This window comes from Piscirickettsia salmonis LF-89 = ATCC VR-1361 (assembly GCF_000297215.2).
Lineage (GTDB): Bacteria > Pseudomonadota > Gammaproteobacteria > Piscirickettsiales > Piscirickettsiaceae > Piscirickettsia > Piscirickettsia salmonis.
Map to the genome: position 1 here is coordinate 1 of NZ_AMFF02000071.1, position 57,671 is coordinate 57,671.

The 57,671-nt window shown below is 41.1% G+C and carries 52 protein-coding genes and 1 other RNA gene; 26 read left to right on the forward strand and 27 right to left on the reverse strand.

Going from position 1 to position 57,671, the window contains the following annotated elements:
* Positions 1–79: 79 nt before the first annotated feature.
* From C200_RS07450 to rpmH, 20 genes are all read right to left on the reverse strand, one after another.
* Positions 80–721 carry an IS982 family transposase gene (locus C200_RS07450; RefSeq protein ID WP_052133279.1) on the reverse strand — a complete coding sequence of 214 codons (642 nt, stop codon included), beginning with the start codon at positions 719–721 and terminating at the stop codon, positions 80–82.
* Positions 722–843: 122 nt separating this feature from the next.
* Complete coding sequence (glmS, locus tag C200_RS07455) at positions 844–2,679, reverse strand: glutamine--fructose-6-phosphate transaminase (isomerizing) (RefSeq protein WP_016209329.1); 1,836 nt, start codon at positions 2,677–2,679, stop codon at positions 844–846.
* A gap of 55 nt (positions 2,680–2,734) precedes the next feature.
* A complete protein-coding gene (gene glmU / locus C200_RS07460; RefSeq protein ID WP_016209325.1) occupies positions 2,735–4,099 on the reverse strand; it encodes a bifunctional UDP-N-acetylglucosamine diphosphorylase/glucosamine-1-phosphate N-acetyltransferase GlmU in 1,365 nt (454 codons plus the stop codon).
* Positions 4,100–4,192: 93 nt separating this feature from the next.
* On the reverse strand, positions 4,193–4,621 hold the full coding sequence (locus C200_RS07465; protein WP_016209335.1) for a F0F1 ATP synthase subunit epsilon: 429 nt from the start codon (positions 4,619–4,621) through the stop codon (positions 4,193–4,195).
* Positions 4,622–4,645: 24 nt separating this feature from the next.
* A complete protein-coding gene (gene atpD, locus C200_RS07470) occupies positions 4,646–6,037 on the reverse strand; it encodes a F0F1 ATP synthase subunit beta (RefSeq protein ID WP_016209339.1) in 1,392 nt (463 codons plus the stop codon).
* A gap of 30 nt (positions 6,038–6,067) precedes the next feature.
* Positions 6,068–6,928, reverse strand: a complete 861-nt coding sequence (atpG, locus tag C200_RS07475) for a F0F1 ATP synthase subunit gamma (protein WP_016209322.1) — start codon at positions 6,926–6,928, stop codon at positions 6,068–6,070.
* Positions 6,929–6,953: 25 nt separating this feature from the next.
* Positions 6,954–8,495 (reverse strand): F0F1 ATP synthase subunit alpha, encoded by a 1,542-nt coding sequence (gene atpA / locus C200_RS07480; protein ID WP_016209323.1) that lies wholly within the window; start codon positions 8,493–8,495, stop codon positions 6,954–6,956.
* Between the two features lie 16 nt (positions 8,496–8,511).
* Positions 8,512–9,039: a F0F1 ATP synthase subunit delta gene (locus C200_RS07485; protein ID WP_016209332.1), complete on the reverse strand. Its 528-nt coding sequence runs from the start codon at positions 9,037–9,039 to the stop codon at positions 8,512–8,514.
* An 11-nt stretch (positions 9,040–9,050) separates the two neighbouring features.
* A complete protein-coding gene (locus C200_RS07490; RefSeq protein WP_017378485.1) occupies positions 9,051–9,521 on the reverse strand; it encodes a F0F1 ATP synthase subunit B in 471 nt (156 codons plus the stop codon).
* Between the two features lie 54 nt (positions 9,522–9,575).
* Positions 9,576–9,980 (reverse strand): F0F1 ATP synthase subunit C, encoded by a 405-nt coding sequence (atpE, locus tag C200_RS16910; protein ID WP_016209328.1) that lies wholly within the window; start codon positions 9,978–9,980, stop codon positions 9,576–9,578.
* A gap of 51 nt (positions 9,981–10,031) precedes the next feature.
* Positions 10,032–10,847, reverse strand: a complete 816-nt coding sequence (atpB, locus tag C200_RS07500) for a F0F1 ATP synthase subunit A (RefSeq protein WP_016209354.1) — start codon at positions 10,845–10,847, stop codon at positions 10,032–10,034.
* A 4-nt stretch (positions 10,848–10,851) separates the two neighbouring features.
* Positions 10,852–11,250 carry an ATP synthase subunit I gene (locus C200_RS07505; RefSeq protein ID WP_016209313.1) on the reverse strand — a complete coding sequence of 133 codons (399 nt, stop codon included), beginning with the start codon at positions 11,248–11,250 and terminating at the stop codon, positions 10,852–10,854.
* 114 nt (positions 11,251–11,364) lie between these two features.
* A complete protein-coding gene (locus C200_RS07510; RefSeq protein ID WP_016209349.1) occupies positions 11,365–12,258 on the reverse strand; it encodes a ParB/RepB/Spo0J family partition protein in 894 nt (297 codons plus the stop codon).
* A gap of 32 nt (positions 12,259–12,290) precedes the next feature.
* Positions 12,291–13,175, reverse strand: a complete 885-nt coding sequence (locus C200_RS07515; protein ID WP_016209314.1) for a ParA family protein — start codon at positions 13,173–13,175, stop codon at positions 12,291–12,293.
* Between the two features lie 19 nt (positions 13,176–13,194).
* Complete coding sequence (gene rsmG / locus C200_RS07520; RefSeq protein ID WP_016209348.1) at positions 13,195–13,821, reverse strand: 16S rRNA (guanine(527)-N(7))-methyltransferase RsmG; 627 nt, start codon at positions 13,819–13,821, stop codon at positions 13,195–13,197.
* Positions 13,822–13,868: 47 nt separating this feature from the next.
* Positions 13,869–15,761, reverse strand: a complete 1,893-nt coding sequence (gene mnmG, locus C200_RS07525; RefSeq protein WP_016209346.1) for a tRNA uridine-5-carboxymethylaminomethyl(34) synthesis enzyme MnmG — start codon at positions 15,759–15,761, stop codon at positions 13,869–13,871.
* 114 nt (positions 15,762–15,875) lie between these two features.
* Entirely contained in the window at positions 15,876–17,255 is a 1,380-nt protein-coding gene (gene mnmE / locus C200_RS07530; RefSeq protein WP_016209326.1) for a tRNA uridine-5-carboxymethylaminomethyl(34) synthesis GTPase MnmE, read from the reverse strand.
* 7 nt (positions 17,256–17,262) lie between these two features.
* The gene (gene yidC, locus C200_RS07535; RefSeq protein ID WP_016209311.1) at positions 17,263–18,957 is read right to left on the reverse strand and encodes a membrane protein insertase YidC; all 1,695 of its coding nucleotides are present in this window, start codon (positions 18,955–18,957) and stop codon (positions 17,263–17,265) included.
* Between the two features lie 205 nt (positions 18,958–19,162).
* Positions 19,163–19,525: a ribonuclease P protein component gene (gene rnpA / locus C200_RS07540; RefSeq protein ID WP_032126527.1), complete on the reverse strand. Its 363-nt coding sequence runs from the start codon at positions 19,523–19,525 to the stop codon at positions 19,163–19,165.
* An 18-nt stretch (positions 19,526–19,543) separates the two neighbouring features.
* Entirely contained in the window at positions 19,544–19,678 is a 135-nt protein-coding gene (gene rpmH / locus C200_RS07545; protein ID WP_016209359.1) for a 50S ribosomal protein L34, read from the reverse strand.
* A gap of 653 nt (positions 19,679–20,331) precedes the next feature.
* Here rpmH and dnaA point away from each other — a divergent pair.
* The 4 genes from dnaA to gyrB are packed head-to-tail and all read left to right on the forward strand — an operon-like array spanning position 20,332 to position 26,563.
* Positions 20,332–21,858, forward strand: a complete 1,527-nt coding sequence (gene dnaA / locus C200_RS07550; RefSeq protein ID WP_016209320.1) for a chromosomal replication initiator protein DnaA — start codon at positions 20,332–20,334, stop codon at positions 21,856–21,858.
* Positions 21,859–21,882: 24 nt separating this feature from the next.
* Positions 21,883–22,989, forward strand: a complete 1,107-nt coding sequence (gene dnaN / locus C200_RS07555; protein ID WP_016209341.1) for a DNA polymerase III subunit beta — start codon at positions 21,883–21,885, stop codon at positions 22,987–22,989.
* Between the two features lie 34 nt (positions 22,990–23,023).
* Complete coding sequence (gene recF, locus C200_RS07560) at positions 23,024–24,121, forward strand: DNA replication/repair protein RecF (protein ID WP_016209338.1); 1,098 nt, start codon at positions 23,024–23,026, stop codon at positions 24,119–24,121.
* Between the two features lie 30 nt (positions 24,122–24,151).
* Complete coding sequence (gene gyrB, locus C200_RS07565; RefSeq protein ID WP_032126521.1) at positions 24,152–26,563, forward strand: DNA topoisomerase (ATP-hydrolyzing) subunit B; 2,412 nt, start codon at positions 24,152–24,154, stop codon at positions 26,561–26,563.
* A 31-nt stretch (positions 26,564–26,594) separates the two neighbouring features.
* Here gyrB and bioA read toward each other — a convergent pair whose 3' ends face one another.
* Together bioA and C200_RS07575 are read right to left on the reverse strand one after the other, a co-directional pair.
* Positions 26,595–27,908 carry an adenosylmethionine--8-amino-7-oxononanoate transaminase gene (gene bioA / locus C200_RS07570; RefSeq protein WP_016209360.1) on the reverse strand — a complete coding sequence of 438 codons (1,314 nt, stop codon included), beginning with the start codon at positions 27,906–27,908 and terminating at the stop codon, positions 26,595–26,597.
* A gap of 115 nt (positions 27,909–28,023) precedes the next feature.
* Complete coding sequence (locus C200_RS07575; protein ID WP_016209330.1) at positions 28,024–28,221, reverse strand: hypothetical protein; 198 nt, start codon at positions 28,219–28,221, stop codon at positions 28,024–28,026.
* A gap of 311 nt (positions 28,222–28,532) precedes the next feature.
* Here C200_RS07575 and C200_RS07580 point away from each other — a divergent pair, with 311 nt between their 5' ends.
* The 19 genes from C200_RS07580 (at position 28,533) to C200_RS07670 (ending at position 50,679) form a co-directional block, all read left to right on the forward strand.
* Positions 28,533–28,841, forward strand: a complete 309-nt coding sequence (locus tag C200_RS07580) for a YcgL domain-containing protein (protein WP_032126522.1) — start codon at positions 28,533–28,535, stop codon at positions 28,839–28,841.
* 5 nt (positions 28,842–28,846) lie between these two features.
* Entirely contained in the window at positions 28,847–29,302 is a 456-nt protein-coding gene (locus C200_RS07585) for a YcgN family cysteine cluster protein (protein ID WP_016209358.1), read from the forward strand.
* Positions 29,303–29,369: 67 nt separating this feature from the next.
* Positions 29,370–30,299 carry a 16S rRNA (cytosine(1402)-N(4))-methyltransferase RsmH gene (gene rsmH, locus C200_RS07590; RefSeq protein ID WP_016209357.1) on the forward strand — a complete coding sequence of 310 codons (930 nt, stop codon included), beginning with the start codon at positions 29,370–29,372 and terminating at the stop codon, positions 30,297–30,299.
* Between the two features lie 5 nt (positions 30,300–30,304).
* Entirely contained in the window at positions 30,305–30,625 is a 321-nt protein-coding gene (ftsL, locus tag C200_RS07595) for a cell division protein FtsL (protein ID WP_051307306.1), read from the forward strand.
* Positions 30,625–32,349, forward strand: coding sequence for a peptidoglycan D,D-transpeptidase FtsI family protein (locus C200_RS07600; RefSeq protein WP_016209317.1), 1,725 nt, complete (start codon positions 30,625–30,627; stop codon positions 32,347–32,349). The genes ftsL and C200_RS07600 overlap by 1 nt, the downstream gene beginning before the upstream one ends.
* Positions 32,306–33,838, forward strand: a complete 1,533-nt coding sequence (locus C200_RS07605; protein ID WP_016209327.1) for a UDP-N-acetylmuramoyl-L-alanyl-D-glutamate--2,6-diaminopimelate ligase — start codon at positions 32,306–32,308, stop codon at positions 33,836–33,838. The genes C200_RS07600 and C200_RS07605 overlap by 44 nt, the downstream gene beginning before the upstream one ends.
* Positions 33,804–35,198, forward strand: coding sequence for a UDP-N-acetylmuramoyl-tripeptide--D-alanyl-D-alanine ligase (locus tag C200_RS07610; RefSeq protein ID WP_016209347.1), 1,395 nt, complete (start codon positions 33,804–33,806; stop codon positions 35,196–35,198). Before C200_RS07605 ends, C200_RS07610 begins: the two co-directional genes overlap by 35 nt.
* On the forward strand, positions 35,192–36,232 hold the full coding sequence (gene mraY / locus C200_RS07615) for a phospho-N-acetylmuramoyl-pentapeptide-transferase (RefSeq protein WP_032126523.1): 1,041 nt from the start codon (positions 35,192–35,194) through the stop codon (positions 36,230–36,232). Before C200_RS07610 ends, mraY begins: the two co-directional genes overlap by 7 nt.
* Position 36,233: 1 nt before the next feature.
* Complete coding sequence (gene murD, locus C200_RS07620; RefSeq protein WP_016209324.1) at positions 36,234–37,607, forward strand: UDP-N-acetylmuramoyl-L-alanine--D-glutamate ligase; 1,374 nt, start codon at positions 36,234–36,236, stop codon at positions 37,605–37,607.
* Entirely contained in the window at positions 37,604–38,767 is a 1,164-nt protein-coding gene (gene ftsW, locus C200_RS07625) for a putative lipid II flippase FtsW (protein WP_016209321.1), read from the forward strand. The genes murD and ftsW overlap by 4 nt, the downstream gene beginning before the upstream one ends.
* On the forward strand, positions 38,754–39,866 hold the full coding sequence (gene murG, locus C200_RS07630; protein WP_129556426.1) for an undecaprenyldiphospho-muramoylpentapeptide beta-N-acetylglucosaminyltransferase: 1,113 nt from the start codon (positions 38,754–38,756) through the stop codon (positions 39,864–39,866). The genes ftsW and murG overlap by 14 nt, the downstream gene beginning before the upstream one ends.
* Positions 39,841–41,298: a UDP-N-acetylmuramate--L-alanine ligase gene (gene murC / locus C200_RS07635; RefSeq protein ID WP_016209356.1), complete on the forward strand. Its 1,458-nt coding sequence runs from the start codon at positions 39,841–39,843 to the stop codon at positions 41,296–41,298. Before murG ends, murC begins: the two co-directional genes overlap by 26 nt.
* Positions 41,295–42,332: a D-alanine--D-alanine ligase gene (locus C200_RS07640; RefSeq protein WP_016209337.1), complete on the forward strand. Its 1,038-nt coding sequence runs from the start codon at positions 41,295–41,297 to the stop codon at positions 42,330–42,332. Before murC ends, C200_RS07640 begins: the two co-directional genes overlap by 4 nt.
* Before the next feature lies 1 nt (position 42,333).
* Positions 42,334–43,053, forward strand: a complete 720-nt coding sequence (locus C200_RS07645; protein WP_016209344.1) for a cell division protein FtsQ/DivIB — start codon at positions 42,334–42,336, stop codon at positions 43,051–43,053.
* A gap of 45 nt (positions 43,054–43,098) precedes the next feature.
* Positions 43,099–44,346, forward strand: a complete 1,248-nt coding sequence (gene ftsA, locus C200_RS07650; RefSeq protein ID WP_016209355.1) for a cell division protein FtsA — start codon at positions 43,099–43,101, stop codon at positions 44,344–44,346.
* 44 nt (positions 44,347–44,390) lie between these two features.
* Positions 44,391–45,524, forward strand: coding sequence for a cell division protein FtsZ (gene ftsZ / locus C200_RS07655; protein WP_016209342.1), 1,134 nt, complete (start codon positions 44,391–44,393; stop codon positions 45,522–45,524).
* A gap of 79 nt (positions 45,525–45,603) precedes the next feature.
* Complete coding sequence (gene lpxC, locus C200_RS07660) at positions 45,604–46,464, forward strand: UDP-3-O-acyl-N-acetylglucosamine deacetylase (RefSeq protein ID WP_016209336.1); 861 nt, start codon at positions 45,604–45,606, stop codon at positions 46,462–46,464.
* A gap of 139 nt (positions 46,465–46,603) precedes the next feature.
* The gene (secA, locus tag C200_RS07665) at positions 46,604–49,336 is read left to right on the forward strand and encodes a preprotein translocase subunit SecA (protein ID WP_016209352.1); all 2,733 of its coding nucleotides are present in this window, start codon (positions 46,604–46,606) and stop codon (positions 49,334–49,336) included.
* Between the two features lie 209 nt (positions 49,337–49,545).
* Complete coding sequence (locus C200_RS07670; protein ID WP_016209353.1) at positions 49,546–50,679, forward strand: acyl-CoA desaturase; 1,134 nt, start codon at positions 49,546–49,548, stop codon at positions 50,677–50,679.
* Positions 50,680–50,708: 29 nt separating this feature from the next.
* On the opposite strand, the gene C200_RS07675 is transcribed toward C200_RS07670, so the two are convergent.
* Positions 50,709–50,981: an acylphosphatase gene (locus C200_RS07675; RefSeq protein ID WP_032126524.1), complete on the reverse strand. Its 273-nt coding sequence runs from the start codon at positions 50,979–50,981 to the stop codon at positions 50,709–50,711.
* A gap of 107 nt (positions 50,982–51,088) precedes the next feature.
* Between C200_RS07675 and C200_RS07680 the strand changes: the two genes are divergently transcribed.
* Positions 51,089–51,901 carry a phosphodiester glycosidase family protein gene (locus C200_RS07680; protein WP_016209345.1) on the forward strand — a complete coding sequence of 271 codons (813 nt, stop codon included), beginning with the start codon at positions 51,089–51,091 and terminating at the stop codon, positions 51,899–51,901.
* Between the two features lie 13 nt (positions 51,902–51,914).
* Here the strand turns inward: C200_RS07680 and C200_RS07685 are convergent, their stop codons facing one another.
* Complete coding sequence (locus tag C200_RS07685) at positions 51,915–52,136, reverse strand: hypothetical protein (RefSeq protein WP_016209316.1); 222 nt, start codon at positions 52,134–52,136, stop codon at positions 51,915–51,917.
* A 206-nt stretch (positions 52,137–52,342) separates the two neighbouring features.
* Between C200_RS07685 and C200_RS07690 the strand changes: the two genes are divergently transcribed.
* Positions 52,343–53,698 (forward strand): chloride channel protein, encoded by a 1,356-nt coding sequence (locus C200_RS07690; RefSeq protein WP_052047079.1) that lies wholly within the window; start codon positions 52,343–52,345, stop codon positions 53,696–53,698.
* Between the two features lie 67 nt (positions 53,699–53,765).
* Here C200_RS07690 and C200_RS07695 read toward each other — a convergent pair whose 3' ends face one another.
* From C200_RS07695 to rnpB, 3 genes are all read right to left on the reverse strand, one after another.
* A complete protein-coding gene (locus tag C200_RS07695; RefSeq protein WP_016211385.1) occupies positions 53,766–54,296 on the reverse strand; it encodes a GrpB family protein in 531 nt (176 codons plus the stop codon).
* On the reverse strand, positions 54,293–54,661 hold the full coding sequence (locus C200_RS07700) for a (2Fe-2S) ferredoxin domain-containing protein (RefSeq protein WP_016211384.1): 369 nt from the start codon (positions 54,659–54,661) through the stop codon (positions 54,293–54,295). Before C200_RS07700 ends, C200_RS07695 begins: the two co-directional genes overlap by 4 nt.
* A gap of 109 nt (positions 54,662–54,770) precedes the next feature.
* An RNA gene (gene rnpB / locus C200_RS14530) (RNase P RNA component class A) lies at positions 54,771–55,120 on the reverse strand.
* A 653-nt stretch (positions 55,121–55,773) separates the two neighbouring features.
* Here rnpB and C200_RS07705 point away from each other — a divergent pair.
* The gene (locus C200_RS07705) at positions 55,774–57,546 is read left to right on the forward strand and encodes a M4 family metallopeptidase (RefSeq protein ID WP_016211390.1); all 1,773 of its coding nucleotides are present in this window, start codon (positions 55,774–55,776) and stop codon (positions 57,544–57,546) included.
* The last annotated feature ends 125 nt before the right edge of the window (positions 57,547–57,671 follow it).

The window sequence follows — 57,671 nt, forward strand, 5'->3', positions numbered from 1 at the left end:
TTTAGAGGCTTCTAGTAGGGTAACTCCGCCCGAAATTAGAGAATTCGCCTATTTTCACTTAAAAAACCGCCTGCAGACATTATATTCGGTAATGGCCACAGCAATACTGACCAGAATTTAACATCCTCCTAAACATTGCCGCCAGGATCATTTTTTTGAAATTCCTGAATCTCAAGGTATGAGCATAAACTTCTTGATGATACGCATCACCAATAAAGCCTTTATCTGCAATCAATAGATTTTTAGCATGACCTAAAATGTCCCAAAGAGAAACCCGTTCATCAATCTGCGCTGCCGTTGCAGTCATACCAACAATAAGCCCCGTAGAATTAATCACTAAATTGCCTTTGAATCCATAATAACGTTCTGATTTTGAAGCACAATAACCATAAGAAACCGAATCTGAAAACAATTCGCAATTCTTCGCCCGACTTAAATGACATACCGCAATAGGGAAGCCATCTGCCATATACAATTGATCGTGATTTCCTTGAAGATCCTTAACTAACGCATTCTGGATATATTGTTTTACATGCCAAAGATTTGCTGCATGTTTAGCAAAGTTAGATCGGGAACCTAATTGAGGAAACCAATCCAGCCAATGTTCACGAAAGTAACGCCAAATACCACTGTCTGTATCTTGCCCTAAAAATTCACCTATCACTTCCATTGTTTGGTCTACCAAGCAGTATGTTGTAATGATAAAATCTTCGAGTGGCACTTTGCTATCCTTAGTCTGTTTTATTTTGGTCGGTCGGGACCAGCTTGAAACTAAAAGTGCCACTTTATCCCTTGTAAGTCAAACCGCTCTAAAAGTTGAGCATCGCGTAGTTAATTATAAAATTACTCCACCGTCACACTCTTAGCTAAATTCCTCGGCTGATCTATATTCTCACCTTTCTCAAGTGCGACATAATACGATAATAATTGCAATGGAATATTATAGGTTAATGGCGCTAAATGCTCATGCTGAATAGCTGGAACAATAATTTTTTCAGCAGGCAATTTAAATTTAGGCACAAGGGCTTCATCAATTATCACATATAACTTACCACCACGAGTAATCACTTCATTGAGGTTAGAAATTAATTTTTCCATCAGTAATTCATCATGATTGATAATAGCAATCACCGGCATATTTTCATCAACTAATGCTAATGGTCCATGCTTTAGCTCACCCGCAGGATAGGCTTCAGCATGAATATAGGAAATTTCCTTTAATTTTAATGCTCCTTCCATAGCAATAGGATACAACTCACCACGGCCTAAAAATAATGCATGGTGTTTATCCTTAAAATCAGCGGCAATGGCTTTAATTTGCTCAACCGTTGTTAAGGCTAAATCGATATGATGGCTTAAGTTTTGAAATAATAATTCCGTATCAACACCCTTAAGCTCAGCTGCACCGCGATGCGTTGCGAGTGCTAATACCAACTGCAATAAAGTAACTAACTGGGTAGTAAATGCCTTGGTTGAAGCGACACTCACCTCAGCACCTGCCGCGGTTAAAAACGATACATCCGACTCACGTACTAATGAACTATGCGCAACATTACATACTGCCATGGTTGCTACATAGCCTAAGGTTTGTGCTTTACGTAGGGCAGCCAACGTATCAGCAGTTTCACCGGATTGAGAAATCGTTAAAAACAACGTATCACTATCAATCATTTGACGACGATAACGATATTCACTGGCAATATCCACTTTTGTCGCAATACCAGCAATTTGTTCAAACCATTCAGCAGCCACTAAACCCACATGATAGCTTGAGCCACAGGCAACAATCTGCAGCCGTTTGGTTTTAGAGAAAATCGCTGCATGCTGGCGACTGACTGATTGGGCTAAGGTTGAGCCTTGCGGCATTAAGCGCTCTATTGTTGCCTGTACTACATGTGGCTGCTCGTAAATTTCTTTGAGCATATAATGCTCAAAACCATCTTTATCTGCATGGTCGACCTGTAAATTTTCATGCTTAACCTCTCGCTTCACTAAATCACCCTGACTATTATAAACAGTAATATTTTGCGTGGTAATTTCAGCAATATCCCCTTCTTCTAAATAAATAAATTCTTCAGTGAGGTGCCCCAATGATAAACTATCGGATGAAATATAATTTTCATTATCACCCAAGCCAATAACTAATGGTGAGCCTGAGCGAATCACATAGATTTTATCGGGGATTTCACTATCAATCAGCGCCATTGCATAGGCACCAGTAAGCGTTTGATTCGCTTTAACTAAAGCATCTATGATTGATGAGCTAGTTTTTAAGGTATGATGAATAAAGTGAGCGGCAACTTCGGTATCCGTGCCTGATTCAAATATATAACCTGCGGTTTCTAAGTTTTTTTTCAGCTCTAAATAATTTTCGATAATGCCATTATGAACAAGTGCGATATTGCCTGATTGATGCGGGTGGGCATTTTCAACGCTAGGTTCGCCATGAGTGGCCCAACGGGTATGCGCAATCCCTACGCTGGCTTTTTCCAAATCAAATAAAGACACTTCTGCCTCTAAATTAGCAACTTTACCTAAACTACGAATACGCGTTATTTGATTATTTTCAATCACAGCGACCCCCGCTGAATCATAACCACGATACTCTAAACGTTTTAGCCCATTAATTAAAAATTCAGAACAGGGTGTTGTTGAAACTTTACCGACAATGCCACACATAATTTTTCCTCTATAATGCTATAGTCCTGCTTTTATTTTATTCTTTACTTGTTTCTTATTTTTTCTTATCCGGACGCTGCCAGTTCAATGATTTTTGCTTAACGCGGGCAACGGTTAATTTCTCTTTTGGTACGCTACGACTCACCGTTGAGCCTGCACCCACTACAGCACTGGCCCCCACTTCGATAGGAGCGACCAGCGCACAGTTTGAACCAATAAATGCCTGATCATGGATAATCGTCTGATGTTTATTAACGCCATCATAATTACAGGTAATCACGCCCGCACCAATATTAACTCCTGCACCTACCGTACTATCACCGATATAACTTAAGTGATTGACTTTGCTACTTTGACCTATAGTCGATTTTTTCACTTCAACAAAGTTGCCAATCCGTGCTTTTTCTTTTAACTCCGTTTGTGGGCGTAAACGGGCAAATGGACCTACTTCAGCATTACTATTAATAACAGCTTCTTCGATAACACTATAGGCTTTAATATGGACATTATCAGCAATTTCAGAGTTTTTAATAATCACCCCAGATTCGATAATACAGTTTTTACCAATAGAAACTTGACCTTCTAATATCACATTAATATCAATACTTGTATCTTGGCCAATCGTCACATCACCACGAATATCCAAGCGTTTTGAGTCAGCAATAGACACGCCCGCTAGCATCAACTCTTGAGCTATTTTCTCCTGGTAATAACGCTCCAGCTTAAGTAATTGCACACGAGTATTAACCCCTTCGATTTCGTAAGGGTCTTTTGCTTTAACCACGCTGACATTCAAGTCTTGCTGTAATGCCCTGGACACCAAGTCAGTTAAATAATATTCGTTTTGTTTATTTTTATTTTCTAGTTTTTTAATGTTTTCTTTTAAAAAGTTTACTGGGAAAATAAAAACACCACTATTAACTTCAATTATTTTTTTCTGAATATCAGTCGCATCTTTTTCTTCAACAATATGTTTCACTCGTTTTGTCGTATCACGAATAATTCGACCATAGCCGTAAGGGTTAGCAACATCTGCAGTTAAGACCCCAACATCGCTAACTTCAACACGATTCATTAAGCGCTGCACCGTATCTTCAGATAATAACGGTACATCTGCATTAAGAACTAAACAGCGCTGAGTTTCTATATCACTCATTGCCGCACGTACTGCATCACCCGTGCCAAGCTGCTGCTTTTGCTCTGCCCAAGTTAAATCCTGCTCATCTTTTAATGCATATTGCAACTGCTCACCACCATGACCATAGACGATGACTATTTTTTCAGGCAAGAGTGAACGTGCTAAATCAATGACATGCTTAATTAATGGCTTGCCTGCCAAACGGTGTAAAATCTTAGGTAAATTAGAACACATCCGTGTTCCTTGGCCGGCTGCTAAAATAACCACAGTGAGCGATGACATTTGTTACCTCCAATAATAACAAAAGGCGGGATTAACCCGCCTTATTATTTTAACAGCTACTCATATTCGTTATTAATACTTATATAATAACCATTAATGCTGTTTCAACTGATTTAAATATTGCAACATCCGCAGTTGTGCCGCAGCTTCTGCTAAACGTTTTTGTGCTTTGGTATGATCAAATTGGCTGGCACCTTTATCCGCCAGCAAAGCCTCAGCACGCTCTTTGGCTTCACGTGCAGCACCCTCATTAAGATCACGGGCACGAATTACCGTATCAGCAAGAACAATTACTTCTTCAGGTTGCACCTCAAGAAAGCCGCCGGAAACATACAGCGCTTCTTCTTCACCATTGTCCTTTTTGATTCTTAAGGTCCCTGGTTCTATCGTCGTCAATAATTGAGCATGTCCTGGAGTAATTCCAACCTCACCCAAGCCACCCCGAGCAACCACCATTGTTGCCTGACCAGAGAAGATTTCACCTTCGACGCTAGCGACTTGAACTTTTAATAATGCAGCCATGATAATCTCCCGACTTAAGCCTGATTACAGCGATTTCGCTTTTTCAGCAGCTTCATCCATAGAGCCGACCATATAGAACGCCTGCTCAGGCAGATCATCATACTCACCTTCAACAATTGCTTTAAAGTCACGAATCGTCTCTTTAACAGGCACATATTTGCCTGGTGCGCCAGTGAAAATTTCAGCAACGAAAAATGGCTGCGATAAGAATTTTTCAATCTTACGCGCACGCATGACCGTACTCTTATCTTCTTCGGATAATTCGTCCATCCCCAAGATCGCAATAATATCTTTAAGCTCTTTATGACGCTGTAAAATCCCTTGCACTTTACGCGCGACATCATAGTGCTCTTGACCGACAACCAATGGGTCAAGCTGACGCGAAGTAGAGTCTAATGGGTCAACCGCAGGGTAAATACCAAGCTCTGCAATCTGACGCGACAAGACCACCGTTGCATCTAAGTGTGAGAAGGTTGTCGCCGGTGATGGATCGGTTAAGTCATCGGCAGGAACATACACCGCCTGAACTGAAGTAATCGAGCCCGTCTTCGTCGAGGTAATGCGCTCTTGTAGAACGCCCATCTCTTCTGCCAATGTTGGCTGATAACCCACAGCCGATGGCATACGGCCTAATAATGCCGATACTTCCGTACCCGCTAAAGTATACCGGTAAATATTATCAATAAATAATAAAACATCACGACCTTCATCACGGAATTTCTCAGCCATCGTCAGGCCAGTTAATGCCACGCGCAAACGGTTGCCCGGTGGCTCATTCATCTGGCCATAGACCAGCGAGACTTTATCTAATACATTTGATTCTTGCATCTCATGATAAAAGTCATTACCTTCACGGGTTCTTTCACCAACACCCGCAAAGACAGAATAACCACTATGCTCTGCGGCAATATTACGGATTAACTCCATCATATTAACGGTTTTACCAACACCGGCACCACCGAATAAACCGACTTTACCGCCTTTAGCAAATGGACACAGCAAGTCAATAACTTTAATTCCTGTTTCTAAGACTTCTGCACTATGCGCTTGGTCACGAAACGTCGGTGCAGCACGGTGAATCGGCATGCGCTCTTCTTCACCAATTGGGCCTGCCTCATCAATCGGATCACCCAAAACATTCATGATCCGGCCCAAGGTTTTCTTACCAACCGGCACATGAATCGGTCGATCAGTATTAGTAACAACCGCACCACGGCGCAAACCATCGGTACTCGACTCGCCCATAGCAATCGCTCGCACGACACCATCGCCGAGCTGTTGCTGCACTTCTAAGGTAATATCACTAGGGTTACGCCCTTCAATCGTCATGGCGTCATAGATTTTTGGCACAGCATTGCGCGGAAACTCTACATCTACTACGGCGCCGATAACTTCAACAATTTTACCGGTAGTCATTTTCAAAACCTCTTTTAAATTATTTACTCGTTAAACTGCCGCAGCACCAGAAACAATCTCAGATAGCTCCTGAGTAATTGCCGCTTGTCGTGCTTTGTTATATTTCAGTTTGAGCTTGTGGATCATATCGGTCGCATTATCTGTGGCATTTTTCATCGCCACCATACGGGCAGCTTGCTCACAGGCATTATTCTCAACCACACCCTGATATACTTGTGATTCGATATAACGAACCATGAGTTGATCAAGCAGCTCTTTTGCTTCAGGCTCATAAATATAGTCCCAAAAGTGCTTTAGCTTATCATCTTCACCTGGCACTAAGGGCAATAACTGGGTGACCTCTGGGGTTTGAGTAATAGAATTAACAAAATCATTCGATGCTAAATAAAGGCGATCAATCTTACCTTCAGCATAGGCATCCAACATTACTTTTACCGAACCAATCAAATCCTGAATTTTAGGTTGATCACCTAAATGATTCGCGGTGGCAACCACATTCGCATGGCAATACTGAAAAAAGTGTTCAGCTTTTACCCCGATAGCACAAATATCAAGTTCGATTCCTTGATCATCCCACTCTTTTAAGGATGTCAGTAGCTTGCGAAATAGATTTAGATTTAATCCACCACACAAGCCACGATCGGTTGAAATAACAATATAACCAACACGTTTCACTTCATGTTGTCTCATATAAGCGTTCATATACTCAGGGTGAGATAAGCTTATATGCCCAACAACTTCACGCATACGTTGAGCATACGGTTTTGTAGCAGCCATGCGATCACGCGCTTTGCGCATCTTACTTGCTGCCATCAATTCCATCGCTTTTGTAATTTTTTTTGTATTCTGTACGCTTGAAATTTTTGTCTTAATTTCTTTGCCGACGGCCATTAGAATACCTTAATTAAATTAAAATTTACCAAGTTTGCGTTGCTTTAAATTGTGTCACGACACGCTTGAGCTCAGCTTCTATATCATCACCATAAGCACCCGTATCATTGATTTTTGCAATTAAATCTTTTTCTTGGTCATTAAAGTAAGCTAATAGAGCCGCTTCAAAATCAACCACTTTATTTACAGCCACATCATCTAAATGACCTTTCTCAGCCGCATACAGTGCAAGGCCCATTTCAGCAATCGATAATGGCGAATATTGCTTTTGCTTCATCAACTCCATCATCCGTTGACCACGCTCAAGCTGTTTACGCGTCACATCATCTAAATCAGAAGCAAACTGTGAAAAAGCTTCTAGCTCACGATATTGTGCAAGCGCCAAACGCACGCCGCCACCAAGTTTTTTAATGATCTTCGTCTGAGCAGCACCACCAACACGCGATACCGAAATACCCGCATTAATTGCTGGGCGAATCCCAGAGGCAAACAAACCAGTTTCTAAGAAAATCTGACCATCAGTAATCGAAATCACATTCGTCGGTACAAAGGCTGACACGTCACCGGCTTGCGTTTCAATAATCGGCAATGCCGTCAATGAACCCGTTTTACCTTTGACTTTGCCATTTGTCATTTTTTCAACATACTCAGCATTTACTCGTGCCGCACGCTCAAGTAGGCGTGAGTGCAAGTAAAATACATCACCTGGATAGGCTTCACGCCCTGGTGGACGACGGAGCAATAACGAGACTTGACGATACGCCCAGGCTTGCTTGGTTAAATCATCATAAATAATTAAGGCATCTTCACCTTTATCACGATAATACTCACCCATCGCGCAACCCGCATAAGGTGCTAAGAATTGCAACGCAGCGGAGTCAGAAGCAGAAGCGGCAACAACCGTGGTATATTCCATCGCGCCGTGCTCTTCAAGCTTACGGACGATATTGGCAATTGATGATGCTTTTTGACCAATCGCCACATAAATACACTTAACGTTTTTGCCTTTTTGATTGATGATTGTATCAATGGCAATTGCTGTTTTCCCTGTCTGGCGGTCACCAATGATTAACTCACGCTGACCACGGCCGACTGGCACCATCGCATCAATACATTTCAAGCCAGTTTGTAACGGCTCATCAACACTTTTACGGGTAATTACCCCAGGAGCTACTTTTTCAACTGGAGAAAATGCTTTCGCCTCGTGCGGGCCTTTACCATCAATGGCAGTCCCTAAAGTATCGACTACACGACCCAATAAAGCCTCACCCACCGGCACTTCTAAAATATGGCCAGTACATTGAACTTTATCCCCTTCAGTTAAGTCTTCATATGGACCTAACACCACCGCACCCACAGAATCACGCTCAAGGTTTAATGCCAATGCAAAACGAGAATTAGAGAGCTTAATCATCTCTCCCATCGTTACATCTTCTAAACCATGAATACGTAAAATGCCATCTTTAATACTAACAATTGTACCTTCAGTATGTGATTCTGAAGTCGCGTCAAAATCTTTAATGCGCTCTTTAATAAGATCACTGATTTCTGTTGAATCTAAACGCATAATTCACCCTCAACTATTATAACGTCAACGCGCCTACTAAACGCTCAAGCTTACCTTTTACTGAACCATCGATCACTTCATCACCGACCTGAATCACTACACCACCGATTAACGCCTGATTAACCATGCAATTGAGCTTAACTTGGCGAGCATATTTTTTCTCTAATGCCAAGATAATCTTCTCTTGCTCTGCTGATGCCAATGCAAATGCACTCGTCACCGTGGCATTTAACATACGCTCAGCATCCGCCCGATGTTTCTCATACAGCACTTTAAGAACAGGTAAACACACTAAACGATCTTTTTCTGCAAGTAATTTAACTAAATTAATTGCCTCTACATCGAGCACTTTTTTCGCGATCTCTAAAAACCATGCTGATTTTTTTTCTTTGGGAAAAACAGGATTGGTTAAGATCACCTGTGTTGCAGGTGCAGCAGCAATATCACTTAAGGTTGATAAAACATCAGACCAAAATGGGCAGCGCTGACTTTCTTCAGCAAGCTCAAATATAGCTTTAGCGTAAGGCCTAGCGACAATTTCCATAATAAAACCGCCTAAAATTCTTTAACAAGCTTATCTAAAAGCTCTTTATTGGCTGCTTGATCAATGCTACGTTCAAGAATTTTTTCTGCCCCTGTCATAGCAATATCAACCAATTGCAAACGCAAAGCTTCCTTTGCTTGAGCTATTTCTTGCTCAATTTCAGCTTTGGCTGCAACAATAATACGCGCACCCTCTTGACGTGCATCCTCTTTAGCATCCTCAACAATGCGATGTGCACGCTGATTGGCTTTATCTAAGATTGATGCGGTCTGTGCTTTGGCATCTCTTAAAATACTTGCAGCCTGGTGATTAGCAAGCTCTAGTGCTTTATTACCAGCATCTGCAGCCTCTAAGCCCTTAGCAATGGTTTCACGGCGCTCATTCAGCGCCTTCATAATTGGCGGTAAAACCCATCGCCAAGTCGCTAAAACAAATAGGAGAAATGCAATCATTTGTCCTATCAGGGTCGCGTTTAAGTTCATAAATGTGGCCCTTCTTATTTATCAGATAAAGATTCGACGTAACTTTAAATACTCTTATTTGCTTTCTGTCGCTTCACTCATTACCGCAACAAGAGGTTTAATTACGTTAGAATCACCTTTGATCCCTAACTTTTTCGCTTGAGCAACCAGTTGCATCGTTTGCATCGTTGTTTCAGCATTCGCTTGCGCTGTTAAATTGGTCGTAAATGGATTTGCAAAGATAAAGACCAAAGCAATCGCTACACCGATCATTGCAATCGCATCAATCAAGCCAGCAACCACAAACATCCACATTCTAAGTGTTGGCATCATTTCAGGCTGGCGCGCCACCCCTTCTAAGAACTTTCCACCTAAAACACCAAAACCAATCGCAGTTCCAAGTGCACCTAAACCAATCAAAAGACCTGCGGCTACCGCCGACATACCATTGACCTGAGCTAAAATTGCAATAAAGTTCATCACTTCTCCTCAAAATTACACCTAAGTGCGTACAGTTACAGTTAGTTAAAATTAATGCTTTTCATCAGCCATGTTTAAATACACAACTGTTAAAATCATAAAGATAAAGGCTTGCAAGGTAATTACCAATAAATGAAACATCGCCCAAATCCAGTTCACCACCCAACCCACTGGCTGTAAGCTCCAGTGTGACAACAATAAACCGGCAATTAAAATAAAGACGAGTTCACCTGCATATAAATTACCGAACAAACGAAGAGATAATGACAAAGGTCGTGCAAACAATGTCACTAATTCCAATACAAGGTTTACTGGAATTAACCACTTACCAAATGGATTAAGTGCTAACTCTTTAATAAAGCCCAAAACACCTTTTGAGCGCACAGCAAAACCAATACTTAATAAAAAGACACTAATTGATAACGCAAATGTTAAGTTCACATCTGCTGTCGGCACCGCACGAAAGTGACTCGCCCCTAACAAACTAGCCAGCCCTGGAATAATATCAACAGGAATCAAGTCCATTAAATTCATCAAGAAAACCCAGACAAAAATCGTCAAGGCTAAAGGTGCAACAATCTCACTTTTCCCCGAGTATGTTGTCTTTACCTGATTATCAATAAATTCAATAATGACTTCAACAAAATTTTGTATTCGCCCAGGCACACCGGCAACCATGCGCATTGCCACCCAACGAAAAGCCAATAAAAAAAGCAACCCCAACACCACTGACATAAGCAATGTATCAAGGTGAACCACCCAAAAGCCTGAGCCTTCACCAAAGCTCATGGTTTTCAAATCAAAGGAAAGATAGTTCAAATGATGAGAAATATACTCTGTACTTGTTATCGCCGACGCTGTAGCCACTTAATTATGCCCCACCAACACTTTCTGTTTTATATACAAGCGGTAGTAAACTCGACACCACCTGATTAATTGCGTAACCTACTATAAATGGAATGACTGGTAATTGGAATATATGAACGCAAATCATCAACAATGCAATTAACACAACAATGCTCATAACCATTTTCGAAAAAACAGTCAAATAAAAGTCAGTTAAAACCGACTTAGCTGAGCTTACTGTGTCTTTAGATTGTCGTCGCAGATACCGCCAAATAAAATACAAACTAGGCAGTATTACGCTGATTCCTCCCAAAAATACAGACAATCCCCATTGCTGTGAAATACACCAAGCGATTATAGAAAATAACACACTTAGCGCGAGTTGTATCAAAGGAATTTTATACATCCGTTGCTTTGGCTGCATAGATCTCCCCTAACACAATACACAACAACTAATTCAGCGAGCAAATTATAATCGCTAATATGATTAGGTTCAACTCTCTATGCTAAAATAGCAAAGAATCATTAACAATTGCAATCACTGAATATGACTTAAAATACCATCTAATTCATCTAAATTAGTATATTCAATCACCAGCTTGCCACGTCCGCGTGCGCCGTGCTTAATAGTAACCGACGCACCGAGCTTATCTGCTAAATCATTTTGCAATTTACGGATATCAGGATCGACTGTTTTTTTCTTTTCATTATTTTCTGTGTTTTTGCCTTCTAATAATTTTTTAACCAAGCGTTCAGTATCACGCACAGATAACTCACGTGCAACAACCTGGCGTGCAGATTGGATTTGCTGGTTTTTCGCCAAAGATAATAATGCCCGTGCATGCCCCATCTCTAAATCACCACGCTCTAGCATCGTTTTTACACTACTTTCCAGCGCCATCAAGCGTAGTAAGTTACTAACCGCTGCACGAGAGCGTCCAACTACTTCTGCTACTTGCTGGTGGGTCATATCAAATTCGTCAATTAAACGCTGCAATGCAGCCGCTTCTTCTATCGGATTTAAATCCTCACGCTGAATATTTTCAATTAAGGCCAAAGCGAGGGCGATATCATCAGGAATATCACGAATCACCGCCGGAATCGTCTCTTTACCCGCCAATTGTGATGCGCGCCAACGGCGCTCCCCAGCAATGATTTCAAACTTTTCACCACCCACCACCGGACGCACAACAATCGGCTGTACCACACCTTGCTTACGAATAGACGCAGATAAGCTTTCTAAGGCGTCAGGGTCCATATCACGGCGTGGTTGATATTGACCACGTTGCAATACATCTATCGGCAAATACTTTAATGTTTCACGATTGCGGTCGGCTTTTTTGCCAATCAAGGTCGTATCTAAGCTTGCTCCGGACAATAGAGCATCCAAACCTTTACCCAAACCTCGGCGCTTTGCTGTTTTCACTGTCATCACCTTACCACCCTTACCTTAGATACTGTAGATTACGCCATTTTCACTTTAGATTTATTGGACCTGGATTTCGCTGATTTAGATTTAGCTTGCGTTTTTACTGCACTGAGTTTTGGTTTTGATTTTGACGTAAGTTGAGCTACTTTCTGAACCGCTTTATTTTTACGAATAAACTCTTTTGCCAAAGCAAGATAGGCCAACGATCCTTTTGAATATTTATCATATTTAATAATCGGCAATCCATGGCTAGGCGCTTCCGCCAAACGCACATTACGTGGAATAATTGCCTTATATACTTGCTTACCAAAGTGTTTTACCAACTGCTCTGAAACATCCATCGTTAAGCGATTGCGCGCATCATACATAGTTCTAAGCACGCCTTCTATCTGTAACTCGCTATTTAAAGACTCTCTAATTTTCTCGACCGTTTCAAGCAGTGAAGATAAGCCCTCTAGAGCAAAATACTCACATTGAATCGGAATAAATACCGAGTTTGCTGCAGTTAACGCATTTAAAGTCAGCATATTTAAAGAAGGAGGACAATCAATTAAAATAAAATCATAGTCTTCTTTAATAGGCGCAAGAGCCTGTGCTAACCGTTGTTCACGTTGTTCAAATTGAAACAATTGAATTTCAGCTTCTGTCGTATTGGCATTGCCAGCAATCAAATCATAACCCGCTAAACTAGCATCAATCCGTGCTTGTTGTATGGATATTTCAGTAATGAGTACATCATTAATACTAAACTCAACCTCATGTTTATTCACCCCACTACCCATAGTGGCATTGCCTTGAGGGTCAATATCAATAAGTAAGACTTTCTTTTTCAATGAAGCTAAAGAAGCTGCCAGGTTGATGCAACTGGTGGTTTTTCCCACACCTCCCTTTTGATTTGCTAGCGCAATCACTTTCCCCACAATAACTCCCCCAACATGCTTACTTATTTTTTAAACGTATACGCACTAAGTGGCGATCACCATCAATAAAAGGTACAGATAATTTGATGGTCTCAAGCAGATGATAATCTGCGGCGACCGCTTGCCACTCTTTTTCTGGATCTATTCCCTTCATTGCTAAAAATTCTCCCTGATGCCGACACAAATGAGCAGCCCCTTTTAGCATATCATCGATTGCAGCAAAGGCACGACTGATGATGGTCGTAAACTTATCTTGGCTCACAAAGTGCTCTATCCGGCTTTGTACCACGTTAATATTTTTCAAGCCTAAAGTTAAAACCGCTTGTTGCACAAAACGTGTTTTTTTACCGTTACTATCCAATAACGTAAAGTTATACTCTGGAAAGCAAATTGCCAAGGGAATTCCCGGCAGTCCGGCTCCCGTACCCACATCAAGAATATCATACCCCTGTAAATAAGGCGCCACAGCTAAACTATCTAAGAGATGCACACTGATCATCTCGTTAATATCTCGAATTGCAGTTAAATTATAGGTTTTATTCCATTTATTTAATAACTGCACATAATCAATCAACAAATTAACTTGATCATCACCGAGTGATAAATTTAATTGATTAATACCTTGGATTAACTTTTCTTTTAACATTTTATCGCTAACAACTTCAACTTATTTTAATTTATGCCTAAATTAAATCAGGCCAGATTTTCATCATTAATATAACGCTGTTTTTTAAGATAAACTAAGAGCAATGATATAGCCGCCGGGGTTACTCCGGATATGCGCGAGGCTTGGCCGACCGTCTCAGGGCGTGCTAATTTTAACTTTGCTGTTACCTCATTAGATAAACCACTGACTGCATCATAATCAAATTCAGGCGGTACTTTTGTTTCTTCATGACGACGTTGTTTAGCAATTTCATCACGCTGGCGCTCAATATAGCCTGCATATTTAATCTGCACTTCAACTTGCTCGGCAACATCATCTGTACAACTTAATTCTGCTGGTGCAACTATTGCTAGATCTTGATACTTAACTTCAGGACGACGCAATAAGCTCTCTAAGCTATGCTCACGCCCCAGTGTCACTCCAAACTGCTCTTTTAACAGTAGGGCCTGGGCTGATTCAGGTTGCAACCATGTTGATTTTAATCGCTGTTTTTCCAACTCAATGGCTTCACATTTTTCTTCAAATGCTCGCCAACGCTTATCGTCAATCAAACCTAATTCACGCCCTTTTGCTGTTAAGCGTAAATCAGCATTATCTTCACGCAATAATAAACGATATTCAGCACGTGAAGTAAACATTCGATAAGGTTCTTGTGTTCCTAAAGTAATTAAATCATCGACTAGCACACCAAGATAAGACTCATCACGACGAAAATGAACACTCTCTTTTTCTTGTGCGCCTAATGCCGCGTTTATTCCTGCTAATAGCCCCTGCGCTCCGGCTTCCTCATAACCAGTGGTACCATTAATTTGTCCAGCAAAAAATAGACCGCTGATATATTTCGTCTCTAAACTCGGCTTTAAACCACGCGGATCAAAATAATCATATTCAATTGCATAACCAGGTCTTAGAATATGAGCCTGTTCAAACCCTTTCATTGAGCGTACCAGTTGTACCTGTACATCAAAGGGTAAGCTTGTCGAGATGCCATTAGGGTAAATCTCATGAGTCGTTAATCCTTCCGGCTCAATAAAGATTTGATGCGATGATTTATCAGCAAAACGGGTGATTTTATCTTCAATCGATGGACAATAACGCGGGCCAACCCCTTCAATCACACCTGAATACATCGGTGAGCGATCAAGACCTGCGCGGATAATATCATGTGTTTTTTCATTGGTATGCGTGATATAGCATGAGATTTGCTGCGGATGCAAGTCAAGCGAGCCCATAAATGAAAACACTGGACACGGTGTATCACCGGGTTGCTCTTGCAAATCAGAAAAATCAATCGTTCTCGCATCAATACGCGGTGGTGTACCTGTTTTCAGGCGCCCTACCGTAAACGGCAACTCCCTTAATCGTCGTGCTAGCGCATTCGCCGCAGGGTCACCGGCCCGGCCACCTGAGTGATTCTCCAAGCCAATATGAATCACTCCGCCTAAAAAAGTTCCTACTGTCAAAACCACCGCTTTTGCTCGAAACTTTAAGCCCATTTGTGTCACAACACCGCTGACACGATCACCCTCAACAATTAGATCATCAACAGATTGCTGAAAAATTTTCAGATTCAGCTGATTTTCAACAATCTCACGAATTGCCGCCTTATAAAGCATACGATCTGCTTGTGCACGTGTTGCTCGTACCGCAGGACCTTTGCGCGCATTTAAAGTCCGAAACTGAATACCACCACAATCAGCAGCTAAAGCCATTACACCACCTAAGGCATCAATCTCTTTAACTAAATGGCCTTTGCCCACCCCACCGATGGCCGGATTACACGACATTTGACCAATCGTTTCAATATTATGAGTGAGCAATAAGGTACTTACACCACTGCGTGCAGCAGCCAGCGCGGCCTCGACACCTGCATGGCCACCACCAACAACAATGACATCAAAGTGCTCATCAAAAAACATCATATCAACCTAACTTTAAAATACTTAACAAAACAGAGTTAACACTAATTAACTTGTGGATAAATCGTTAATTACAGGGCATATCCTGTGTATAACCCACGAAGTTATGCACACCTATTTACCTATACAGAAACTTGTAAAGATCTGCCCAAGCAAATCATCCGAACTAAACTCACCGGTGATCTCTGACAAATAACCCTGAACATGGCGCAAATCTTCGGCTAATAATTCGCCAGCATTTAAAACTAAAAATTGTTCATAGCCTTCATTTAAACTGCGCTCTGCCCGCTCCAAGGCGTCTAAGTGACGTCGACGTGCTGAAAAACGTCCCTCAGCCTGGCTATTAAAGCCCATAACCGACTTGAGGTGCTGGGTTAATAATGAGACTCCTTCACCGGTTTTCGCCGATAAACTAATCCAAGTAACACCCTCTCTTTCAAACTGCTCCGCCTGTAAGCGATCACGATCATGGCCATGCATATCGATCTTGTTGCGAACAACCGTCACATCTAATTCACCCATTAAATCATCTAGCTGGCTGGGCCACACTTCAGTTAACCCTGTCGCAGGAGTTTCATGACTATCCACTAATAATAATAATTGATCAGCCTGACGAATTTCATTCAGAGCACGTTCAACACCTTGACGCTCAACCACGTCATCTGTGTGCCTTAAACCTGCAGTATCAATGATATGTAAAGGCATGCCATCAATATGAATATACTCTCGTAATAAGTCGCGTGTCGTCCCTGCAACATCAGTCACTATCGCCGACTCTTTACCCGTCAATGCATTCAATAAACTTGATTTTCCTGCATTTGGCCGACCTGCTAAAACAACCGTCATCCCCTCACGTAATAAGGCACCTTGTCGTGCCTGTGAGCGAATGCGCTCTAAGTGTCCGCGAATATTATTTAACTTAGTCTCAACAATTCCATCAGAAAGAAAGTCCACTTCCTCCTCAGGGAAGTCTATTGCCGCTTCAACATAAGTACGCAAATAGATTACCTGATCAACAAGGGCATGAACCTCTTTAGAAAACTCACCCTGCAAAGAACGCAAAGCAGAGCGTGCGGCCTGTGTTGATGAGGCATCAATCAGATCAGCGACAGCTTCTGCCTGAGCTAAATCCAGTTTATCGTTTAAAAATGCCCGTTCGGAAAACTCACCAGGACGCGCCATTCTGACGCCATCCTGCACCAAAATGTACTGTAGCAAGTTATCCGTAACAACAGGACCGCCATGTCCTTGCAATTCGAGTATATCTTCTCCAGTAAATGAGTGTGGGCCTTTAAAATATAAGCTAATGCCAAAATCTAGGATCTCACCTTGTTCACCTAAAAATGGTCCATAGTGTGCATAACGTGCTTTAGGGACTCGTCCGAGTAGTAGCGTGGCAAGGGCTACTACTTTCGGCCCGGAAATACGCACAATGCCGACGCCGCCACGGCCACTAGGCGTCGCTTGCGCGGCAATTGTCTCTACGGCAGACATCGCTGCATTAGGCCTTTTTACTGCTTTTAGATTTAGATTTGGCTTTCATTGAAACAGCACGGTCTTCTTTATCAACATCGCGCATCATCCACCATTGCTGCACTATCGTCAGCGTATTATTAATGATCCAGTAAAGCACGAGCCCTGCCGGAAAATGTGCAAATAAGAAAGTAAATACTACCGGCAAAAACATCATGATTTTCGCTTGTGTTGGATCCGGTGGCGCGGGCGTTAAGCGCTGCTGCACAAACATCGAGATTCCCATTAAAATGGGTAGGATATAAAATGGGTCTTTGACAGATAAATCATGAATCCACAAAATAAAAGGGGCATGACGCAACTCAACACTTTCCATGATCATCCAGTACAATGCAATAAACACCGGAATCTGAATTAACATTGGTAAACAGCCGCCTAACGGGTTTACCTTTTTATCACGGTATAAGGTCATCACCGCCTGACCCGCTTTTTGACGGTCGTCTTTATGGCGTTCTTGAATTTTCTTAATTTCTGGCTGTAGCTTGCGCATCTTTGCCATAGAGCGATAACTTTTTGCTGTGAGCGGGAAAAAGATCAATTTCACAACTACGGTAGTAAAAATAATCGCTAATCCCCAGTTACCAAACAACATAAAGAAATGGTCCATCACCCAAAAAAGTGCTTCTGAGAAGAACCAGAACCAACCATAATCCAATGTGCGTTGCAGATTCGGTGCAACCGCTTCCAAACGCTTAGCTACAATGGGTCCAACATATAACTTGGCACTTTCCTCAGTGACCTGACCAGGTTTTAATGTCAGCAACGGCCCTTTAAAGCCGATGATGTACCGATTATCCGCCCCTACAGCACTGTAGAGCGTATTTTGGTCTTTTGTTGATGGAATCCATGCACTTACAAAGTAATGCTGTAGCATCGCCACCCAACCGCCTTCTGTGGGCAAGTTAAGGTTCTGCTCACGCATATTCGCAAAAGATACCTTTTTGTAATTCGAGTGCTGGCTTGAAATAGCAGCACCCGTATAAGTTGTATAGCTATCGAGTAAACTTTTAGATTGAGCTTGTTCTTTACGCACTAATTGAGAGTAAAGCTGCCCTGACCAAACGCCAAGGCTTTGATTACTTAAACGTGTAGTTACATGAACCTGGTAACTACCACGATTAAATTGATAGATCTTCTCAACTTTAATGCCATTCGTTAGTTGACCTGTTAAAACAACACGTAATGTTTGTTGATCTGGTGCTAATGTGTATTTTTCGGCACTGGCTTGATAAGTCACATGCTGGTGAGACTGTTGCCCTGACAAGGTTTCTATGCCGGTTTGAGCTACATAATATTGATTTGTATCATCATTAAACAATAAGATTTTATCTTTGGAATCTAACTCGTTGGCATAATTTTCTAAATTTGCCTGAACAATACTGCCTCCTGCAGTATCAAGAGTTAAATGTAATAAATCCGTATAGATTTGAATAGGCTTGCCTGTTGTTAAGGCCGTAGTTATCGTCCCTTGGGCAGCTTTGGCTGTTTTACTTGAATTAAAGTCAGCGGATCGCGTGTTAGTCTTAGAGTTTTGGTTTACTACTTGTTGAGATTGAGTGGGTGTCGGCTTAGGCCCATACTGCAATTGCCACTGACTCCATAGTAAAATCAGTATTAGCGCAAGTACGCCTAATAATGTCCAACGTATACGTTGTGCATTCATTGATAAATATCTCTCTTAAGTTTTAACAAATCGTGTGTTATATCGAACCTTATTGCGAACAACAAGCACTAAAAACGACTTATAATACCATAATTCCGTTTGAGGTATAGCACCTAAACGGTAACTGTGAATATAGTTTTCGATTTAAAATAAGATTTAGATTATGGTAAATTTATATTTAAATAAAACTGCTACTTATTATTATTTAAGTAAGCTGTAAAGACCGCAGACGTTCAAAAAGTAGTTTAATGGCCTGATGAAGTTCACAACGTGATAAATTAATAACACCAGGTCGAGTAACAACAACACAATCAATATTAGGAAGCTGGTCGCTTTGCTGACGAAATGATTCTCGAATCAAGCGTTTTATCAGATTGCGTGAAACGGCACGTTTTGCATGCTTTTTCGAAACAGCCAACCCTAACCGTGAAGTTACTACAAGATTATTAGTCGAAGCTGCATGGTAAAGAGAAAAGCCACGGACGGAAATACGGCGCTGATTTTTAAATACCAAACCAAAGTCCCTCGCATCAAGAAGTCGTAATGAGCGAGAAAACTTTGCTGGCATTTTTGTAGTCACCAAAAATTAGGCGCTAAGGCGTGCACGACCTTTCGCGCGACGTCTTTTAATAACAAGGCGTCCATTTTTAGTCGCCATGCGAGCACGAAAGCCGTGCGTACGCTTGCGTTTTAGAACGCTAGGCTGAAATGTTCTTTTCATTTGATTACCTCTATTGATCAATAGTGCTTAGTTAAAAGCAAGCGAGGATGGTAATCAATTTTTGTTTTAATGTCAATGGATCTGTGTATAACCTTATTACTTATACACAGACTCTGGCTTTTTTACTCACCTTTAAAATTTGGTTTTCTTTAAATTTAAGTCATTTCTCTTTCGATTTTTATAAAATTTGTTTTAAAAATTCTAGAATTCTAGTTCTTAAGATTAGATATTTAAGTAAGTAAGTTATTCACTGTTTTGGTTGGGTTAAAAATCTAAGGTTACTTGATTAATTAATAACTAAATAAGAGAGAGATATTATATGTCTAGACTTATAGTTATTTATTATTATATGGCTAGATTCTGTGGATTAACTTAAATAATCTATATTTTACAACATGTTAGGATAATATATGATCTGTGGATAAGGTGTTTGGTTGATGTTTGAATGCTTAGGGAAACTGTGTTTATTTTGTGGATAAAAAACACAGTCAAACTTACCCACAAAAAAATATAGGGCTTTGTACAGTTTATCCACAGCTTTAGCTATTTCCTCGATTCTATCTATTGTGTATGATAGGTCGCACGGTCGTGAATGTGGATAACTGGGTGTGTATAATTTTGTTTTGCAAGCACAATATAAATAAGATAACTATATGAATAGTGTTGTAGATACGTCTTTATGGGCTCAATGTGCAGCTCGATTGGCTGAAGAGCTTTCTTCTTCAGATTATAATATGTGGGTAAGGCCATTGAAGGCTGATGTTAAATCAGGACAGACATTGGTATTAGCAGCGCCTAACCGCTTTGTTATGGACTGGGTGAAGCAGCGCTTTCTTTCTTTAATTCAAGATGTTGTGTATGAAGTTTCCAGTGATCCTGGTTTTAATGTCATTGTTGAAACTGTAGCAAAACCAGTTGCAGTAAATGCTCTAAATACCTTGAATACGGGTCCAGCAGCGGGCCAAGTTGCTCAAAACCACCATAGTCAATATAGTCGTTCACCGGCAGAAAATAGTCAGAATTACTCGCGGTCTGTGGATAAGTTGCCTAGTAATGCACAGGTTAATCTAAGTTATGCACATAATTTTAATAAAAATAAAGAAAAGCCTGGAAACCTGAGATCTGGCAATTTAAATAAAAAAACAATTGTTGAACATCCTGTTAATAACTTAAATACTAGCTTTACTTTTGAGAGTTTTGTTGAAGGTAAGTCAAATCAGTTAGCACGGGCGGCTGCAACACAGGTGGCTGAAAATCCTGGCAGTGCTTATAATCCATTGTTTTTATATGGTGGTGTTGGCTTGGGGAAAACCCATCTAATGCATGCGGTAGGTAACTTAATTCAGCAGCATAATCGCAATGCCAATGTCGTTTATTTGCATTCAGAGCGCTTTGTCGGTGATATGGTAAAAGCGTTACAAAATAATGCAATTGATGAATTTAAAAATTATTATCGCTCTGTTGATGCCTTGTTAATTGATGACATCCAGTTTTTTGCAGGTAAAGAACGTTCACAAGAAGAGTTTTTTTATACATTTAATTCACTGTTAGAAGGCCAACAGCAAATTATTTTAACTTGTGATCGTTATCCGAAGGAGTTAAATGGTCTTGAAGAGCGCTTAAAGTCACGCTTTGGTTGGGGCTTAACGGTGGCGATCGAGCCGCCTGAATTAGAAACTCGGGTGGCAATTTTGATGACTAAAGCAGAGCAAGTCAATATTCATTTACCTGCTGAGGTTGCATTTTTTATTGCTAAGCGGGTGAATTCAAATGTACGTGAGTTAGAAGGTGCTTTAAAAAGAGTGATTGCTCATTCTCGTTTTACTGGTCACGATATTACCCTAGAATTTGTCCAAGAAGCATTAAAAGATCTATTAGCCTTGCAAGAAAAGCTCGTGACGATTGAAAACATTCAAAAAACAGTGGCAGATTATTATAAAATTAAGATTAATGATTTATTATCAAAACGTCGTAGCCGTTCTGTTGCAAGACCACGCCAGATTGCTATGGCTCTGGCCAAAGAGTTAACCAATCATAGCTTGCCTGAAATTGGTGATCATTTTGGTGGGCGAGACCATACTACAGTATTGCACGCCTGTCGAAAAATTGCAGAATTAAAAGAAGATCAGGCCGATATTCGCGAAGATTATGTCAGTTTATTACGAATATTATCGTCATAGAAAATAAAATAATCGGGGAAAATTATGAAATTTACGGTACAGCGGGATGCCTTATTAAAGCCTTTACAAATGTTAGCAGGTGTTGTCGAGCGACGTCATACTTTGCCTATATTAAGCCATATTTTATTTGATATTCAGGCGGATCGTTTACAGTTAACTGCGAGTGATTTAGAGATAGAGTTAATTGCTTGTGTGCAGGCTGGCTTTCGTGGTGGTGATGAGCTGGGCCAATTTACGTTGCCGGCAAAAAAAGTAGTCGATATTGTCAAAAATATTGCTGAGGATATATTAATTGAATTTCATGTTGAAGGTGAACGAGTGACATTAAGCGCAGAACGTAGTCGTTTTAGCTTATCATCATTGGCCGCTCATGAGTTCCCTGTGCTTGACTCAGTCAGTCATGGGACGGGTTTGGCTTTGAGTCAGGAAAACTTAAAGTATTTATTTGAGCGTGTCGCTTTTTCTATGGCTCAGCAGGATGTTCGTCATTATCTAAATGGTATGTTGCTTGAGGCAGACAATAATATTTTGCGAGCTGTGGCGACGGATGGGCACCGAATTGCCTTAGCATCTGTGCCTATGAGTGTTCAAGTATCTGATAAAAAACAAGTTATTTTGCCACGCAAGGGGGTGCAGGAACTTGCTCGTTTATTAAACTTGCAGAGCGAGATTGAGTTGACTCTGACAGAAAATCATTTACGCGTATTTACAGACGAATTTACTTTCTCATCTAAATTAATTGAAGGAAAATTTCCAGACTATCGTCGAGTGATTCCTGAAAGTAATGATCAACTCGTATTGGTTGATCGAGATGCATTAAAGCAAGCTCTTGTTCGGGTGGTGATTTTATCTAATGAAAAATACCGCGGTGTACGCATGGAATTAAGTACGAATACACTAAAAATGGGTGCGAATAACCCAGAGCAAGAAGAGGCTGAAGATTATCTTGAAGTTAGTTACGAGGGGAGACCTTTAGAAATTGGCTTTAATGCATCGTATTTGCAAGATATTCTCAGCGTGTTAAGTCCAGGGCCAGTGCGCTTGTTACTCAAGGATGCGACTGCAAGTGTACTTATTCAAGAATCAGCTGATGCTGATGCCTGCTATGTTGTTATGCCAATGCGTCTTTAGTTAAACTATATTTTAACAAGATGAGTATTAGCGGGTGATTATTAAAGGGCTGCAAGTTGATAATTTTAGAAATTTAAGCCCTGTTAATATTAGTTTATCTTCTTCATTTAATTATTTATTTGGTCAAAATGGCAGTGGTAAGTCAAATTTTTTAGAAGCGATTGGTTTGTTTGGCTTAGGCCGTTCCTTTCGTTCTTCAGGTTGGCGCCAGATGTTGCAAAGCGAACAGAGGTTTTATCGTCTTCAAGCCAATTGTGGTGATCAGGAAATAAGTCATCAGAGTTTGATTTATCGTGAACAGGGCATGAAACGCCAGCAGTTTTATTGGCAAGGTGAAAAGCTTGCTTCAAGTGCTGACTTTGTTTGTTATTTTCCTGTGCAGGTGATACACCCTGAAAGTGGTGGCTTAATTACAGATGGGCCATCGATACGGCGTCGCTATTTAGATTGGGGAGTGTTTCACGTGAAACGTGAACCTTTTTCTGAGGCTTGGCAGCGTTATAACCAAGCTTTACAACAGAGAAATAGCTTAATTAAATCTGGAAAAAAAAGGAAAGAATTATTTTTTTTTGATGAATTTGTCTGCCAATATGCTGAGATTGTTAATAAAGAAAGAAAACATTATTTTTTAGCTCTCAAAACATCCTGTTTAGCAATATTAGCGTTGTTTTTTGAAAATTGGGCGTTTGATTTAGAATATTATGCTGGTTGGGATGAAAATAAGAGTTTAAAGGAACAGTTAGCGGCGAGTTTGGACAGTGACTTGCGGCGGGGTTATACCTATGTAGGATTACAGCGTGCTGATATTCGTTTGCGTACCCAAGGGCAAGATGTTGCGAAAATATTATCGCGCGGGCAGCAAAAGCTACTGGTCTATGCATTGAGATTAGCACAAGGGCAGACCTTACTGAATCTTACCGGGCGACAAGTGATTTATTTGTTTGATGACCTGGTGGCAGAATTAGATCAAGATAATTTATTGCGCGTATTAAGTTTATTATGTGATTTAGGTGGGCAAGTGTTTATTACTGGGATTGAAAAAAAATCGCCGATTGCAGCGTATATTCAGGATAAACATCTCGACTTAAAACAGTTTCACGTGGAACACGGATCTATTAAAGAAGTGGTATAATGACCCAATGCTTAGATTGAGGGGATACAAATGACTGAGAATACATACGACTCGTCAAATATTAAAGTGCTAAGAGGGTTGGATGCGGTGCGTAAGCGTCCAGGAATGTATATTGGCGATACGGATGATGGAACTGGCTTGCACCATATGGTCTTTGAGGTGGTGGATAACTCCATTGATGAGGCGTTGGCAGGGTATTGCTCTACCGTTGAGGTGGTTATCCATTCGGACGAGTCGATCACTGTACGTGATGATGGTCGAGGTATTCCTGTTGATATTCATCCAGAAGAGGGGCGCTCAGCTGCAGAAGTGATTATGACCGTGTTACACGCGGGTGGTAAATTTGATAGTAGTTCATATAAAGTCTCTGGTGGCTTGCATGGTGTTGGGATCTCTGTTGTTAATGCCTTATCTGATCAGTTAAAGCTAACGATTTATAAAAATGGCAAGGTTTATCAACAAAACTATGTGGTTGGCGAGCCACAAGAACCACTTAGTGTCATTGGTGAGAGTAAACGCCAAGGGACGGAGATTCGCTTTCATCCAAGCCCTGCGACCTTTACTAATATTGAGTTTCACTATGAGATTTTGGCAAAGCGTTTAAGAGAGTTATCTTTTTTAAATTCAGGAGTGAAAATTACATTATTTGATGAGAGGTCGGATAAAAAAGATGCGTTTTTCTATGAAGGTGGGATTAAAGCCTTTGTTGAGCACTTAAGTCGTAATAAAACGCCAATTCATAATGAAGTCATTTGTTTTGATGGTGAAAAAAATGAGGTTCAGGTCTCTGCGGCTTTACAGTGGAATGAGTCCTATCAAGAGAATATTTTTTGTTTTACTAATAATATTCCTCAACGTGATGGTGGCTCGCATTTAGCTGGGTTACGTGCGGCATTAACGAGAACATTAAATCAATATATCGAAGCGGAAGGGTTTGCTAAGAAAGCTAAAATCAATGCAACCGGTGATGATGCACGTGAGGGACTAGTTGTGGTGTTATCGGTGAAGATTCCAGATCCAAAGTTCTCATCACAAACTAAAGAGAAGTTAGTCTCTTCTGAAGTAAAACCCATTGTTGAAAGCTTGATAACAGAAAAGCTTAAAGAGTTTTTATCTGAACAGCCGCAAGAGGCGAAAGCGATTGTCGGCAAAATTATTGATGCGGCGCGCGCGCGTGAGGCAGCGCGTAAAGCTCGGGAGATGACACGCCGGAAGGGGGCGCTGGATATTGCCGGACTGCCGGGTAAGTTAGCTGACTGTCAGGAAAAAGATCCCGCACAGTCTGAATTGTATCTTGTTGAGGGAGATTCTGCTGGTGGCTCGGCGAAACAGGGACGAGATCGTCGCACGCAAGCTATTTTGCCATTAAAGGGTAAAATTTTAAATGTTGAAAAAGCACGTTTTGACAAGATGATTTCTTCTGCAGAAGTTGGCACGCTGATTACAGCCTTAGGTTGTGGTATTCGCAATGATGATTATAATCCGGATAAAACGCGTTATCATCGCATTATTATTATGACCGATGCGGATGTTGACGGTTCTCATATTAGAACATTGCTGTTAACTTTTTTCTATCGACAAATGCCAGAATTGATTGACCGTGGTTATTTATATATCGCTCAACCTCCTCTTTATAAAGTAAAAAAAGGCAAGCAAGAATACTATGTAAAAGATGATGCAGCTCTATCTGATTATTTAACTCAGATTGCCTTGGAAAATGCACAGTTATTTGTGCATAAAGATGCGTCAGCGATCACTGGGGGACAACTGGCAAACTTAGTTCAACAATATAAAAAAGGTGCAGAGATTATTCAGCGTTTGTCTAAGCGTTATCCTGCGATCTTCTTGCAAGCTCTGGTTGATTTGCCTGCGCTTACAGACGTTTTATTTGCCGATCAGGCATATATTGCTACGTGGACTCAGCAATTGCAAGACTGGTTACAATCACATGAAAGTCAGGTGGAGTTTAAAGTCGGCTATCGTCAAAGCGTCGATGATGCGGCAGCGGTACTTGATATTTGTCAGACGTTGCATGGTGTTGATACCCATTATTTGATTCGTGCCGATTTCTTTACTTCGAAAGAGTATGGTGTGCTGACGCAGCTCGGCGGTGCTTTACAGGGACTATTAGAGACTGGTGCATTTATTCAGCGTGGTGAGCGTGTGCACTTTGTCAGTCGCTTTAATCAAGTGATTGATTGGTTGATGAGTGAGGCTAAACGTGGTCAAAATATTCAGCGTTATAAGGGCCTGGGTGAAATGAATCCAGATCAGTTATGGGAAACGACAATGAACAGCGAAACACGGCGTATGCTTCAGGTGATCATTGAAGATGCTGTGGCTGCTGATGAGCTGTTTACAACCTTGATGGGCGACCATGTCGAGCCACGCCGTGAGTTTATTGAGACAAATGCACTGCAAGTGTCTAATATCGATGTTTAATTAATACCGTTAAATTAAAAAAACTATATAACTATAAAATCGTTTCAATGGCTAAGGCAGTGATTGAAGCGATTTTTTTTAACTCGGCTTTTGTGATGGTTAAGGGGGGCAGCCAATACAAGCTATTGCCTAATGGTCTTAATAGGGCTCCGTGTTGAATTGCCTGTTGATAAATCAAATAACCCCAGCGTGTTTTATCATTATTGGGCACGACTAGATCTGCGGCTGCAATCATGCCGATATTGCGCAGATTTTTCAGCTTACCGGTTTGCTCGGCAATATTTTTAAGTAATTGATACATATATTGGCCTTTTTCTTGGATCTCTTGATAAAAGCCAGGGGCATTTAAAAGTTCTTGAGTAGCAAGCGCAACCGCTGCGGCTAAGGCATTGCCTGAGTGGGTATGTGAATGCATAAAGGCTTTGCCAGTTTCATAATCATCATAGAACAGCTGATAGATGTTATTGCTGGTCAGTACAGCACTCATCGGCAAATAACCACCAGTTAAACCTTTAGATAAACAAATAAAATCAGGAGTAATACCTGCATGCTGGCAGGCGAGAGGGTGGCCAGTGCGGCCTAAGCCGGTCATGATCTCATCGGCAATCAGATGAATGTCATGCGTTTTGCACCAATGGGCTAGGCGTTTTAGAAAGTCGGCACTGTAAACTAGCATCCCGCCTGCCCCTTGGGCGATCGGCTCTACGAGGATAGCGGTTAATTGGTGCTTGATATGATCTAACTGAGCTTGAGTAGACGGCCAATGCATAGCGCTATCATGCCATAACGGATCATTCGGACCACTGACATAAGGGACGTCAATAAAGGTGATGTTATTTAGACAGGCAGATTGATAAGGGGCTTTATAAAGGCCTAGATCACTGACAGACAAGGTTGCGAGGGTTTCACCATGGTAGCCATTTTTCAGCGCTGCAAAGTATTTTTGTTCGGTTTGGCCAGTAATTACGCGACTGTGTAAGCTCATTTTCATAGCAATTTCAACAGCACAGGAACCGTCGCTGGCATACATGACCTTGTCGAGGCCAGGTTGTAGTTTTGCCAAAGTTTCTGAAAGCGCTACGATAGTATGGTTGGTGGTATTGGCAAGAATCACATGCTCGAATTTCTCAAGTTGTTGCTTGAGCGCCTGTGTTAAGTAAGGATGGTTGTGGCCAAAAGATTTGCACCACCAGCTTGAAATAACGTCTATTATTTTTCTACCATCAGCCAGGGTTAAATAGCAGCCTTGCGCCTTGATGACTTCAAGAGGGGAGAAGGTTTCATAGTCCTTCATTTGTGAGCAGGGATGCCAGATATGTTTTAAATCACGTGTGACTAAAGACATAATACAGTAACTCGTTTTTATCTATCTTTATTATACTTTCATAAAGCTAGACTGTAGAGTGGTGCATCATGCCTGTCAAACTTTGCTGGGTTTAGAGGTTGACAGCAGTTAATTATCAATTGTTGCTCAAGATAAAGCCATTGTCTATTACTAAGCCTTCGAGGTGTAATATTTTTTTGCAACTGATTGAATAATCAGTGTGTTGCTTATTTTTATTAAAGTGGCTGTAGTTATTCGCTTGAACTTGAACTTGAGCTTGAGCTGTTGCTTGAGAGGTTGTATGAAGTTTCGAGTGTTTGCTGGCAGCATTCATGCCGGTATCCTTGTTGATGTATCACATAGGAATTAAAATATAACTTACTTTAAAGGCGATGTGAATCTTTTTATAATGCTGCAAAGCATGAGCAAATTATCTTGTTAATCTGTTATTAATGTTGATAGTTGATTTAATAAAATTAATTTTAGTTTTAAATTAATTATTAACTTTATTATTAGCCTTATAATGGGCTGCTAGGCCCTGCTGTTTCGCCTTATAGGAGTAGCTATCACTGTGTTATTAAAGTTCAGTGCAGTGATCAGCAATTGATGATATTATGGCTCGTTTGTGAAAAGTGAGTGGGCGGTATGGAAATTAAGTGTTCAATTTTTAAAAGTTTGCGTCATCATGAGATGTATTTGTATATCAAAGAGGGTGAATGCTTTGATAATTTACCTCAAGAGTTGATTCGTCGCTTTGGCCAGAGTGAACATGTGATGAATTTATTGCTTAATGAACAACGTCAGTTGGCGCGTGAGAACATATTGGATGTGATGGAAACTATTGAAAAGCATGGATTTTACCTGCAAATACCACCCACATTAAGCGATTGCGTTGCCAGAACAATTGAACGCATTGAGCTCGCTGAGACGACCTTAAATAAAAGTGAAGATTAAGTTCAGTGAATATAAAGAAAAAGAATAAGTTTTGGCAAGAAAAAAGCCTTGCAGAGATGAGCCCGCAAGAATGGGAAGCTTTATGTGATCGCTGTGGTCGCTGCTGTTTAAATAAGTTAGAAGATATCGATGATGGCCAATTTTATTATACAGATGTGGCTTGTGCTTTATTTGATAAGAGTACACATGGATGCAAAGACTATCAAAATCGCCAAGTGAAAGTGCCGGGTTGTGTGAAATTAAGTCGAGATAATATTTATAAAATTAAATGGTTACCTAGTACTTGTGCCTATCGATTGTTATTGGAGAAAAAGCCATTACCTGCTTGGCATCCGTTACTTTCTGGAACATATCAAAGTGTTATCCGTGCAGGCATTGCTGTAGGAGATCGAGTTTATTGTGAGCGTGATATTTTAGAGCAGGACTTAGAAGAGCATGTTATTGATTGGGTAACGACTTAAAATATAACTAATTATAAAATAATCCAGAGATTAATTAGGCAAATAGAGAGAAGATAAAGGGTAAATCATGTCGACTATGCATCAGTCTGTTTTGTTGCAAGAATCTATCGCTGCATTGGCGATCAATCAAAATGGAATTTATATCGATGGTACCTTTGGTCGCGGGGGACATGCAAGTGGAATTTTGTGTAGTTTAGGACCTGGAGGGACGGTTTTAGCTTTTGATAAAGATCCAGAGGCAATTGCTGTTGCGGGAGAGCGTTTTGGTGATGACGCACGCTTTTCTATTGTGCATGACTCTTTTGCCATGATGGCGGATGAGGTGGCAAAACGTCATTGGCGTGGTCAAGTTGACGGGGTGTTATTGGATTTAGGTGTTTCTTCACCTCAGCTTGATGATGATGCGCGCGGCTTTAGTTTTATGCGCGAGGGGCCGTTGGATATGCGTATGAACCCGGCGGTTGGTGTGTCGGCCAGTGAGTGGTTGATGGCGGTTGATGAAAGTGAGTTGGTTCAGGTGTTGTTTGATTATGGTGAAGAGCGTTATGCGCGAAGAATTGCAAAAGCGATTTGCCAAGCGTGTCGTTATGGGCCAATCCAGACAACTAAGCAATTGGCTGAACTTGTTGCTAAAGCACACCCACGCTGGGAAAAAAATAAGCATCCGGCAACGCGGACGTTTCAGGCGATTCGTATTAAAATTAACAATGAATTAGGTGACTTGCATGCTGTGTTAAAGGCAAGTTTAACCGTGTTAAAGCCAGGTGGGCGCTTGGTGGTGATTAGCTTCCACTCATTAGAGGATCGTATTGTGAAGAAGTTTATGCGTAAAGAAGCGCGTGGTGATGATTTTCCTCCTGGAGTACCGGTGACCACAGATATGTTAAACCCCCACTTAAAAATAGTGACGAAGGCAATTAAGCCGTCTAAGCTAGAAGTAGAGACTAATGTTCGCGCACGTAGTGCTGTGCTAAGAGTTGCGGAGTGTTTGGGGTAGGGAAAATGAACCGATTGATTGATTGGAATGTGCTCGGCATTATTCGTGAAACATTTTGTCGGCGTACCGCCTGGATTATAGTGTTGCTTGCACTCCTGAATTTTTTTAGTGCTTTGATGGTTGTGTATGTGCGTGATGAGGGACGTGTTTTATTTGTCCATTTACAAACATTAATGAAAGAGCAAAACTCACTCTATACTGAGTGGACACAATTATTACTTGAAGAAAGTACGTGGCGATCGTATGGGAGAATAGAAACAGAAGCGAAGGACAAGTTGGGTATGATTCAACCGGATTCTCCTCAGTTACTTACTTTGCCCTCTTGATGGTTAACTTAAAGGCGCGTTGGCAGAAAAAATATTTTAATTGGCGTTTATATGGACTTTTTTGTGTCTTAGCTATTTTAATCATTATTTTTTGTGTGCGTGCTTTTTATTTGCAGGTGATGCAGCATGATTTTTTGCATGCGCAAAGTCAAGTACGCTCAACAAAAAACATCGTGTTGCCTGCTGTTAGAGGAAGTATTTTTGATCGTTATGGTGAGCCGTTAGCAATTTCTGCCCCAGTTTATTCTATTTTTATTAATCCACAAAAATTTATTTTATCTGATGATGTAGAAAAAAAAATAATTAATTTATTAAATTTAGATATTAAAAAAATAAGAAATCGTTTAAAAAAATATAAAAATAGACAGTTTATGTATTTAAAGCGATCTGTGTTGCCATTAATGGCGATGAAGGTGAAATCGTTAGCAATTCCGGGTATGTATGTTGGTAAATATTATCAGCGTTTTTATCCTGATGGTTCGATGCTAGGTCCACTGGTTGGGTTAACTGATATAGATGAGCAAGGACAAGAAGGCGTGGAGCTGGCTTATAATGATTGGTTGGTTGGAGTGAGTCAGAAAAGAAATATTCGTCATGATCGTCGCGGTGGTATTATTGATATATTAGCTGAAGAGCTAGGTAGCCCTTATGGTAAGGGTTTATCTCTTAGCATAGATCGACGTATTCAGCATATTTCTCACATGGCGCTGATTGAAGCAATTTATAATTATAAAGCACGCTCAGGTTCGATAGTTGTTTTAGATGCAAAAAATAGTGAAATATTGGCAATTGCAAATTACCCTTCTTTTAATCCAAATAATCGCAGTGACTTAATCCCTGAGTTAATACGTAATCGAGCCGTGACGGATGTATTTGAGCCTGGATCAGTGATCAAGCCATTTACGCTCGCCTATGCATTATCATCTGGACAATACCATAAAGATGACATTATTAATACGTCACCTGGTTGGTTGCGTATTGATGGGCGTAAAATACATGATGTTAGAAATTATGGTCAATTGACGGTGCGAGATATTTTAAAAAAATCGAGTAATGTGGGTATTGCAAAAATGATGATGCAGCTTCCGGCAGTAGAATTTAAGTACTTTCTTGCTCGATTTGGCTTTGGTGAAGTTAGTTTTAGTGGGTTACCTGGTGAGCGTTCGGGTGCAATTAGTACAGAAGGAAGACTGACAGCAGCGAAAGCGGCCTCTTTAGGATTTGGTTACGGCTTGGCGGTAACAACGTTACAGCTTGCACAGGCGTATGCTGTCTTAGCTGCAGAAGGGGTGCGCTATCCTTTGAGTGTGGTTGCAGGCGGAGTAAAAGCACATGGGCAGCGCGTATTGGATGCGCAAACAGCGGCTGAAGTTATGAATATGCTAGAAACGGTGGTGAGCCCAGCAGGGACTGGACATCGTGCTATGGTTCAGGGCTTTCGTGTTGCAGGCAAAACGGGGACGGTGCGTATGGTGACCGATGGTGATTATGATCTTGATCGCTATACTGCACTTTTTGCTGGAATTGTTCCCGCCGATCAGCCAGAATTAGTGGTTGTTGTTGTTATCCATGATCCGCGAGGGGAGCAATATTATGGTGGAGAAGTTGCCGCTCCAGTATTTGCAAAAATCGCTAAGCGGTCATTACATGTATTAAATGTGGAGCCAAATAATAAAACTCATGGACATTCTAGCAATAAAAAAAGCCATCAATCACTTTCATAGTCATGCTACTAATAATATCAATAGAATTATTAATGTTGACTATGAAAAAATCACAGGCATTACCGATGATAGTCGCTGTGTTGTGCCTGGCGCTATTTTTTGTGCTTATCCTGGTGAAAATAGTGATGGTCGTCGCTATATAGCGCAGGCCTGTGAGCGTGGTGCTGTGCTGATTCTTTATGAAAAAAAAGCGGCCGCAGTATTTAATATCGACACAAAAAAACAGCGGACCCCGGCAATCGCCGTTGTAAATTTACGTGATTATATCAGTGAATTTTCTGGTTTTTGTTATAGTTGTCCATCATATCAGCTATCTATATTAGGGATCACTGGGACGAATGGCAAAACCTCAGTGTCTTATTTATATGCTCAGCTTTTAAGTCAGCTTGATCAGCGTGTCGCATTAATAGGAACAACGGGTACGGGAATCTATGGTTGTTTGCAAGCGAGTATTAATACCACGCCAGCTGCGATTGCTTTACAACAGTTACTTGATCAGTTTTATCAACAACAAGTGACAGACGTTGCGATGGAGGTTTCATCACATAGCTTAGTGCAGGGGCGAGCCCGGGCCATTGCTATGGAAACGGTGATTTATACTAATTTAACGCAAGATCACCTCGATTATCATGGCACAATGCAAAATTATGCTGCGGCAAAAACCAGGCTCGTTTATCAGCCAGGGTTAAAAAATTTAATTATTAATAACGATGATTATTTTTGCCAAGGGCTCAGAAAAAATGCGCCTAAGCATCTTAATATTATCAGTTATGGGTTAAGTCAAAGCGCAGATATAAGATTAATTAATCCATTATTTAGTAAAACAGGGCTGAGCGGTGAGTTAGTCACGCCATGGGGTCAATATCATTTAAAAGCCCCTTTGCTTGGCGAATTTAATGCATTTAATTTATTAGCAGTGATCGCTGCGTTAGGTGTAAAAGGTATATCGATAGCAAAGATATTGCCTTTATTAGAACATATCAGCCCGCCGAAAGGCCGTTTACAGACATTTTATTATCAACAGGCGCTGATTGTTGTTGATTATGCGCACACCCCGGACGCATTAGAGCAAGTGCTTATTACCTTAAAAAAGATTACAACCGGTCGGTTAATTTGTTTGTTTGGCTGTGGTGGCGATCGTGATCGAGAAAAAAGGCCCTTGATGGGAAAAATTGCTGAGAAAATGGCTGATCAACTGATTTTAACCAGCGATAATCCGCGTAATGAAAGTCCTCTTAGTATTATTGATGAGGTTTGCAGCGGGTTATTTTTACCAGAACAAGTAACTATTATTACTGAACGCAAACAAGCAATTGAGGCGGCTATCGCCGCATTAAAAAATGGTGATGTATTGGTTATTGCCGGAAAAGGCCATGAAGATTATCAAGAAATCTTAGGCCAACGTCATTATTTTTCAGATATTGATCTAGTTGAAGATAAAGTGAGACAAAGCGATGAAGACATTACGGCAGCTGGCAAAAGCGATTAATGCAAAGTACTTTGGTGACGATGTTGCTATACAGGCGATTACCCATGATACACGGGATTTAAATGTTGGAGATATTTATATTTCCCTAAAGGGTGATCGTTTAGACGGGCATGATTTTGTTGGTGAAGCGCTGGCTAAGGGTGCTGTGGCGGTCATTATCAGTCAAGTGCCTGCTGAGCTAGAAAAACAGCGATTGCCTTATCTATTGGTTGAAGACACAACACGGGCTTTAGGTCAGTTGGCAAAAGTATGGCGTCAGCAATTTAGTACAAAGATTGTGGCGATTACAGGTAGTGCAGGAAAAACAACAACACGAAATATTCTGTATGCTATTTTAAGTCGCGCTGGAAAAACGCTATTACCTGTTAAAAATTATAATAATCATTGGGGAGTTCCTTTAACTTTACTGCGTTTGCGTGCTGATGATGATTATGCCGTATTAGAGTTAGGGGCAAATCATGCAGGAGAAATTGCTTATACTGTTGAGTTGGTGCAGCCTGAGGTTGCGGTATTAACAAATGCAGGAGCGAGTCATTTAGCTGGCTTTGGTTCGCTTGAAGGCGTGGCAATGGCAAAGTCTGAAATTTTTCAAGAATTTAATAAAGGTCAGGGTGTTGCAATCTTAAATAAAGAAGATCACTTTTATAATTTTTGGAACAATAAATTAAAAAATATTGATCAGCTAAGCTTTTGCTCTATTGAGAGTCAAGGTGCAGATGTGTATGCGACTAATATTCAAATGACAGATCAAGGAAGCTCATTTACACTGCATATTTTGAAAGAAAGTATGACGGTAACTTTGCCGTTATTGGGGCGAAATAATATTAACAATGCATTGGCAGCAGCAGCGGCGGCGGTTGCACTAAAGGTTAATCAAGAAGATATTATCAAAGGCTTAGCTACGGTAGCGCCTGAGTCAGGTCGATTGTGTTTATTGCCAGCTGTAGCGGGTGCACGTTTGATTGATGATACTTATAATGCCAGCGTCAATGCGATGCTAAGTGCTTTAGAGGTGTTATCGACGTTCTCTGGTAAACGTGTTGCGGTGTTGGGAGATATGGGAGAGTTAGGCGTGGATGAAATTGCTTATCATCAGCAAGTGGGTGAGGCAGCGAAAAATCTGGGGATTGACAATTTATATGTTGTGGGTGAAAAAATGCAATCTGCTGTACATGCTTTTGGTGAATATGCTCAGCACTTTACTACTAAAAAAGCACTCGTTAGCCAATTAATAACAGAATTAAATACAAACCGTTTGGCCTGTGGTGAGCTGACTATTTTGGTGAAAGGATCACGGGCGATGCGCATGGAAGAGGTGATTGAGGAATTGCAACATCACAATGAGGGTGCTTTATGTTAGCTGGAATATGTACGGACTTGATTTGGCGCTCATTTTTTGCGCTGATGACCGCTTTGCTCATTATCTTAGTTATTGCGCCTGGGTGTATTCGCAGGCTACAGCGTTATAAATTAGGGCAGGTTGTGCGTGATGATGGGCCGCAGTCGCATTTAAGTAAAACAGGCACGCCGACGATGGGGGGCGTGTTAATTTTATTTGCTGTGCTGGTAAGTTGTTTACTCTGGGGGGATTGGCACAGTCAGTATTTATGGCTTGCCTTAACCGTTATGCTGGGGTTTGGCTGTATTGGTTTAGTCGATGATGCACGTAAACTTATTTTTAAAAATCCCAAAGGACTGGCTGCACGTTGGAAGTATTTTTGGCAGTCAGTCATTGGTTTAGTTGCGGCGACAGTTGTCGTCGTGATGTTACATGAGCAGGTTTTATGGGTGCCTTTTTTAAAAGGTGTTGGTATTAATTTAGGCTTAGGTGCCATTTTACTGGCTTATTTTGCCATTGTCGGGTCAAGTAATGCCGTTAATTTAACCGATGGACTCGATGGTTTAGCAGCATTGTGTGTGGTGATTGTTGCCGGTGCTTTTGCTGTGATTGCAGTGGCTGGCCAACAGGCTGAATGGGCCGTGTACTTTGGCTTGCCTTATCTTCCAGGTGGTCGTGAAATTACTGTATTTTGTTTGGCAATTGTCGGTGCTGGTATTGGTTTTTTATGGTTTAATATCTACCCGGCACGGGTGTTTATGGGAGATGTGGGCTCTTTGGCATTGGGAGCAGCTTTAGGTGTAGTCGCGGTACTGTTACAGCAAGAATTACTATTAATTATTATGGGTGGAATTTTTGTTGCTGAAACTATTTCTGTGATTTTACAGGTTGGGTATTTTAAATATTCTGGTGGTAAACGTATTTTTTTAATGGCGCCGTTACACCATCATTTTGAGAAGAAAGGCTGGCCAGAAACCCAAGTGATGCTAAGGTTTAGTTTAATTACATTGGTGCTGGTCTTTATTGGTTTAGCGAGTGTGTTTTTAAGAGGTTAATATGCAGTCTACGCTTGTGATTGGCTTGGGTAAAACCGGTTGGTCGTGTGTCAAATTTTTAAAGCAGCAAGGAATTGCTGTATGCGTTATTGATACACGTACCGCCCCGCCGTATTTACAGCAGCTGCAAGAAGCTTACCCTGATGTTGAGTATTATTGTGGTGCTTGGCCTGAGCAGCTATTTATGCGAGAGTTTGCTGATATTGTGATTAGTCCAGGATTGGCAGGGCATGATCCAATGCTGCAGCGTTTCTTAGTTAAGAATAATCATTTTATTGGTGATATAGAGTTATTTGCACGTTATGTGCGAGCACCGGTAGTTGCTATTACTGGGTCTAATGGCAAGAGTAGCGTGACAACCTTGCTTGGCCAAGTTGCTAAGCAAGTGGGTGTGCAAGTCGCTGTCGGCGGTAATTTAGGTACGCCGATTCTGGAGCTATTACACCAAGACGTTGAATTATATATTTTAGAACTTTCTAGTTTTCAGTTAGAAACGACTTATTCATTAAAACCTAAAGTCGCGGCTTTGCTGAATACTTCACCTGATCATATGGATAGATATGCGAGCTTTGAGGAGTATCAAGATGCTAAAGCTCGTATTTTTTTAAATTCCGATTATCAAGTTTATCATCACGAAGAGCACTGGCTAAAAGATAAATATATTAATATTATTAAAAATAATTCTGTATTGTTTGGTGTAAATAGTAATAGTAATCTTGATACCGAAAAGCAGGTGCAGGATAATCAATGGCGACTGATTAAAGATCAAAATCAAGGTGAACTTTGGTTGGGTCAGGGTGATCAGAAAATAGTGAATACGCGGTTCATGACTTTGTTTGGTCAGCATCATTTTGAAAATGCCCTGGCAGTATTGGCGATTAGTGATTTATTAAAATTTCCTCTGCATGTAGTTACAGATGAGATTTGTAGCTTTACGGGTTTACCTCATCGGTGCCAGTTGGTTAATGTGCTGAATAATGTGTATTGGTTTAATGACTCGAAAGCAACGAATATTGGGGCGGCGATTGCATCGATTCAAAGTGTTGGTGAGCAAACAAAAAATAAGGTGGTTTTGCTTGCAGGTGGGCAGGGCAAAAGTGCAGATTTTACGAGTTTAGAGCAGAGCGTAAAGCGCTTTACTCGTGTGGTCATTGTTTTTGGTGAAGATGCTGAGCAGTTACAGCAGTGTTTAAGTCCATGGGTTTGTGTAATGCGTACGCATAGCTTAGCAACAGCGGTGGCGATGGCGGCAACTGTTGCACAAAGCGGTGATAGTGTTTTACTGGCGCCGGCTTGTGCAAGCTTTGACATGTTTGAGAATTTTGAAGCCCGTGGTGAAGCATTTATTCATGAAGTTAGCAGACAGCGATCATGATGGCGCATAGTGCAGGAAAGTTGCGCTTGGATGGGCTGCTTATTATTGCCATTTTTAGTTTGCTGGGTTTGGGATTGGTGATGGTAGGTTCGGCCTCGATGGTGGTTGCACAAAGTAATTATGCGGCGCCGTTTCATTTTCTAATTCGTCAAGCTATTTATGTCGTGCTCGGTTGTGGAGTGATGTTATTCATGATTTGTCTGAAAACAGAACTATGGCGAGCGCTTGCTTTGCCTTTGCTGTTTTTAGGGGTGAGCTTACTTATTATTGTGTTACTGCCGGGTGTAGGTAAGGAAGTCAATGGCAGTACGCGGTGGTTGCACTTAGGGCCGATTTCGTTGCAAGTATCCGAATTAATTAAATTTTGTATGATAGTGTATGCGGCTGATTACCTTGTCCGCCATGAAAAATCGGTACAAGAGACTCTGGTCGGGTTTTTAAAACCGTTAGCGTTAATTGGTGTCATTGCAATTTTTTTATTATTACAACCTGACTTTGGCGCTTTGGTGGTTTTGGCGGCGACAGTATTTGTTATGTTATTTATGGCTAAAGTCCCGTTGCAACGTTTTGTTGTGGTGTTTGTCATCGCAGGGGTGGGGTTTGCTTTGGTGATGGTCGCAGCACCGTACCGATTAGCACGCTTAAGTTCATTTTTAAACCCGTGGGCTGATCAGTTTAATACGGGTTACCAGTTAACTCAGTCTTTGATTGCGTTTGGTCGCGGTGGTTGGCTGGGCGTGGGTTTGGGTGATAGTGTACAAAAATTGTTTTATTTACCAGAAGCTCATACTGATTTTCTTGTCGCTATTGTTGGTGAAGAGCTCGGTTTTGTCGGTGTAATGACCGTTGTGGCTTTATTTGCCTTGCTGGTTTTTCGTGGTTTGTTGATTGCACGCCAGGCTGAATATTTAGGGAAAAAATTTGAGGCTTATTTGGCTTATGGGATTAGTTTTTGGGTTGGTTTACAAGCAATTATTAATCTTGGGGTCAATACGGGATTATTGCCGACTAAGGGGTTGACTTTGCCGTTGATGAGTTTTGGTGGCAGTAGTTTAGTGATTAATTGTTTAGCATTGGGTTTATTACTCAGAGTGGATATTCAAAATAAATACGAGCAAGAGCAGCAAAAAAAAGGAGGAGTTGGCCGTGAGTCAAGGTAACGCTCCCTTAGTTTTGATGATGGCAGGTGGAACCGGAGGACATGTTTTTCCTGCGCTTGAAACTGCAAAGGCCCTACAGATGCAAGGCTATGCGATTCAGTGGTTAGGGACAGCAACGCGGATTGAAGCAGAAATTGTACCTGAGGCAGGTATAAAACTGCATTGTTTAAGTGTGCGGGGTATCCGTGGTAAAGGATTACTTGGCAAAGTGAAAGGTGCGGTGGCTTTATTGCTGGCGTTAGGGCAGGCCATTTGGTTAATTAAGCAGCTAAAGCCTGCGTTAGTCATTGGCATGGGCGGATTTGCTGCAGGTCCTGGTGGGATTGCTGCTTGGTTGTGTCGAGTGCCTTTACTGATTCATGAGCAAAACACTATTCCGGGTGTGACAAATAAAATTCTAGCGCGCTTTGCCAAGCGAGTGTTGACCGGATTTCCCAATGTCTTGGTTCAGCAAGGTGGGATTTATGTGGGTAATCCGATTCGACAAGAAATTGCGAGTATTATACCTCCGGTTGAGCGCTATAGTCAGCGTGATGGGCCGATGCGTATTTTGGTTATCGGTGGCAGTTTGGGTGCGCGTACTTTAAATGAGCTATTGCCACAAGTGTTGGGGAATTTGCTGGGGCAAAACCAAGAAAAGCTTGTGGTTCGCCATCAAACGGGCAAGGAGAATGTTATTGCTGTGCAACAGGCATATAATGCAGTAAATATCAGTGCAGATGTGCAACCTTTTATTAAAAATATAGCAGAGGCTTATACATGGGCAGATTTGGTTATTTGTCGTTCAGGTGCACTGACGGTTGCTGAAGTGGCGGCAGTGGGTGTTGCCGCTTTATTTGTACCATTTCCTTATGCTGTGGATGATCATCAAAGAAAAAATGCTGAGGCGCTTGTCAGTGCGGGTGGAGCGCGTCTTATTGCTGAGTCTGAGCTGAGTGTGATGAGTTTATTTGAAATATTAAGTAATTTGTGTCAGTCGCGTACATACTTATTGGAAATGGCTGAAAAAGCACGTCAATGTAGTCGGCCTCAAGCGACAGAAAATGTTGTTTGTGCTTGTGTGGAGATGATCAATGAGCAAAGTAATCAAAGAAAGTAACCCCCATCATTTGGCAATGCGTCGTATTCGCCGCATCCATTTTATTGGTGCTGGTGGTGTCGGTATGGCGGGGATTGCCGAAGTACTATATAGCCAGGGATATGTGATTACTGGATCTGATATTGTTGCAAATACGTTGACTGAGCGGCTTAAAACATTGGGCGCACAGATTTTTTTAGGTCATCATGCCAGCCATGTTGAGGGCGCTGATGTGGTGGTTGTCTCAAGCGCAGTCGCAGAAGATAATCCTGAGGTTGTCTTCGCCCATCAGTTACATATTCCTGTTGTTGGTCGTGCGCAAATGTTGGCTGAGCTGATGCGTTTTAGCCAAGGTGTCGCTGTTGCTGGCACACATGGTAAAACGACGACAACAAGCTTAATTGCCAGTATTCTAAGTGAGGGTGAGTTAAACCCAACATTTGTAATTGGTGGCCAGCTTAATAGTACAGGTGCAAATGCTGTGCTTGGCTCTGGGTGCTATTTTGTTGCTGAAGCTGATGAGAGTGATGCATCATTTTTGCATTTAAACCCAACGATTGCTGTTGTGACTAATATTGACCAGGACCATATGCCGACGTATCAAGGAGAAGTTGCGAATTTAAAGCAGACTTTTTTAGAGTTTGTCCATAGTTTGCCTTTTTATGGTTTAGCCGTGTTGTGTATTGATGATATGGGGGTGAGAGAGTTACTAGGACATATTAGTTGCCCGACGGTCACCTATGGTTTTCATGAAGATGCGGATTATAGAATTACTGATTTTTACCAAACAGGTTTAACTAGCCATTTTCGTTTATTACTGCCTGATCAAGAAGAGTTATATTTAGAGTTGAATTTACCGGGTATTCACAATGTGCAAAATGCGGTTGCAGCGATTGCTGTGGCACTTGATTGTGGTGTGTGTGTTGCTGCAATTCAACGGGCGTTGCAGCAGTTTGCCGGAGTAGGGCGGCGTTTTCAAGTGTATGGACCGTTTGATTTACCGGTTGGCAAAATTACGTTGGTTGATGATTATGGGCATCATCCTTGTGAAATTAAGATGACCTTGCAAGCTGCGCGTGATGCTTGGCCGAGTCGGCGGATTGTCCATGTGTTTCAACCCCATCGTTATACACGGACACGGGACTTATTTAATGAATTTGTTGAAGCACTAAAAGAAAGTGATTTTGTTGTGTTGATGGAAGTCCATGCGGCAGGAGAGGCGCTTATTCAAGGGGCGACTGCAACAGCGTTGTTTAAAAGTATTCAACGCAAGGGTGTGAATATTGTCTTGGTACGCAATGAAGAGCAACTAGAGCAAACATTGTGTGCAATTTTGCGTGATCAAGATATTTTGCTGCTACAAGGTGCTGGCAGTATTGGAAGTGTTGCAAAAAACTTTGCTAAAAATAAACTTGATTTTTTATATCGTCAATTGGCAGGTGCTGCATCATGAATAAAAACAAAAAAAATATTATTAATAATAATAGTAGTAATAAAAGTAGCATAAAAGCACAATTGCCATCGCTGTGGGGAAAAGTGGCGGTATTGATGGGGGGAGACTCTGCTGAGCGTGAGGTATCGTTAGATTCAGGCAGCAATGTGCTTGCGGCGTTATTACGTCAAGGTGTTGATGCGCATGGTATTGACCCGGTTGAGCAGGGCTTTGAAAAACTAATAGCCGGTGGTTTTGATCGTGCCTTTAATATTTTGCATGGACGTGGTGGTGAGGATGGCCAGGTCCAAGCGTTGCTTGAAATATTAAAATTACCTTATACCGGTAGCGGTATTTTGGGTTCAGCTTTATCAATGGATAAAATGCGTACTAAGCATGTATGGGCAGCACTTGATTTGCCGACACCTGAGGCGTATTTGGTGAACTCTGTTGAGCAACTAGAGTATTATTTTGAAAAATTAGCAGCCCCGGTGGCTGTTAAACCAGTGCATGATGGCTCGACGATTGGTGTTTCACGTGTTGAAGTAAAAGCAGACTGCCAAGGTGCGTATGATAAAGCACAGGTTTATGGCCCGGTGATGGTTGAGCGTTGGGTGTGTGGAGAAGAATATACGGTGGGCATTTTAGCTGAGAAGGCTTTACCTTTGATTAAAATTATTCCTGCTGCAGGCTTTTATGATTATGAGGCAAAATACCTTTCTGATGAAACACAATATGCCTGCCCATGTGGCTTGGATCAAAAAGTAGAGCGTTGGATTCAGGATATAGCGTTACAAGCATTTATGGCTGTTGATTGCCGAGGTTGGGGCCGTGTTGACGTAATGCGCGATCACCAAGGCAGATTTTGGCTATTAGAGGTCAATACCGCGCCGGGGATGACTAGCCATAGTCTGGTACCAAAGGCGGCGAGGCAATTAGGTATGAGCTTTGATGAGCTAGTGCTTGCTATTTTGGCAGAAACAATCACACCGCCAGAGCAAACCATAGAGAATAATAGAACGCAATCAACGGTTGCTGTTGAGGGCCGCTTTTAATATGGCGCAGGTTGTTTTTTCTCGAGTATTTTATTGGCGTTGGTGGTTATTTGGTTTATTAATTATTTTATTAAGCCTGTGGGGATATATTAAACTTAAAAATCCAGACGTTTTACCGATTCGAACTGTTAAAATTATTGGTGATTATAATTTTGTTTCGCGGCAGTTATTAATAAAAAAAATAATGCCATTTGTCCATGGTGGCTTTTTTAGTATTAATATTAGCGAGATACAAGGGGCAGCCCTGGCGTTTCCAGGGGTTAAAGAGGTGTATGTAAAACGTATCTGGCCACAGACGATTATTATTAATATTCAACCAGAAAAAATATTAGGGCGTTGGGCAGATCATTATTTATTAACAGATAGTGGTAATTTAGTCATGATTAAAGATCAAAAAATACGTGACCAATATTTACCCTTATTCACAGCACCGCTAGGCGATGAGCTTAAAATAGTGAATTTTTATCAACAATCATTGCCATTATTAAAACAGTTACCATGGCAGGTAAAGAATGTTATGTTAAGTGACGGTTTGCAGTGGTCAATACGGTTTAACAATAATACAATTGTCAAATTGGGGCAGAGAGACGTTCAGCTGCGTTTACAGCGGCTGGTTGAAGTGTTTCCACAGCTTTTTGCTAATAGTGCAAAAAGGGTTAATTATATTGATATGCGCTATACAAAAGGAATGACAGTAAAGTGGCAAACACAACAAGCATAAGGATGGGTTGGAGAGAGCATATTATTTTAAGAGAGTATAGGACGCATGTCTAAAAGACTTGAAAAAAAACTAGTCGCAGGTCTGGATGTTGGAACATCTAAGGTTGTTGCTGTGATCGCTGAAGAAAATCTGGATGGTCAGTTGCAGATTGTTGGGATTGGCAAGCATCCTTCGCGTGGTTTAAAGCGCGGTGTGGTTGTGAATATTGATGCGACAGTCAATGCCATTCAACATGCTATCGAGGAAGCTGAGTTGATGGCGGGCACGCGCATAGATAGTGTGCATGCGGGGGTTGCTGGTAGCCATGTGCGTAGCCGTAACTCTACCGGGATTGTCGCGATTCGTGGGAATGAAGTGACAGAATATGACGTCTCACGTGTAACTGATAGCGCAAAGGCAGTAGCGATTCCCGGTGATCAAGAAATTTTACATGTTGTGCCCCAGGGATACTTAATTGATACGCAAGAGGCAGTGCATGATCCGATTGGTATGGCGGGTGTGCGTTTAGAGTCGCGTGTGCATATCGTCACCGGTGCTGTGAGTGCGATTCAAAATGTAATGAAATGTATTCGTCAATGTGGTGTCGAAGTCTCTCCTGAAACGGTTGTACTTGAGCAGTTGGCGTCAAGTTATGCGGTGCTGTCGGACGATGAAAAAGAGCTGGGCGTCTGTCTGGTTGATATTGGTGGTGGGACGACAGATATTGCTGTTTTTGTTGATGGGGCGATTCGCCACACAGCAGTTATTCCGATTGCAGGGGATCAGGTGACCAATGATTTAGCCCATGGCTTGCGTACACCGATTCATTTTGCTGAACAGATAAAAATAGAGTTTGGTTGCACAGGTGTGCTTGAAGGGATGCCCAATGATTTAATCGAAGTCCCAAGTGTGGGTGATCGACCAGGGAAGCGCTTGAGTTATGCTGATTTAGCTCAGTACATCGGGCCACGTTATGAAGAGTTATTTAATTTAATTCACGCAGAGCTCTGTCGTAGTGGCTTATTGGATCAATTAACCGCAGGGATTGTGTTAACGGGAGGAACCTCAAAAATTCGTGGTGCGGTAGATTTAGCTGAGCAGATTTTTGAGATGCCAGTACGTTTAGGTTTGCCTCAGCATGTCCAGGGTTTGGCAGATGTTATTCGGAATCCTATTTATTCAACGGCAGTTGGGCTGGTATTGTATGCGGCTCAGGAGCAGCACGGATCGATGGGATACACTGATATTAGAGGGCAGAATGAAAAGGTAAATATTTGGCGGCGGATGAAAAGTTGGTTCCAAGGTCATTTTTAGCTTAGGCTTGAAATATATAGATAATTTTTTGGGGGAGAATGAGTATGTTTGAATTGATGGACAGCATACAACAAACGGCTGTCATTAAAGTGATTGGTGTCGGTGGTGGTGGCGGCAATGCGGTTGAGCATATGGTTGCCGGTAATATCGAAGGTGTTGATTTCATCTGTGCAAACACAGATGCTCAAGCATTGAAAAACTCGTCTGCAAGAACCATCATGCAACTGGGAACAGAAGTGACCAAAGGCTTGGGTGCAGGTGCTGATCCGAGTAAAGGACGACAAGCGGCAGAAGAAGATCGTGAGCGCATCAAAGAAGTGTTAGAAGGGGCGGATATGCTCTTTATTACTGCCGGTATGGGCGGTGGCACCGGTACTGGTGCGGCGCCGGTGGTTGCTGAAATTGCTAAAGAATTAGGTATCTTAACCGTTGCTGTGGTGACTAAGCCGTTTCCCTTTGAAGGCCGCCGTCGTATGCAAGTGGCTGAGCATGGCATTAAGGAGTTTTCTAAGCATGTAGATTCCCTGATTACGATTCCTAATGAAAAACTATTAAGCGTATTAGGGAAAAGCGTGAGTTTACTTGATGCCTTTAAAGAAGCCAATAATGTATTACTGGGTGCAGTACAAGGTATTTCGGAATTAATTACCCGTGGCGGTTTGATTAACGTCGATTTTGCGGATGTACGTACGGTGATGTCTGAGATGGGCATGGCGATGATGGGCACGGGCTCAGCATCCGGCGAGTCACGTGCGCGTGAAGCCGCTGAGGCAGCCATAAAAAGTCCATTACTTGAAGACATTAATTTGGCAGGAGCCCGTGGCTTACTGGTCAATATCACTGCGGGTATGGACTTATCGATTGGCGAATTTGAAGAGGTGGGTGATGCCATTAAAGAGTTTGCTTCTGAAGAGGCGACGGTGGTGGTTGGTACGGTGATTGATCCTGAGATGAGTGAAGATTTACGAGTAACGGTCGTTGCGACAGGTATTGGCCTGGATCGTAGTACTGAACAAAGTGAACCGACGGTTAAAGTCCTTGAGAGTATGCGTGATCATAATCGTTTGGATCGACCACAGGTCATTCGCAAGCAGGAGAAAAGTGAAGAAACGGCCAGTGAAAACCAGGATGCTGATTATTTAGATATTCCTGCATTTTTGCGTCGGCAGGTAGATTAAGGGCGATAGTTTTGCTTTGATAGCGCTTTATATTTAGAATGGCTGCTTAAATTAGATTACTTAAGGTGTCGAGAGAAAGATGGTGCTACAGCAGACGTTGCGCAATACAATCAAAGCTACAGGTGTTGGTGTACATACAGGTCAGGAGGTGAGTATTGTACTCAAGCCAGCACCTATTAATACGGGGATTGTCTTTCGGCGGATTGATTGTGATCCTGTTGTTGAGTTGCCGGCGCGTTTTAACGAGGTGACCTCAACGCAGTTAGCAACGACTTTAAGCCGTGGTGATGTTGAAGTGAACACAGTTGAGCACTTAATGTCAGCATTGTCTGGTTTAGGTATTGATAATTTGTATGTCGATGTAGAGACAGCTGAGCTGCCTATTATGGATGGGAGTGCCAGTGCATTTGTCTTTTTAATTGAATCAGCCGGTGTGAAAGAGCAAGAGGCACCACGCCGTTATATTCGGGTAAAAAAAGCAATTAAAGTTACTGATGGTGATAAGTTTGCGAAATTATTACCCCATGATGGTTTTAAGCTTTCTTATCGTATTCATTATGATCACCCAGTGATTGCCAAAACGCCTCAAGCTGTTTCTGTTGAGTTGTCACAAACGCGCTATATCAAGGAAGTCGCTCGTGCGCGTACCTTTGGTTTTGTTAAAGAGCTCGATTGGCTATTGGAAAATAATTTAGCTAAAGGCGCTAGCTTGGAAAACACCATTGCTATTGATGAAGATCGTATTATTAATGAAGATGGTTTACGTTATGAAGATGAATTCGTGCGTCATAAACTTCTTGATGCTGTGGGTGACTTATCATTAGCAGGTGCACTATTGGCTGAATTTGAGGGCTATAAGTCAGGGCACACCCTGAATAATCAGCTGTTGCACGCTTTATTTGCTGACCCTGATGCGTTTGAAGAAGTGACTTTGCCTTAAAACGCTCAGCCTGGTAATTTAGAATAAGTGCCCATATTAGTCAGAGATATAGATATAAAATATAATAGTTTAGTTTGTCCCTGGTTATTTTGGGGCAAAAAGTCAATTTACAATATTTTGGATTTAAAGTAGATACATCATGATTGCACGTAAACTGATGCAGCAGATTTTTGGAAGCCGCAACCAACGATTCTTAAAAGCGTTAACGAAGACAGTAAAAGCCGTTGGTCAGCTTGAGCCGGTGATGCAGGGTTTGAGTGATGAAGAGTTACGGGCGAAAACTGAGGCATTCAAAAAACAGGTTGAGCAAGGTGTTGGCCTAGACAGCTTATTAATAGAAGCATTTGCCGTTGTTCGTGAGGCCAGTATACGTGTGCTAAAAATGCGCCATTTCGATGTTCAGTTGTTAGGTGCTATGGTGTTGCATTCGGGTAAAGTTGCTGAAATGGCAACCGGTGAAGGTAAAACCCTGGTTGCGACATTAGCGGTATACCTTAATGCGTTAACGGGTAAAGGAGTACATGTTGTTACGGTCAATGACTATCTTGCCCGCCGTGATGCTGAGGAAATGGGTACTTTGTATCGCTTTTTGGGTCTTACGACAGGAGTGATTGTTGCTGATTTATCACCAGATGAGCGACGCGTAGCTTATAATGCAGATATTACTTATGGCACAAATAATGAATTTGGTTTTGATTATTTGCGCGATAATATGGCATTTAGTTTAGAAGAACGTGTACAGCGTGAGTTAAACTATGCAGTGGTTGATGAAGTTGATTCTATTTTAATCGATGAAGCCAGAACTCCATTGATTATTTCTGGGCCTTCTGATGAACATACGGATCTTTATGAGAAGCTCAATAAAGTTGTACCAGAGCTTGTTGTACAAACTGAAAAAGATGGCCCAGGTGACTATAGTCTTGATGAAAAAGCTAAACAGGCGTACTTAACTGAACAAGGTCATGAGACCGTTGAGAAAATCTTACTCGAGCAAGGAGTGCTTGCTGAAGGCAGTAGTCTGTATGATGCGAGCAATATTCGCTTAATGCATCACTTAAATGCCGCCTTGCGTGCGCATACGATGTATGCCGTAGATGTAGATTATATTGTCAGTAATGGTGAGGTTGTCATCGTTGATGAGCATACCGGGCGGATTATGCCGGGACGTCGTTGGTCGGATGGTCTGCATCAAGCGGTAGAGGCTAAAGAAGGGGTGAAAATTCAAAATGAGAATCAAACTTTAGCATCGATTACCTTTCAAAATTATTTCCGTATGTACAATAAGCTGTCGGGCATGACCGGTACGGCCGATACAGAAGCGTTTGAGCTGCACCAGATTTATAATTTGGAAGTGACAGTGATTCCAACGAATAAGCCGATTTCTCGTAAAGATATGTCTGACTTGGTGTATTTAACTGGCGATGAAAAATACGCAGCAATCGTTGAAGATATTAAAGATTGTATCAAGCGTAAGCAGCCTGCATTGGTGGGTACGGCGTCGATTGAAACCTCAGAGTCATTATCGGCGATGCTGAAAAAAGAGCACATTGAGCATGCTGTGTTAAACGCAAAGTTTCATGGTCAAGAAGCGCAAATTATCGCTAATGCTGGTGAACCTGGTCGAGTAACTATTGCAACGAATATGGCCGGCCGTGGAACAGATATTGTTTTAGGGGGCAGTCTTAAAGCACAGCTTGCTACGCTTGAAAATGCGACAGACAGCCAAATTGACAAGTTGACACAAGAGTGGCAAAAGCGCCATGATCTCGTTTTAAAAGCGGGTGGCTTACGCGTCATTGGCACAGAGCGCCATGAATCGCGGCGTATTGATAACCAGCTACGTGGTCGATCAGGGCGTCAAGGTGATGCGGGATCTAGCCAGTTTTATTTATCACTGGAAGATAATCTGATGCGGATTTTTGCCTCAGAGCGAATGGCTGCGATGATGCGTCGCTTAGGTATGGGTGAGGGTGAAGCCATAGAGCACCGCTTTGTAACTAAGGCTATTGCGAATGCACAGAAAAAAGTAGAGAGCCGTAATTTTGATATTCGTAAACAATTGCTTGAATATGATGATGTCGCCAATGAGCAACGTAAAGTAATCTATGCTCAGCGAGTTGATTTACTGAAAAGTGACTCGGTTAAAGATATTATCGAAGATATGCGCCAAGATGTTGTTGATAAGGCAATTTCTATACACATTCCACCACATACGCTTGAAGAAGAGTGGGATATTGATAGCCTAGAAAAATTGCTTGATGCTGACTTCGGCTTAAAATTGAGTCTGCAAGGTTGGTTAGATAGTGAGGATGATCTTGATGAAGGGGCTTTACGTGAGCGCATTCAGGAATCGGTAAAAGATGCGTGGTTGGGTAAAGAAAAACTAACAGATATTACGATGCTGCGTCAGTTTGAGAAAATGCTCATGCTACAATCATTAGACAGTCACTGGAAAGAGCACTTAGCGGCAATGGATCACTTGCGCCAAGGGATTAATTTGCGTGGTTACGCGCAAAAAGATCCAAAGCAAGAATATAAGCGTGAAGCGTTTGAATTATTTTCTAATATGCTCGATAATCTGAAATATGATGTGATCAGTACCTTGTGTCAGGTGCAGGTGCAGGCGCCCGCTGATGTTGCGGCTATGGAAGAGCAGTGGCAGCATATCAATCCTGAAAATATGCAATTTGAGCATGAAGGTTTCACTGAATTTGATAGTGAAGAGAGCATGAGTAGTATCAATGAAGCAGAAGGTGATCAGGCGGTTGCGCAACGGCCGTTTGTACGCCCAGGGGTTAAGGTTGGACGTAACCAGGCCTGTCCTTGTGGTTCAGGTAAAAAATATAAGCAGTGTCATGGGCGTATTGAGTAAGGAATTGAACATGAGTTTATGCGGACGCTTTTTTGTTATATTCCTCAGTCTCTCTAGCCCAGGCTATTTGCGACTGAAGAGGGTGGGGTGTTATTGATGTTCGTTTGTATTCGGGTATATACTAGCGCTCTTTGCTGTTGCTATTTGGCTATAGTTTAATATAGTGCAAAAAATAATTGATAAAAATTAAGGTTGATACAAGACTCATTATGAATAAATCGCAAAAGTCGCCGATTAACTGGAAAAGTACCTTAGTATTAACATTGACACCACTTGCTGCAATGATTTTAGTGCCCTACTATGCTTTGACTTATGGTTTTAGTGTATGGGATTGGTTCTGGTTTGGCTTTTTTATTATCGCAACTGGATTATCGATTACCGCAGGATATCACCGACTGTGGTCTCACCGGGCATATAAGGCAAATAGTTTTTTAAAACTATTTTTTATGCTCTTTGGCGCAGCAACCTTGCAAAATAGTATTATCGTTTGGGCATCTGATCATCGTAAGCATCATCGCTATGTTGATGATAAGGAAAAAGACCCGTATGCGGCAACTAAAGGGTTTTGGTATAGCCATATTGGTTGGATGCTAAGGCATAAGCCAGAGGCGGAAGGCTGTATTGAAAATGTCAAGGATTTAGAGAATGATAAAATCGTTGCCTTTCAGCATCGTTATTATGGACCGATTGCTGTACTGATGTGCTTTGGCTTACCTGCGCTAATTGGTGCCAGTTATGGCAGTATCGGTGGTTGTTTAATTTTAGTGGGGCTATTACGTTTAGTGATTAATCATCATTTTACTTTTTTTATTAACTCATTAGCTCATATTTGGGGTCAAGAGCGTTATACTGATGAGAATACCGCGAAAGACAATCCATTATTGTCTCTTTTAACGTTTGGTGAGGGCTATCATAACTTTCACCATAAATATGCTGGAGATTATCGTAATGGTGTGCTCTGGTATGATTATGATCCGTCGAAGTGGCTGATTTTTTTAGCGTCTAAAATCGGTTGGGCCTATGATTTAAAACGAATATCTAAGCCGACGATTGAAGCAGCACGGGCATCGATGCAGTTTAAGCGCGCTCAAGAAAAAATCAAGTTAAAGCCTTATTTAGCAAAAGTTGTTGAAATAGAAAAAAGTTTAGAAATTCAATATAAAGAGTTATTTGAGACGATTAAACAATGGGCAAAGGCGAAGCAGGAGCACTTAAATGCGCAAAAAGAAAAGCTATCCGCTGCTCATATTGCTCAATTAAAACAGCAATATCTTGCGCTTAAAAAACAATTTAAAGCCGAGCGTCGAGTTTGGCGTGCAACTATGAGTGCTCTAGCTATTTAGTTCGGTTAAATAGCTAAATACTTTATTGCTTACTTTTTTATAATAAAGTCATCTAGTTTTGGATCGGGATATTCTTCTTGAATTAAGCGATCGACATTTGCATTTTCTGGGCCAGCGATAATTTTGGCTTCAAACTCTTTTAATGAATGCTCTGGTCCACAGGCAATGATTTCTACAGAACCTGTCGCTTGATTTTGTACCCAACCGACTAAATAGAGCTGTTTTGCTGCTTTTAGTGTAAACATGCGAAAACCAACGTCTTGAACATGCCCATAGACAACATAACGTTTACACAGATACATAAGGCTATCCTGAGAATTATCCCTCATACTATCAAGAATAGAAGAAATCTTATTAAAGCGCAGTCTGTGATATGATTTGATTTGCCTGTGTATTGTAGGAGTAAGCTGTGAGCACCGTTCGGCCTTTGTTTTATCTTGTTTTAATTTTATCTGTGTTTTTCATGACGTTGCTGTCGAGTATGGCGAATAGCCAAAAAATTATTTTAAAACAAAGTCATTTACTACCAGAACAGATGGGCTGGTTTAAAACATTGGAAGTGCAGTCTGTTGGTGCTTTACCGCTTACTCTTTCTGTAGCTATTTTAAAGCAGGGTCATTATCGAGCTAAGCTGTATGTTCAGCCAGCAGGTTCTATTGATTGGGTGAATGAAGTCGTACAACAGCAACACGCACTGATTGGAATTAATGCCGGTTATTTTATGGAGAATTTTAAGCCAAATGGCTTATTAATGATTGCAGGTAAACAGTATTCTGCGATGAAATATAATCGATTATTATCGGCATTAGTGATTATCAATCAGCAAAAGTCAATTGTTCTTAAAGTCCGTCGACAAGGATATCGACAGGCTTATAGCGCCTTACAGGCAGGACCTATTATCGTTAGTAATAATAAAATTGCCGTGAAAGGCAATTTGCGTTATCACCGCCGTACGGTGTTGGCTAAGGCTGATAATGGCGACTTAATTATTTTACAATCTTCAGTCAGTAATTTATATCACTTGGCCGATGTTTTAGTGCATCATGCAGCGATATTTGGTGTTAAAAAAATTATTACGGCGGTCAATTGTGATGGTGGCAGTTCAAGTGCATTGATGATTAATAATAAAGAACAGCCGCTGTATTTATCTGAAGCCACTCCAGTAAAAACAATGCTGCTATTTAAAGGGATAGATGGCAGGTGCAAGGTCAGTGTTTTATAGCCTAATCAGCAGTTTAGATTTCAAAACACGAGTAAGGGTACTGTGGACTGACGCGATAGTTTTCTGCATAAAAGTAATCGATATTACCGAGTAAAATAGCATAGCTTTGCTCGATAATCAGCGTTTTTAATGCCGTAAATGCACTGTGGCTATTTTCATAATATCTGGCTAATTTAGCATGGTTAATCCAGGCATTTTCCCAGCCTTTATTTGTACGTTGTTGAATTTCATACATAAATTATATTCCACAGTAATGCAATATGCCGACTTTATCCGAGTTTGATGACAGTATGATGAATAAAATATGAACGCTTTATAACAATGTCATTAAAGGACTGCTATAAAATTAAGTTTGATTTACATACTAGCTCTACTCGCTGGCAATAAAGGGTGCTAGAATACTCCCTGATTATTATCAATCGTTTCATAAAAAGGCCAACCATGAGCAGCTGGAAGAAATTTATTCAATATCGGCGGTTATATCAGCACTCTAAACAAGCACTTTCTTTTGAGTTATGGTTTCGGCGTTTATTGTTTTGGTCCGGCGCGATTGCTGTAGGCTTGGTAGCGGTGGGTTTTGCTATTGTTGCTGAAAAAGCAAATGAAGTATCTAATGATTGGTTTCAACAGTTTCCTTACTTACCGCTCGCTTTATGTCCATTGGGTTTTATGTTGATTATTTGGCTAAAAAATAAATTCTTCCAAGGCTCAGAAGGCAGTGGTATCCCACAAGTCATGGCAGCTTTAAGTGTAAAGCAAGCAGCATCGCGTAAGCATTTAGTCTCATTACGGATTGCGGTCGGTAAATTCTTATTGACTGTTTTGGGCTTTCTGTGTGGTGGATCTATCGGTCGTGAGGGCCCGACGATTCAGTTGAGTGCGGCGGTGATGAATTCGTTGGGGAGGTGGGGTAGTTTTCACCGCCATGATGTTGAGCGTGGTCTGTTACTAGCCGGTGGTGCGGCGGGGATTTCTGCGGCATTTAATACGCCATTGGCTGGAATTGTCTTTGCAATTGAAGAGCTTTCTGGGTCGTTTGAAAAGGGTATTAGCGGTACCATTGTGACAACAGTGATTTTAGGTGGAATTATTTCGCATTATATTCTTGGCAATTATTCATATTTTGGTACAAGTACGGCTATTTTAGATATTACTGCAGGGGGCTGGTACCCTATTATTATCTGTGCAATTTTAGGTGGGTTACTCGGCGGTATTTTTAGTACTTTGCTGCTCTCTTTAACCTGGTTATTAAGAAATTTTGCCCGTGTTCATCCTTTAGTATTAGCAGGAATCATGGGTTTATTACTGGCAATCATTGGTGTATTAACACATGGTTCGATCTTTGGTAGTGGTTATCAAGAAGCGAAAGCATTGGTCACAGGTACCGGGTCAGTGTCTGATTATTATGGCCCGTTAAAAATGTTGGCTAATTTAGTGACTTATTTAAGTGGTATTCCTGGCGGTATCTTTGCACCTTCACTGTCTGCAGGTGCTGGTTTTGGTCAATTACTTTCGCTCGCTTTACCGGATCACTTTCATCAGGCGGTGATTATCTTAGGTATGGTGGCTTTTTTTTCTGGTGTGGTACAAAGTCCTATTACTTGCTTTGTTATTGTATTAGAAATGACCAATAGTGTTTCTGGGAATATGATTTTACCAATTATGTTAACTTCTGTGATGGCAACAGCCTTCTCACGAATTACGTGCCGTCAACCGCTTTATCATTCACTGGCAATACGTTATTTACGTAAACCAGAAATTAAAGCAGGATTAGGATTAAAACCTAGTAGCTCATAATTGTAATTACTTATGTTAGGCTGATTAAGTTTCTTGTTTTGCAATAAAAAATAGCGAATTAATCATTTTAATTATTAAATGCGGATTGATGCCATTGCCTTGCTTGCTTGAGTGTTTCTTGAATAAAGTGAGTTTTTGCATGCGCATATTCATTACTGTCAGTAAATTGGGGGGCAAGCTCTAGCTTATGTTGAGCGTATTGCTCAGCTACGTGAGAATGTGCGCGTAAATAATCACGGAAAAGCAGATGGCTTTTATAAAAATCACTAGTTGTTTCAACTAAGTGGATATGATGTGTATGCTGCCCTTGATGGTTTAAACGCTGAAAATAACGGCGCTCAGGTAGCTCTTTTTCGTATTTTGCAATATAGCTGTAGTTTAGCTTGGTTATTGTAGGGATAATATATTGATCAGCTATTTTTAATGATTCTACACCGATTAAAATATCGATAATCGGTTTTGAGGTCAGCTTTGGCACAGAGGTGCTGCCGATATGCTCTATGGTATTGATCCAATGATCGATATGCTTTAATAAGACTATTTTTTCTTGTTGATATAATGTGGGCCAGCTTGAATGATAAGGTGTTAAATCAATCATTCTTCAAGTGAGCTGTCGATTGCACAATGAAAAGCGAATTCATTGACAACGTCGCCTTTGATTAAGTGTTCTTGAATAATGCGCTCCAATACTTTCGGCGTGCAGGAATGATACCAAACACCATCCGGGTAAACGACGGCAATAGGGCCTTGCTTGCATAATCTTAGGCAGTTAGCTTTGGTACGGTAAACTTCACCGCTTTGAGCAAGCCCCAGTTCGTTTAAGCGATTTTTTAGGTAATCCCAGGCGATGATGCTCTCTTCTTTATTGCAACATTTATCAATTGTTTGATCGGCACATAAAAAGATATGGCGCTTGATATTGCAGATATTTAGCTTATCTCGGGTTTCTTCTAAGTTGAGCATATTGGTTCTCTAAATAGTTAATTATTATTTGATGATATTTTAAATTAATTTATAGCCAGTAAAGTTAAGATAATAAGGGAGTAGTTAGTATACAAGGATGAGAAGAGTAATGTCGAGTCAGCCTATAAGCCGGGTTCTGTCGTGAATAGTCATTCATCTGGGATACATGTCACCATGTACCTCAAGCAACCTACCCAACCTCAGTACGGGCCATACCATTGAGGTTCTATTTGGTCTTGCTTCAGGTGGGGTTTACCATGCCACGCCGTGTTACCACGTGTGCGGTGCGCTCTTACCGCACCCTTTCAGCCTTGCCGGTGATTGCTCACTTAGGCGGTCTACTCTCTGCTGCACTTTCCGTAGGCTCACGCCCCCCAGGGGTTACCTGGCACCTTGCCCTATGAAGCCCGGACTTTCCTCCATAGCCTTACAGACTACAGCGACTATCCAGCCGACTCGAACTTCCTAATTATAAGGAGATATTTTGATTCGTCAAGTGTCGATAAAAAGGTTCACTCGGCGTTGAGTGCCTAAGGTTAGGCATTTAAAGCAGGGATCTGCTTTAGCGTAATTTATGTAATTAGAGTGCTTGTTTTATTAATTGATGTGTAGTTAATTTTTGCAGGTAAAAATCATAAATAATTTATGTTAAGTGTTAATTTGTAAAAACGGCGGATAAATTTAAAGTTTATCAACATGAATGTTTGTGTTTTATTTTTACTTTATAAATATATATAGTCTATATTTTCAAATATATTCGTTATTTTTTCATTAAATAGCGTGTTTTTGTCTAAATCTACTTATAGAAATATATTTATTGAAATTGCACCGATTAAAATTATGGTTAAAATGTTAATGTTGCTTAACATCGTATTGACTTAATATTAAGGTTCGTTATATAACGTAGCTTATGCGGTTGAAATAAACCGTAGATTGACTCAACAGAGTAGGTAATGAGATTAAAGCCATCATGGTGTGATTTGAAACAGTCTTTTTGTTATTTGCATCTGTCTTAATAGTCAATTGTCTTATCATTAATTAAAAAAAATTAATGATAATTGATTATTTTTTATTACTTATTATTCTAGCTGCGTCTGTTGGAGGGCCTCCTTATGCGAAAAAAAAATCTTGCTATTATTATTTCTGCCATTACTGCATCTACTGCACTATTATCATCCCATGCATTAAGCACGGTAAATTCATACAATAAGCCTGTTTCCTCTTCTAATATCGAAGGTTTTGCGATTGAAGGTGCAGGAGATAGCTCAAATACAATGCTATCAAGTCGCTCTGCTACAACGACTGATAAAAATACCCTAAGCCAAGTGAGTAGTACGACAATGGATGGCGATACTTACATCCGTTACCAGCAAAAATATGAGGGTATTCCTGTAATCGGTACACAGGTGGTGGTAAAACAGCCTAAAGCTGTTACTGGTTTTGCAGCAACGAGCCGATCGGCATCGACGGCAACAGCTACTCGAATATCGTTGGCAAAAGATTTAGATGTTGATTTGGTTGCAACAGTGAGTGCTGATGATGCCAAAGCATTTGCTAAACAGCAATTTGAAAAGGATTATAGTGGTACGCAAGTTGCTGATGACTCTATAAAGTCAACAAAAGAGATTCGTATTGTAGATAATAAAGCTCAGCTTTATTATCGAGTGACGTTTAATGCTAGCAATACAGCTGGTGGTAAGCCATATCGTATGGTTTATATTATTAATGCCACTGGGACCTCTAAGGCTATGGTGCTGAGTTTCTGGGACAGTATTCCAAATTATAGTGATACTGGGCCTGGTGGAAATGAGAAAACGGTACAGTATGGTCCAACAGGCGTTAAATTTTTTTATGGGGAAAATAATTTACCAGCCTTGAATGTGAGTGAGGACAACAGCACCTGCACGATGGACAATGGAGATGTTCGGTTGGTTAATGTAGAGCATCAAGCAGATCATTCTTGGGATAGTGATTACAACACAACGGCTTATCAATATAGCTGTGGCCACAATCAGGGTGATCCGATCAATGGTGCGTATTCACCTACAGATGATGCTTATTATTTTGGTAGTATGATTATTGATATGTATAAGAATTGGTATGGTGTTGATGCTTTGCAAGAAAATGGCGAGCCAATGCAATTAATTATGCGTGTCCATTATGGTACTGATTATGATAATGCATTTTGGGATGGGCATACTATGTCATTTGGCGATGGTAGTAGCTTTTATCCTCTTGTATCTCTGGATGTTGCAGGTCATGAAGTGAGCCATGGATTTACTGAGCAGCACTCTGGTTTGGATTATAAATATCAATATGGATCATTAAATGAAGCCTTTTCTGATATGGCAGGTCAAGCGGTGCGGGCTTATTTATTAAGTACAAATCCTGATTTATATAAGCAACTGTACTTTAACCAAGATGAAGTTACTTGGGGTATTGGTGAAACAATTTCTAAAGGGGATGATGAGAGTGATGCCCTACGTTATATGAATAACCCTTCTAAAGATGGAGTCTCGGCAGATTGTGATGATAAGGAATTAGCTGGATCGACGTGTACTATATCATATGATGAGGTAGTAGCTACCTCAAAAGACTACCCAATTAAAGATCGACAGAGTTATATTGTTCATACTGGTAGTGGTGTATTTAATAAGGCGTTTTACTTGTTATCACAACAGGTGGGTATTAAAGATGCCTTTAGGGTAATGAAGGATGCGAATGTTAAATATTGGGGTAAATACTCAGATTTTTCAGATGCTGCATGTGGTGTGCTAAAAGCTGCTAATGACGACGGTGTGGGTTCTACCTCAATGATTAAAGATGTTTTTAATCAAGTCGGGGTGTCAACAGATAGCTGTCAGATTGGAACGCTAAGCGAGTAAATATTTGTTTTGCACCTGCCTCTCTATTTTTTAGAGAGGCAATGCCTTATCACTTGTGATGTCTTATGTCGATATTTAAAAGTGCAGTTATTTTTATGTAAAAATAAGTTGACGTTTCGGTTGTC

What these genes read in the sequence shown, in the direction of transcription:
- rnpA (WP_032126527.1), bottom strand. Translation starts at nt 19,525, where the DNA reads ATGCCAGCAAAGTTTTCTCGCTCATTACGACTTCTTGATGCGAGGGAC.
- rpmH (WP_016209359.1), bottom strand. Translation starts at nt 19,678, where the DNA reads ATGAAAAGAACATTTCAGCCTAGCGTTCTAAAACGCAAGCGTACGCAC.
- ftsL (WP_051307306.1), top strand. Translation starts at nt 30,305, where the DNA reads ATGAACCGATTGATTGATTGGAATGTGCTCGGCATTATTCGTGAAACA.
- C200_RS07700 (WP_016211384.1), bottom strand. Translation starts at nt 54,661, where the DNA reads ATGCTCAACTTAGAAGAAACCCGAGATAAGCTAAATATCTGCAATATC.
- lpxC (WP_016209336.1), top strand. Translation starts at nt 45,604, where the DNA reads ATGGTGCTACAGCAGACGTTGCGCAATACAATCAAAGCTACAGGTGTT.
- C200_RS07675 (WP_032126524.1), bottom strand. Translation starts at nt 50,981, where the DNA reads ATGTATCTGTGTAAACGTTATGTTGTCTATGGGCATGTTCAAGACGTT.
- secA (WP_016209352.1), top strand. Translation starts at nt 46,604, where the DNA reads ATGATTGCACGTAAACTGATGCAGCAGATTTTTGGAAGCCGCAACCAA.
- C200_RS07605 (WP_016209327.1), top strand. Translation starts at nt 32,306, where the DNA reads ATGGACATTCTAGCAATAAAAAAAGCCATCAATCACTTTCATAGTCAT.
- mnmG (WP_016209346.1), bottom strand. Translation starts at nt 15,761, where the DNA reads ATGTTTTTTGATGAGCACTTTGATGTCATTGTTGTTGGTGGTGGCCAT.
- C200_RS07685 (WP_016209316.1), bottom strand. Translation starts at nt 52,136, where the DNA reads ATGTATGAAATTCAACAACGTACAAATAAAGGCTGGGAAAATGCCTGG.
- mraY (WP_032126523.1), top strand. Translation starts at nt 35,192, where the DNA reads ATGTTAGCTGGAATATGTACGGACTTGATTTGGCGCTCATTTTTTGCG.
- C200_RS07640 (WP_016209337.1), top strand. Translation starts at nt 41,295, where the DNA reads ATGAATAAAAACAAAAAAAATATTATTAATAATAATAGTAGTAATAAA.
- bioA (WP_016209360.1), bottom strand. Translation starts at nt 27,908, where the DNA reads ATGTCTTTAGTCACACGTGATTTAAAACATATCTGGCATCCCTGCTCA.
- C200_RS07690 (WP_052047079.1), top strand. Translation starts at nt 52,343, where the DNA reads ATGAGCAGCTGGAAGAAATTTATTCAATATCGGCGGTTATATCAGCAC.
- C200_RS07490 (WP_017378485.1), bottom strand. Translation starts at nt 9,521, where the DNA reads ATGAACTTAAACGCGACCCTGATAGGACAAATGATTGCATTTCTCCTA.
- dnaN (WP_016209341.1), top strand. Translation starts at nt 21,883, where the DNA reads ATGAAATTTACGGTACAGCGGGATGCCTTATTAAAGCCTTTACAAATG.
- dnaA (WP_016209320.1), top strand. Translation starts at nt 20,332, where the DNA reads ATGAATAGTGTTGTAGATACGTCTTTATGGGCTCAATGTGCAGCTCGA.
- C200_RS07465 (WP_016209335.1), bottom strand. Translation starts at nt 4,621, where the DNA reads ATGGCTGCATTATTAAAAGTTCAAGTCGCTAGCGTCGAAGGTGAAATC.
- C200_RS07505 (WP_016209313.1), bottom strand. Translation starts at nt 11,250, where the DNA reads ATGCAGCCAAAGCAACGGATGTATAAAATTCCTTTGATACAACTCGCG.
- rsmG (WP_016209348.1), bottom strand. Translation starts at nt 13,821, where the DNA reads ATGTTAAAAGAAAAGTTAATCCAAGGTATTAATCAATTAAATTTATCA.
- C200_RS07610 (WP_016209347.1), top strand. Translation starts at nt 33,804, where the DNA reads ATGAAGACATTACGGCAGCTGGCAAAAGCGATTAATGCAAAGTACTTT.
- C200_RS07705 (WP_016211390.1), top strand. Translation starts at nt 55,774, where the DNA reads ATGCGAAAAAAAAATCTTGCTATTATTATTTCTGCCATTACTGCATCT.
- C200_RS07575 (WP_016209330.1), bottom strand. Translation starts at nt 28,221, where the DNA reads ATGAATGCTGCCAGCAAACACTCGAAACTTCATACAACCTCTCAAGCA.
- rsmH (WP_016209357.1), top strand. Translation starts at nt 29,370, where the DNA reads ATGTCGACTATGCATCAGTCTGTTTTGTTGCAAGAATCTATCGCTGCA.
- C200_RS07645 (WP_016209344.1), top strand. Translation starts at nt 42,334, where the DNA reads ATGGCGCAGGTTGTTTTTTCTCGAGTATTTTATTGGCGTTGGTGGTTA.
- ftsW (WP_016209321.1), top strand. Translation starts at nt 37,604, where the DNA reads ATGATGGCGCATAGTGCAGGAAAGTTGCGCTTGGATGGGCTGCTTATT.
- C200_RS07510 (WP_016209349.1), bottom strand. Translation starts at nt 12,258, where the DNA reads ATGACAGTGAAAACAGCAAAGCGCCGAGGTTTGGGTAAAGGTTTGGAT.
- C200_RS07485 (WP_016209332.1), bottom strand. Translation starts at nt 9,039, where the DNA reads ATGGAAATTGTCGCTAGGCCTTACGCTAAAGCTATATTTGAGCTTGCT.
- yidC (WP_016209311.1), bottom strand. Translation starts at nt 18,957, where the DNA reads ATGAATGCACAACGTATACGTTGGACATTATTAGGCGTACTTGCGCTA.
- mnmE (WP_016209326.1), bottom strand. Translation starts at nt 17,255, where the DNA reads ATGTCTGCCGTAGAGACAATTGCCGCGCAAGCGACGCCTAGTGGCCGT.
- atpG (WP_016209322.1), bottom strand. Translation starts at nt 6,928, where the DNA reads ATGGCCGTCGGCAAAGAAATTAAGACAAAAATTTCAAGCGTACAGAAT.
- gyrB (WP_032126521.1), top strand. Translation starts at nt 24,152, where the DNA reads ATGACTGAGAATACATACGACTCGTCAAATATTAAAGTGCTAAGAGGG.
- ftsA (WP_016209355.1), top strand. Translation starts at nt 43,099, where the DNA reads ATGTCTAAAAGACTTGAAAAAAAACTAGTCGCAGGTCTGGATGTTGGA.
- C200_RS07580 (WP_032126522.1), top strand. Translation starts at nt 28,533, where the DNA reads ATGGAAATTAAGTGTTCAATTTTTAAAAGTTTGCGTCATCATGAGATG.
- C200_RS07695 (WP_016211385.1), bottom strand. Translation starts at nt 54,296, where the DNA reads ATGATTGATTTAACACCTTATCATTCAAGCTGGCCCACATTATATCAA.
- glmU (WP_016209325.1), bottom strand. Translation starts at nt 4,099, where the DNA reads ATGTCATCGCTCACTGTGGTTATTTTAGCAGCCGGCCAAGGAACACGG.
- atpA (WP_016209323.1), bottom strand. Translation starts at nt 8,495, where the DNA reads ATGCGTTTAGATTCAACAGAAATCAGTGATCTTATTAAAGAGCGCATT.
- C200_RS07600 (WP_016209317.1), top strand. Translation starts at nt 30,625, where the DNA reads ATGGTTAACTTAAAGGCGCGTTGGCAGAAAAAATATTTTAATTGGCGT.
- glmS (WP_016209329.1), bottom strand. Translation starts at nt 2,679, where the DNA reads ATGTGTGGCATTGTCGGTAAAGTTTCAACAACACCCTGTTCTGAATTT.
- atpD (WP_016209339.1), bottom strand. Translation starts at nt 6,037, where the DNA reads ATGACTACCGGTAAAATTGTTGAAGTTATCGGCGCCGTAGTAGATGTA.
- ftsZ (WP_016209342.1), top strand. Translation starts at nt 44,391, where the DNA reads ATGTTTGAATTGATGGACAGCATACAACAAACGGCTGTCATTAAAGTG.
- atpE (WP_016209328.1), bottom strand. Translation starts at nt 9,980, where the DNA reads ATGAACTTTATTGCAATTTTAGCTCAGGTCAATGGTATGTCGGCGGTA.
- murC (WP_016209356.1), top strand. Translation starts at nt 39,841, where the DNA reads ATGAGCAAAGTAATCAAAGAAAGTAACCCCCATCATTTGGCAATGCGT.
- murD (WP_016209324.1), top strand. Translation starts at nt 36,234, where the DNA reads ATGCAGTCTACGCTTGTGATTGGCTTGGGTAAAACCGGTTGGTCGTGT.
- C200_RS07670 (WP_016209353.1), top strand. Translation starts at nt 49,546, where the DNA reads ATGAATAAATCGCAAAAGTCGCCGATTAACTGGAAAAGTACCTTAGTA.